Origin of the sequence: Thalassospira lucentensis MCCC 1A00383 = DSM 14000 (assembly GCF_000421265.1) — a bacterium.
GTDB lineage: Bacteria > Pseudomonadota > Alphaproteobacteria > Rhodospirillales > Thalassospiraceae > Thalassospira > Thalassospira lucentensis.
Map to the genome: position 1 here is coordinate 1 of NZ_ATWN01000013.1, position 54,017 is coordinate 54,017.

The window sequence follows — 54,017 nt, forward strand, 5'->3', positions numbered from 1 at the left end:
CATTGGCGCGCTGCTGCGTGGTACCAAACGTGAAGACGTCGAACGTGGCCAGGTTCTGGCACACGTTGGCTCGATCACCCCGCACACCAAATTCGAAGCAGAAGCCTACATCCTGACGAAGGATGAAGGTGGCCGTCACACGCCGTTCTTCTCGAACTACCGTCCTCAGTTCTACTTCCGTACAACTGACGTCACCGGTTCGATTGAGCTGCCTGCTGGCACCGAAATGGTAATGCCGGGCGACAACGTTCAGATGACCGCAACCCTCATTGCACCGATCGCAATGGACGAAGGTCTGCGTTTCGCAATCCGTGAAGGCGGTCGTACCGTCGGCGCGGGCGTTGTTGCTAAGATCCTCGAGTAATTTTTCTCTTGATCTTTGTGTGGCGGGCGGCTACATAGGCCGCCCGCTATACTTTTGCGGCAATCGTCAACTCCAGTTGAGGGGCCGGTGTCCTTTTGAGGGCTCCGGTACATAATTACATGGATAGTCAGAACATTCGCATTCGCCTTAAGGCGTTTGACCATCGCGTGCTGGATCAGTCCACGCGCGAGATCGTCAATACGGCGAAGCGCACTGGCGCAGAGGTCCGCGGCCCAATTCCGCTGCCGACCCGCATCGAAAAATACACTGTTCTGCGGTCTCCGCACATCGATAAGAAATCGCGTGAGCAGTTTGAAATCCGTACGCACAAGCGTCTTCTCGACATTGTCGACCCGACCCCGCAAACCGTTGATGCTCTTATGAAGCTCGACCTTGCTGCCGGTGTCGACGTCGAGATCAAACTTTAATCGGGAGTAAGCCGCAATGCGTAGTGGACTTATTACCCAGAAGGTCGGCATGACCCGCGTCTTTAACGACGATGGTTCCCACCTTCCTGTAACAGTTCTGAAGGTCGAAGATCTTCAGGTTGTCGCCAACCGTACCAATGAACTCGACGGCTACGTCGCTGTTCAGCTTGGTTATGGTAAAGCGAAAGTGAAAAACGTATCGAAGCCGATGCGCGGTCACTTCGCCAAAGCCAAGGTTGAGCCGAAAGCCAAACTTGCTGAATTCCGCGTTAGCGAAGATGGCCTGATCGAAGTTGGTGCAGAACTTTCTGCTACTCACTTTGTTGATGGTCAGTACGTTGACGTAATCGGCACCTCCATCGGTAAAGGTTTTGCCGGTGCGATGAAGCGTCACAACTTCGGTGGTCTTCGTGCGTCGCACGGTGTGTCTGTATCGCACCGTTCGCATGGTTCCACTGGTCAGTGTCAGGATCCGGGCCGCGTCTTCAAAGGTAAGAAGATGGCCGGTCACATGGGTGCCGCACGTGTTACCGTTCAGTCCTTGAAAATCGTCACTTCTGACGAAGCAAAAGGTCTGATCCTGGTTCATGGTGCAGTCCCGGGTCACAAGGGCGCATATGTCCTTGTTAAGGATTCTGTGAAACGTGCTGCGCCGGAAGGTCTTCCGTTCCCAGCCGCGCTTAAGGGTGCTGCCCCGGCTGCTGAAGAAGCTGTCGCCGAGGATAAGGAATAAGCATCATGAAGCTCGACATTCTTAAACTTGACGCTTCCAAGGCCGGTAACATTGATCTCGCAGAAGAGATCTTTGGTCTGGAAGTACGTCGCGACGTTCTGCACCGTATGGTGAACTGGCAGTTGGCAAAACGCCGTGCTGGTACCCATAAGGTAAAAGAAAAGTCGGAAATTTCCGCAACCACGAAAAAGTTCGTGCGTCAGAAAGGTAGTGGCGGTGCTCGTCACGGTTCCCGTAAGGCAGCACAGTTCCGTGGTGGTGGGGTTGTGCATGGTCCGCGTGTTCGCGATCACGCACACGATCTGACCAAGAAATTCCGTAAGCTCGCGCTTAAAACCGCTCTGTCGGCTAAAGCAAAGGACGGTAAGCTTATCGTTCTTGATAATGCGGAATTCTCGGATGCTAAAACCAAGAGTCTGGTTGCAGTTTTCAACAAACTCGGCTGGAAGTCTGCATTGATCATTGACGGTACGCAGGTCAACGAAGGTTTTGCTCGCGCTGCGCGCAATATCCCGCAAATTGATGTGTTGCCTGAGATCGGTGCTAACGTCTATGACATCCTTCGCCGTGACACCTTGGTGCTCACCAAGGGTGCGGTCGAAGCGTTGGAGGCACGTCTCAAATGACGATCATCAGCAAAGAGCGGATGTACGAAGTCATCCGCGCCCCGCATATTACTGAAAAGTCGACGTTGATTTCTGAACACAACGCAGTTGCGTTCAAAGTCGCGATCGACGCCACCAAGCCGGAGATTAAGGCTGCTGTGGAAGGTCTGTTCGGGGTGAAGGTCAAGGCGGTCAATACCTCTGTGGTAAAAGGAAAGACCAAGCGTTTTCGCGGTATTTCCGGTCGTCGGAGCGATTTCAAGAAAGCGATGGTAACCCTCGAAGAGGGTCATTCCGTCGATGTGACTACGGGAATCTAAGACAATGGCTTTGAAGAAGTTTAAACCAACCTCTCCTGGTCGCCGTCAGCTGGTTCTTGTCGATCGTTCTGATCTCCACAAGGGCAAGCCGATTAAAGCGTTGACCGAAGGTCTTCGCAAGAAAGGTGGCCGTAACAACACTGGTCGTATCACCGCCCGCCGTATTGGTGGTGGTCACAAACGTCGTTACCGTATGATCGATTTCAAACGTACCAAGTTTGATATTGTCGGTACCGTCGAGCGTTTGGAATATGATCCGAACCGCACCGCGTTTATCGCGTTGGTTCGTTATTCTGACGACGAATTGGCCTACATCCTAGCACCACAGCGTCTCGCAATTGGCGACAAGATTGTTGCCGCTGAACGCGTAGATATTAAGCCGGGCAATGCCGCACCGCTGAAGAATATTCCGGTCGGTACCATTATCCATAACGTCGAACTGAAAGCCGGTAAAGGTGGTCAGGTCGCACGGTCAGCAGGTGCCTATGTGCAACTTGTTGGTAAGGATCAGGGTTACGCCCAGCTGAAGCTGTCCTCCGGTGAAGTACGTTTGGTTCGTGGTGAATGCATGGCTACCATTGGTGCCGTGTCTAACCAGGACCATCAAAACATCAACCTTGGTAAAGCCGGCCGTAATCGCTGGCTTGGCAAACGTCCTTCGGTTCGTGGTGTAGCCATGAACCCGATCGATCACCCGCATGGTGGTGGTGAAGGTCGTACATCGGGTGGTCGTCATCCGGTTACGCCGTGGGGTAAGCCTACCAAGGGCAAACGTACCCGCTCGAACAAAAAGACCGACGCGCTTATCATGCGCCGTCGTCACAAGAGCTAACGGAGGAGGCTAGACTATGGCGCGTTCCGTTTGGAAGGGTCCGTTCGTTGACGGATACCTTCTTAAGAAAGCCGATACTGTCCGTGCCTCAGGCCGGAATGAGGTAATTAAGACCTGGTCGCGGCGCTCGACGATTTTGCCGCAATTTGTAGGCCTCACCTTTGGGGTTTATAATGGCCAGAAGTTTCTGCCAGTGCTCGTGAACGAAGATATGATCGGTCACAAGTTTGGTGAATTCTCGCCGACCCGTACCTACTATGGTCACGCGGCCGACAAAAAGGCGAAGAGGAAGTAACGATGGGTAAGAAAGCTGACATCCGTCGGCTGGCGGATAACGAGGCTGCTGCTTCGCTCCGGGCTTTACGCATTTCCCCGCGTAAGCTCAACCTCGTCGCCGAGTCGATCCGTGGTATGAAGGCAGAAGCTGCTTTGGCAGAACTGACCTTCTCCAACAAACGTATTTCGCAGGACGTCAAAAAGCTGCTGGAATCGGCAATCGCAAATGCCGAAAACAACCATCAGCTTGATGTTGATCGTCTCTTTATCAAAGAGGCGTCTGTTGGTAAGGCCTTCGTGATGAAACGTTGGCGCGCCCGTGCACGCGGTCGTGTCGGCAAGATCATTAAGCCGTTCTCCAACATCCGCATCGTCGTTTGCGAACGTGAGGAGACCGAGTAATGGGTCAAAAAGTAAATCCGATCGGTCTACGCGTTGGGATTAACCGTACCTGGGATTCCCGCTGGTACGCCAACAAGACCGATTTCGCTGATCTTCTTCATGAAGATATTGCGATCCGTAATTTCATCTTCACCCGGCTTAAGCAGGCCGGTGTCTCGAAGGTGATTATCGAACGTCCGGCGAAAAAAGCCCGCATCTCGATTCACTCTGCCCGTCCGGGTGTTGTGATCGGGAAAAAAGGCCAGGACATCGAGAAGCTCAAGAACGATCTGCAGAAGATGACCAAGTCAGAAGTGCAGGTTAACATCATCGAAATCCGTAAACCGGAGATCGATGCCAAGCTGGTCGCTGATAACATCGCCCAGCAGCTTGAGCGCCGTGTTTCGTTCCGTCGCGCTATGAAGCGCTCGGTTCAGAACGCAATGCGTCTCGGTGCTGGTGGCATTCGTATTAATGCTGCTGGTCGTCTTGGTGGCGCTGAAATCGCTCGTACCGAATGGTATCGTGAAGGTCGCGTTCCGCTGCACACGCTGCGTGCGGACGTTGATTATGGCACTTCAGAAGCACACACCACCTATGGTGTTTGCGGTCTGAAGGTCTGGATCTTCAAGGGCGAAATCATGGCACATGATCCGTTGGCTTCAGAGCGTAAAGCGCTCGAGTCGGCTGGTTCCGGTCGTAAGTAAGGAGATCCCGATATGCTTTCTCCGAAACGTACAAAGTTCCGTAAAGCCTTCAAAGGTCGCCTGAAAGGGCAGGCCAAAGGTGGTACCGAACTGAATTTCGGCGCTTATGGCTTGAAAGCCTTGGAGCCGGAGCGTATAACGGCGCGTCAGATCGAAGCGGCTCGCCGCGCGATCACTCGCCACATGCGCCGTCAAGGTCGTGTGTGGATACGCGTTTTCCCGGATCTACCGGTTTCGCAGAAGCCTGCCGAAGTCCGTCAGGGTAAAGGTAAAGGCTCGATCGAGTATTGGTCGGCACGCGTTAAACCGGGGCGGATTATGTTTGAACTCGACGGTGTTCCGTTGGATCTTGCACGCCGAGCTTTCGAGCTGGCAGCGGCAAAATTGCCGATCAAGACCAAGTTTGTCACACGTCTTGGTGAAGGGGAGTAATTAGTGATGAAAGTTGCTGATCTCCGCGCTAAAAGCGCTGACGAACTAAAACAGATGCTGCTGGACCTGCGTAAGGAGTCGTTCAATATGCGATTCCAGCAGGCCTCCGGTCAGTTTGAGAACACTGCGCGGGTCCGTCAGGTCCGTCGTGATATCGCCCGCATCAAAACCCTTCTCGGTAACGAGAAGGGTGCGACCGCGGCCTAACAGGACACGCAGAGGAGTAAACACACATGCCGAGGCGTGTATTGCAGGGGACAGTCGTTTCTACAAAGAACGACAAGACTGTGGTGGTCCGTGTGGAACGCCAGGTCATGCACCCGCTGTATAAAAAGTACGTGCGCAAGTCGAAGAAATTCCACGCGCACGATGAAGAGAACCGCTTCAAGACGGGTGACGTTGTTCGCATTCGCGAATGCAAACCGATCTCCAAATTGAAGTCTTGGGAAGTAGTGGTCGAGGAGTGAGTCCTCAGCCCAATCATAGTCAAGGGGTAAACCCATGATCCAGATGCAGTCCAATCTGGACGTTGCCGACAATAGTGGCGCTCGCCGCGTCCAGTGCATCAAGGTGCTGGGCGGTTCGAAGCGCAAAACCGCTCACGTTGGTGATGTTATCGTGGTTTCCGTTAAGGAAGCCATCCCGCGCGGTCGTGTAAAGAAGGGTGCAGTTCACAAAGCTGTCATCGTTCGCACCGCAAAGGAAATTCGTCGTGCCGATGGCTCGGCGATCCGCTTTGACCGTAACGCTGCCGTTCTCATTAATGCGAATGGCGAGCCGATCGGCACGCGTATTTTCGGCCCGGTAACCCGTGAACTTCGTTCGCGTGGTTACATGAAGATCATTTCGCTCGCTCCGGAGGTGCTGTAATGGCTGCCAAGATTAAAAAGGGCGACCGCGTCATTGTTCTGACGGGTAAAGACAAAGGGAAGACCGGCGAAGTTCTCGCCGCATTCCCGACCGAGAACAAGGTTCTGGTTTCGGGCATCAACCTGGTGAAACGTCACCAGCGCCCGTCCGGTGCTGATGCCGGTGGCATTGTCGAGAAGGAAGCGAAAATTAACGTTTCCAATCTCGCGATTGTTGACCCGAAAGAAAATAAGCCGACCCGCGTCGGTTTTAAGACCCTTGATGATGGTCGCAAGGTTCGCTTCGCGAAGCTTAGCGGCGAAGTCATCGACAAGTGAGGGACGGAAAAATGACGCGCCTGCGCGAACATTATAAAGAAGTGGTGCGTGACGCACTCCTAGAGCAGTTCTCTTACGGGAACAGCATGGAGATTCCGCGCCTCGAAAAGATCGTGATCAACATGGGTGTCGGCGACGCCACCCAAGATCGCAAAAAACTGGATGGTGCAGTTGCGGATCTCGCGGCTATCACCGGTCAGAAGCCTATCTTCACGGTAGCGAAAAAGTCGGTAGCGGCTTTCAAACTTCGTGAAGGCATGAACATCGGTTGTAAAGTGACCTTGCGTCGCGACCGTATGTTTGAGTTCCTGGACCGTTTGGTCACCATCGCGCTTCCGCGCGTTCGTGACTTCCGCGGCCTGAACAAAAAATCCTTTGATGGTCGTGGCAACTTTGCCATGGGCTTGAAGGAACAGTTCGTCTTTCCTGAAGTCGAGTACGACAAAGTTGACTCGGTCCGCGGGATGGACATCATCATTTGTACCACGGCTAAGTCTGACGATGAAGCTCTTGCCCTTCTTAAGGGCTTTGATCTTCCGTTCGGAAACTAACTGGAGGTTGGCCCATGGCCAAGAAGAGCGCTGTAGAGCGTGAACTCAAACGTGAACGCCTGGCGAAGCAATTTGCTGCCAAGCGTGCCGCCCTTAAAGCGGTAATCGGCAACCGCGAAACGTCCCCTGAGGATCGTATCGTGGCTGTGATTAAACTCGCCCAGCTGCCGCGTAACTCGGCCCGCATCCGTCAGCGTATTCGCTGCCAGTTGTCCGGTCGTCCGCGCGGTGTGTATCGCAAATTCCGCCTGTCCCGTATCGCACTTCGTGAACTTGCTTCACGTGGTCAGATCCCGGGCATGGTGAAATCCAGCTGGTAAGGAGGACATCACATGTCGATGACCGATCCCGTAAGTGATATGCTCACGCGTATCCGTAACGGTCAGCGCGTTGGGAAATCCAGCGTTGTCTCGCCGGCTTCGAAACTGCGTACCGGTGTGCTGGATGTTCTCCAGCGCGAAGGTTACATCCGCGGTTATAATGTAAGTGAAATTCGCAAGGGCATCAGTGAAATCAGCATCGAACTCAAGTATTTTGAGGGCGAAGGTGTGATTAAGCAGATCGACCGCGTCTCGACCCCGGGTCGTCGTGTATATTCGAAGATCAAAGATCTTCCGAAGGTATACAATGGCTTGGGCATCGCAGTCCTGTCCACTCCGCGAGGAGTTCTTTCGGATCAGGAGGCTCGCGAACAGAATGTCGGCGGCGAAATCCTCTGCAAGGTATTCTAAGGAGGGCCAACGATGTCGCGAGTAGGTAAAAATCCGGTGGTCGTGCCTAACGGCGTTACCATCACCCTGAACGAAGAGCAGATCAGTGCAAAAGGTAAGCTCGGTGAGCTTAACTTGTCTCTGACCTCGGACGTAACCGTTACCCAGGAAGATAACCAGATCTGGGTGAAACCGAAAAATGATAGTAAGCGCGCGCGTGCCCTTTGGGGTACCACCCGTGCGAACATCTCGAACCTCGTTTCCGGGGTTTCAGAAGGTTTCACCAAGAAATTGGAAATCACTGGTGTTGGTTATCGTGCGCAGGTTCAAGGCAACAAACTTGTTCTGCAGCTTGGCTTCTCACACGACGTGGAAATGGAGATCCCTACGGGTCTTAGCGTCGTCGCTGAAAAGCCGACCCTTGTCGCCATCTCTGGCGCAGATAAACAGCTTGTCGGTCAGTTCGCTGCAAATGCACGCGGCTGGCGCGGTCCGGAGCCTTACAAAGGCAAAGGTGTCCGTTACGAAGGCGAGTATATCTTGCGCAAAGAAGGCAAGAAGAAGTAAGGACTGGCACGATGAAAAACGTGAGAAGCCTTTTCGAGCGCCGCAAACGTCGCGTTCGTTTTGCGATCCGCCAGAAAGCGGCCGGTCGCCCGCGCCTTTGTGTTCACCGTTCGAACGCTCACATCTATGCACAGGTTATCGACGACGTCGCTGGCACCACCTTGGTGGCTGCTTCGACGGCAGAGAAAGCCCTTGCAGGCAAAGGCAGTAATGCCGAAGCCGCTGTTCTGGTTGGCAAAGCCATTGCTGAACGTGCAGTTAAAGCTGGTGTGAAAACGGTCGTTTTCGATCGTGGCGGGTATTTGTTCCATGGCCGAGTGAAAGCTCTGGCCGATGCCGCCCGTGAGGGCGGTCTAGACTTCTAAGGAGCACGACCATGGCACGTAACCAGAATCAACAGCAGCAGCAGGCGCCGAAAGCCCGTGAAGAAAACGAACTCGTCGACAAGCTGGTTGGTATCAACCGCGTCGCGAAAGTCGTTAAGGGCGGTCGTCGTTTTGCATTTTCCGCAATGGTCGTTGTCGGTGACCAGCGCGGTCGCGTCGGGTACGGCACGGGTAAAGCCCGTGAAGTTCCAGAAGCGATCCGTAAAGCCACCGAAGCAGCCAAACGCAACATGATCCGCGTTCCGCTTCGTGAAGGGCGTACCCTTCACCATGATACCAAAGGCCATTTCGGTGCAGGCAAGGTTGTCCTTCGCTCGGCTCCGGCTGGTACCGGTATCATTGCCGGCGGTGCGATGCGTGCGGTTTTCGAAACCATGGGCGTTCAGGACGTTGTGTCCAAATGTACCGGTTCGAACAACCCACACAATGTGATCCGCGCAACCCTTGACGCTCTGGTCAACGGTGCGTCCCCGCGTCAGGTCGCTGCAAAGCGTGGCCTGAAAGTCGGTGACGTTGTTGCCCGTCGCGATAGCGGTTCGGCTGCGGCCGCCGTTCTCGAAAAGGAGTAATTCGATATGGCTGCTAAGAAAAAAGCGACTGTACGCGTTACCCAGACGGGTTCGCCGATCGGACGTCCGGCAGATCAGCGTCAGACCCTTGTGGGTCTTGGCCTGAACAAAATGCACCGGACTCGTGAGCTGGAAGATACACCAGCTGTTCGCGGTATGATCGCAAAGGTCAAACATCTCGTCCGTGTGGACGAGGCTTGATTGACCCCAGATCGAAAAGGTGTTGAACGATGAAACTCAACGAACTTGCCGATAACCCGGGTGCGCGTAAAGCGCGTACCCGCGTCGGTCGCGGTATCGGTTCGGGCAAAGGCAAAACTTCTGGCGCAGGTCAGAAGGGTCAGAAGTCCCGTTCAGGTGTAGCCATTAATGGCTTCGAAGGTGGGCAGATGCCTATCTATCGCCGTCTTCCGAAACGCGGCTTTACGAACCTGTTCAAGAAACAGTTCGGTGTTGTAAACCTTGGTACCCTTCAGACCGCCGTTGATAACGGTGATCTTGAAGAAGGTGCGAATGTCACCGTAGCTCTTCTTGCAGAAAAAGGCCTTGCCCGTCCGCAGAAAGACGGTCTGCGTCTTCTTGCTAAAGGTGAACTGAAAGCGAAACTGAACATCGAGATTACCGGTGCTTCGAAAGCAGCTGTTGAAGCTGTTGAGAAAGCCGGCGGCTCGGTTAAGGTTCTTGCTCCGGTCGCTGAAGCAAAAACCGCAGAATAAGCCTATAATGACTTCGTGAGGGTCCGGTTCCATTAATTTGCGGGACCGGACCCTCCAGTTTTAGTGTATTGGGAGATGAGTGCATGGCATCGGCCGCCGAGCAGCTTGCCGCGAACCTGAACTGGTCGTCTTTTACTAAGTCGACTGAGCTTAAAAAACGTATCTGGTTCACGTTGGGCGCGCTTATTGTTTATCGTCTGGGGACCTATATTCCGGTTCCTGGTGTTGACCCGTCTATTCTTGCTGACATTTTCCGTCAGAATGCAGGCGGCGTTCTGGGCATGTTTGACATGTTCGCCGGTGGTGCGTTGGGTCGTATGACGATCTTTGCGCTCAATATTATGCCGTATATCTCGGCCTCGATTATCATTCAGTTGATGACGACCGTTTCGCCAACTCTTGAGACTCTCAAGAAAGAAGGCGAGCAGGGCCGCAAAAAGATTAATCAATATACCCGCTATCTGACAGTTGTGATTGCAACGGTGCAGGCATGGGGCATTGCTGTTGGTCTTGAAAGCATGACCGGTTCAACCGGTGCTGCTGTTCATGACCCAGGCATGTTCTTCCGCTTTACCGCTGTTGTGACCCTTGTTGGTGGCACCATGTTCCTGATGTGGCTTGGTGAACAGATCACCCAGCGTGGCATTGGTAACGGTATTTCGCTGATCATCTTTGCCGGTATTGTTGCCGGTCTGCCCAGCGCGATTGCCGGTACTTTGGAACTTGGCCGTACTGGCGCGATTTCAGCCTTTGCGATCATTTCGATCATCGTTCTGGCGGTTGCGGTTATTGCGTTCATCGTCTTTGTTGAACGTGCGCAGCGCCGCGTTCTGATCCAGTATCCCAAACGCCAGGTTGGCATGAAGGTTATGGAAGGTCAGAGCTCGCACCTGCCGCTCAAGATCAACACTGCCGGTGTGATCCCGCCGATCTTTGCAAGCTCGTTGCTCCTCATGCCGCTTTCGGTGGCACAGTTCACCACCGGTGTTGATGCACCTGTGTGGCTGTCGACGGTGACGGCATTGCTTGGTCGCGGACAGCCGCTTTATATCGCGCTGTATATTGGCCTGATCGTATTCTTTGCCTTCTTCTACACGGCGGTTGTTTTCAACCCGGAAGATACGGCAGACAACCTGAAGAAACACGGTGGGTTTATTCCGGGCATCCGTCCGGGTAAAAATACCGCGAATCATCTGGATTTCATTCTGACCCGTTTGACGGTGATCGGTGCAGCTTATCTGGCGTTCGTTTGTATCTTGCCAGAGCTTCTGATCGCAGAATGGTCTGTACCCTTCTACTTTGGTGGGACTAGCTTGCTGATCGTTGTAACGGTTACGATGGATACCGTTGCACAGGTTCAGTCTCATATGCTGGCTCATCAGTATGAAGGCCTGATCAAGAAATCCAAACTGCGTGGTCGCCGCCGATAAAGAAGCGACTACGGATATCAGGGGACGGACGAAAATGAACATTATCCTTCTTGGCCCTCCCGGCGCGGGCAAGGGTACTCAGGCAAAGCGTCTTGAAACAGGACGCGGCATGGTTCAGCTCTCAACGGGCGACATGCTTCGTGCAGCGGTAGCAGCCGGCACGGAACTGGGGCAGAAGGCAAAGGAAGTCATGGACGCGGGGAAACTCGTATCCGACGATCTTATGATCGGCCTGATTTCTGAAAGGCTTGACCAGGATGATACCAAGAACGGTTTCATCCTGGACGGGTTTCCACGCACAACGGCCCAGGCGGAAGCCTTGGACGATATGCTGGCAACCAAAGGATTGGCACTTGATTATGTGATTGAACTGCGTGTGGATGATGCAGCGTTGGTGGCCCGTGTTGTCGGTCGCTATACCTGTGCCAAATGCGGGCAGGGATACCATGACGAGTTCCAGAAACCGGTTGAAGAAGGTGTCTGCGACGTATGTCAAAGCACCGAATTCAAACGTCGCGCGGATGACACCGCCGAGACGGTCACCTCAAGGCTGGAAGCTTATCACAAGCAAACAGCACCGATCATTCCTTACTATGAAAAGGTCGGTAAGCTGAAAACAGTTGACGGGATGGCTGAAATCGACGAAGTTACGCGCGAGATTGAAGCCATCCTGGGGTAATTTCCCGGGCAGGGCGTCTTTTTGCTGGCGGGTTGGCAGTAATGCTGGCCCGCTTTTGCAGCGCTCTACCCAACCGGATCTGCCGCAGGGTTTGTTAACAGGAAACAGGAGTCTCACACAGTGGCTCGTATTGCTGGCGTGAACATCCCGACTGCTAAACGCGTCGTGATTGCGCTTACCTACATCACCGGCATTGGTCCGGCGAAAGCTAAAGAAATTTGCGCTAAGGTTGGAATCGAAGCAGCAACCCGTGTTCATCAGCTCTCTGATGACCAGGTTCTCAAGGTTCGTGAAGTCATCGACGCTGATTACACCGTCGAGGGCGACCTTCGTCGTGAAACCGCAATGAACATTAAACGTCTGATGGATCTGGGCAGCTATCGCGGCCTGCGTCATCGTCGCGGTCTCCCGGTACGCGGTCAGCGTACCCACACCAACGCTCGCACCCGCAAGGGACCGGCTAAGCCGATCGCAGGCAAGAAGAAGTAAGGTAGGGGACAGAGACAATGGCGAAAGCTCCTCAGCAGACTCGTGTACGTCGTCGCGAGCGCAAGAACATTACGAACGGTATCGCGCACGTAAACGCGACCTTCAACAACACCATGATTACCATCACTGACGTTCAGGGGAATACCATCTCCTGGTCGACCGCTGGTGGTATGGGTTTCCGCGGTTCGCGTAAATCAACACCATATGCTGCACAGATGGCTGCCGAAGATGCAGGTAAAAAAGCTGCAGAACACGGCATGAAAACTCTTGAAGTACAGGTTAAAGGCCCGGGTTCGGGACGTGAATCTGCACTGCGTGCGCTTCAGGCTGTTGGTTTCACGATTACGTCGATCAAAGACGTAACGCCGATTCCGCATAACGGTTGCCGTCCGCGTAAACGTCGTCGCGTCTAATCGCGTCGATCTGCGGACGACCCCGCGTTTGGGCCCGGTGCACCCGGGCCCCTTCGCGTTTCTCATGAGGGCAAAACTTGCTCTCCTTATATTAGGCTCCAGTTGCGAAGGTGGGTCTCGTGATTCAAAAGAACTGGCAGGAACTGATTAAGCCGACCAAGCTTGATGTTACTCCGGGTACAGACGCCAGCCGCGTTGGTACGATCGTGGCGGAACCGCTGGAGCGCGGTTTTGGTCAGACTCTGGGTAACGCGCTGCGTCGCATTCTGCTGTCGTCGCTCCAGGGTTCAGCGGTTACCGCGATCCAGATCGACGGCGTATTGCACGAATTTTCGTCGATCCCGGGTGTCCGTGAAGATGTCACCGACATCATCTTGAACATTAAGACCATGGGCGTGCGCATGCATGCCGAAGGTCCAAAGAAAATGACCCTGAAGGCGACCGGCCCTGGTGCCGTCACCGCAGGTCAGATTCAGACCGGTGCTGACATCGAAATCCTTAACCCGGATCTCGAGCTGTGCCATCTTGATGATGGTGCTACGCTGAATATCGAATTTACCGTTGATAACGGTAAAGGCTATGTCGCAGCAAGCGGTCACAGCTCTTCGGATGCACCGATTGGTCTTATTCCGATCGATGCAATCTTCAGCCCGATCCGTAAAGTGGCCTACAAGGTGGAAAACACCCGTGTTGGTCAGGATACCGATTTTGACAAGCTGTCACTTACCGTTGAAACCAACGGTGCGTTGACCCCGGAAGATTCGGTGGCCTTGGCCGCCCGTATCCTTCAGGACCAGCTGTCGCTGTTCGTCAACTTCGATGAGCCCGAAGCGGTTGTCGAAGAGAAGAAAGAAGACGAACTGCCGTTCAATCGTAACCTTCTTCGTAAGGTCGACGAGCTTGAACTTTCGGTCCGCTCGGCAAATTGCCTGAAGAACGACAACATCATCTATATCGGTGATCTTGTTCAGAAGACCGAAGCAGAAATGCTTCGTACGCCGAACTTCGGTCGTAAGTCGCTGAACGAAATCAAAGATGTACTGGCTCAGATGGGCTTGCATCTCGGTATGGAAGTCGGCGGTTGGCCGCCGGAAAATATCGAAGAACTCGCTCGTAAGTTCGAAGATCCGTTTTAATAACGGGTCTTCGGCCTTCGGGTCGTGATCGGAGCATTTATGCTCCAAACCGGGAAAACCAAATTGTTTGGCGTTTCCGGCGGGCTAGTTGCCCACACCGCACGTGCATGACCTGGCTTTGATCAGGGTGGCGGCGCGGTTTTACAATCGGTTTCGTGAGCGAAGCCAGGTTATTAAGGAGAGTTACCATGCGTCACGGTATGCACGGCCGTAAACTTAATCGTACGTCGTCTCATCGTAAGGCGATGTTTGCCAACATGGCAGTTTCGCTGCTCACCCACGAGCAGATCAAAACCACTCTTCCGAAGGCCAAAGATCTTCGCCCTTACGTCGAAAAACTGATTACGCTGGGCAAGCGGGGCGACCTGCATGCACGCCGTCAGGCTATTTCGATCCTGCGTGATGACAAAATCGTTGCCAAGCTGTTCGGTGAAATCGCTGAGCGTTACAAAGAGCGTTCGGGTGGTTACACCCGTGTTCTTAAAGCTGGCTTCCGTTACGGCGATGCCGCTCCGGTTGCGGTGATTGAACTTGTTGAACGCAATGCCGATGCAAAGGGTGCAGAAGACCGCGCCCGTGTTGAAGCAGAGAGCGAAGGCGAAGAAGCCGCTGCTGAATAAGCACCGCTTCGGCCTCTAAGAAATAAAAACGGGCGGCGCCATACGGTGTCGCCCGTTTTCTTTTACCTTGAAAATGTTCGGAGCCGGGCGAAAGAAAGCGGGGTTTTCCGCTATGTAATCGCTAAGGTTGCCTGCGAATTTAGCTTAAATCAGTATTTCGCACCTTTGTTCATATTTCTGCCAAGGTTGCGCGGCAGTTCTGAAAACCCTAATTCTTTAGCCTGCCTGTTCCGATGTTCCAATTGGGGGCAGGGTGCGTTTATGGACTTCCTGCCAAGCGCACTTCCAACCAGATAATCTGACAGCGACAAGAGAGATCGACGTGCAAGCAAGATGGATCCCGACCATTTTCACGATTGCGGTAACCTGCCTGATGGCGGTTTCCGGCCCCACCAGCATTGCGCACGCGCAAAGTGAAGACAGACGACTTCCGTCCAGCGAGACCGAAATCAAGATGTCGCTGTCGCCGCTGGTGAAGCAAACCGCCCCGACGGTTGTGAACATCTATACCAAAAAGGTCGTGTCGGAACGCGCGCGCTCACCGTTCTTCAATGACCCGTTCTTCAAGCAATTCTTTGGTGATCGGTTTGGCGGTGCCTTTGGGGCCCCGCGTCAGCGCGTTGAACGTTCGCTTGGTTCTGGTGTGATTGTCTCGGGTGATGGCACGATTGTCACCAACCATCACGTGATTGACGGGGCCAGTGAAATTCGTGTTGTCTTGCATGATAACCGTGAATTTGATGCTGATCTGGTTGGATCGGACGAACGCACGGACTTGGCCGTTTTGAAATTACGCGGCGTCGAAGCTGAACTGCCATCGATTACATTTGGCGATTCTGATGCGGTCGAGGTCGGTGACCTTGTTCTGGCCATCGGCAATCCGTTCGGGGTCGGGCAAACCGTCACCAGCGGGATCGTCTCCGCACTTGCGCGTGCCGGTGTGACCGGACAGGACTACCAGTCATTCATTCAGACCGATGCGGCCATTAACCCGGGGAATTCCGGCGGTGCCTTGATCGATATCGATGGCAAGCTGATTGGCGTGAATTCGGCGATCTTTACCAAGTCAGGTGGATCAAACGGCATCGGGTTTGCCGTGCCGGTCAATATGGTCAAGGTGGTCATGCGCGGCCTGATCAGTGGTGATTTGCGCCGCCCGTGGTTTGGTGCCGCCGGGCAGGCGGTAACGGCAGATCTGGCGTCCTCGTTGGAGCTTGACCGTCCACATGGCGTTCTGATCAGCGAAATTCGCGACGGCAGCCCAGCGGAACGCGGCGGTTTGCATCCCGGAGATGTTGTTGTTGCCGTCAACGGGCTTGCGGTTGATAACCCCAACGAATTGAAATTCCGCATTGCGACCCTGGAGCTGACCGGCGGGGCGGAACTTTCGGTCCTGCGTAAGGGGGCGTCGGTGATGCTGACCTTGCCGCTTGAAGTCGCACCGGAACTGCCTGCGCGCGATGAAAGCATTCTTGAGGGCCGCAATCCGTTTAGCGGGGCGAAGATCGCCAATATGAACCCCGCACTGGCCGACGAACTTGGGACCAATACCCTAAGCACGGGTGTGGTGGTGCTTGGTGTGGTGCGTGATAGCCTCGCACGGCGCACGCGGTTACAACCCGGCGACTATATTGTTGAAATCAACGGCGAAGCAATTGACTCGGTTGCCCGCCTGAAGGAAGTTGTCACAGCAGGAGAACGCAGCAAGGACTGGAAAATCGCGGTCAAACGCGATGGCAAAGTCCTGACCGGCGAATTTACGCTTTGAGTTTTCTTCGGCGAAAGATGCGGATCAATCCGTTTCTTTCGCCGAAGCTGAAACTTTAAGAACCATCAACGCCAGCAGGGTCAATATCCCCAGCAACGTTGTCAGCAACAGTGCCTGCATGCCATACCCGTCGATGAGGACCCCAAACACGAAGGGGGCGGCGGCCTGAGCAAAGCGAGACGGCGCCATCAGAAAACCCTGTCGCTTTCCGTATCCAGTTGGACCAAATATCGCCAGCGGCAAAGTGCCCTTGGCAATGGTCAGGATACCATTCCCCATGCCATGCAGGCTGGTGAAAATCATGCCGGCCGGTCCTGCAAAGATCAGAAAAAGCATGCTTCCAATCGGGTGGGTGATCGCAGCCAGTCGTGCTGAAATCAGGGGATGCATACGTTGCAAAAGCCCAAACTCAAACAAACGACCGATGACTTGTGCAGGCCCGACCAGTGACGCGGCAATGATCGCATCTGCGGTACCAAGCCCAGAAATCTGTAACAGCCGTGGCAAGTGGGCGGCCATCGCCGTTGCGGTAAACCAACTGGCGGCAAAGACAAAAGCCAGCAACACCATCGGCATCGTAAAATAGTTGGTTGTCACGGTTTCGACGGGGCGGCCTTCTGCGTGTAATTTTTGTGCGATATCTGTCTGGGGCGATTTGCCGCCAGAAGGAATGAAAAAGCGGTTCAAGGGCAGGGCGAGGACAATATGCATCGCCGCCCAGAAAAAGCAGGTGATCCGCCATCCATATTCGATTTCAAACCATGCGGAGATCGGCCAGCAAATTGTGCTGGCAAATCCGGCAATCAGCGTGATGCCGGTAATCGGGCCTCGGGCATCACTTTTGAAAATGACGGTCAGGCTGGCAAAGGCGGATTCATAAAGTCCCGTGGCCATGCCGATCCCAATGATCAGCCACGCAAGACATATTCCAACAATACCATCCGCCAGCCCAAGCAGGGCAAGGCCCACGGCAAGCACAAGGCTTGAAACCGTCATCACATTGCGACCGCCAAACCGGTCAATCCGGGCCCCTGCCGCCGGACCAAGCAGAGCCGCCACCACAAGGGCAAGTGAAAACGCCCCGAACGCCCAACCCGGCGTTACCCCGATATCGTTGGCCATTGGCTCGGCCAGAATAGCAGGAAGGTAAAGCGTTGACCCAAAGGCCAGAGTTTGCACGGTGCCCAGTGCAAGGACAATCGGAAGCTTCTTTGGAACGGTGGTCATGATATTATACCTCGATCATCGAGGTATGGGGGCAAAAAAACGGACTACGCACAGCAATCGTTCCCACTGGGGTTCTGTTGGTCGGTGTCGGAAGTAACCGCGTCGCGGGTTGCAAGGATATGCTGTGTGACATTCATCCAGGCTTCGGTGGCCACCCGAAACGCATCGCGTCCCTTATCGGTCAGGGCGTAAACCTTGCGCTGGCGACCGTTCACCACTTCTGTATGTGATGTCATATATCCGCCTGCCTCAAACTCGTTCAAAACCGGATAGACGGTTCCTTCTGATGGCGAACAGCATCCATTGGTGGTTTTTTCAACCGCCTGAACGACCTGATAGCCATGCATCGGTTTGTGATGCAGAACGGAAAGAACAAAGAACTTCGACAAGGACATTTTGATTGTCCCTTGCCAATAAGATCGATCTGTATAGTCAGCGCCTTGCATCATAAAGATTTCCGTCTGATTTGTGATCTGCACGCTATACCTCGATCATCAAGGTGTCAATATTCATGCCTTATCGCTGTAACCACATCGATGTTCGTGATAAGTTCCGCGCCAAACTAGTCACAAGATTAAGTTGGAGATTATCGGTCCGATATGCCGTCATTGTTTGAAAGTCAGGTGTCGCGCCCCTTGGCCGACAGATTACGCCCGGCGAAACTCGACGAAGTTGTCGGGCAGGGGCATCTGTTTGGCGATGACGGTCCGATCACCCGCATGATCAAGACCGGGCGGGTGCCGTCAGTCGTGCTTTGGGGGCCGCCCGGTTGTGGCAAAACAACATTGGCGCGCCTGATGGCCGATGTTGCCGATATGGCGTTTGAACCCCTCTCGGCGATCTTTTCCGGGGTGGCGGACCTTCGCAAAGTGTTTGACCGTGCGCGCGGGCGTCGGTCGACGGGCGGGGCGACGTTGTTGTTCATTGATGAAATCCATCGTTTCAACAAGGCCCAGCAGGACAGTTTCCTGCCGTATGTCGAAGATGGCACCATCACCCTGATCGGGGCGACGACCGAAAACCCGTCGTTCGAGTTGAACGCGGCACTTCTGTCACGTTGTCAGGTGCTGGTATTGAAGCGCCTTGATGATCAGGGGCTTGAAGAACTTCTGGTGCGTGCGGAAAAGGAAATGGGGTTTGAGCTGCCGGTAACGCCCGAAGCCCGCGAAACATTGCGTGCCATGGCCGATGGCGATGGCCGTTATTGTTTGAACCTGGCCGAAGAACTGTTTTCCATGCCGCCCAGTGACGAGGACGGTCCGCTTGGCGTTGCCGAACTTGCCCGCACTGTGCAAAAACGCGTGCCGATTTACGACAAGGGCGATGACAGTCATTACAATCTGATCAGTGCGCTGCATAAATCCATTCGCGGTTCCGACCCGGATGCGGCCCTGTACTGGTTCAATCGTATGTTGGCAGGTGGTGAAGATCCCAAGTTCCTTGCGCGTCGTTTAACCCGCATGGCGGTTGAGGACATTGGCCTTGCCGATCCACAAGCCCAGCAGTTTTGCATCAGTGCGTGGGAATCGTACGAACGGTTGGGAAGCCCCGAAGGCGAGTTGGCTTTGGCACAAGCGGTCATTTATCTGGCTCTGGCGCCAAAATCAAATGCTGGCTATGCCGCCTATAAAAAGTCGCTCAAGATTGCGCGTGAAACCGGGTCACTGATGCCACCGGCCCATATCCTTAATGCGCCGACCAAGCTGATGTCTGACATTGGCTATGGCACTGGATATGCCTACGACCATGATCAGAAAGATGGTTTTTCCGGGCAAAACTACTTCCCCGATGGCATGCGCCGACAGAATTTCTATGAACCGGTTGAACGCGGATTTGAACGCGATCTGAAAAAACGGGTGGAGTATTTTGATCGCTTACGCCAGGAACGACAAAAGGGACGGGGTGAGAATAACTGACGTTTGGTTAGTTATCAAAATGGAAACAATTAAGTGAAAATTCGCAGGATAATCATTCAATCCGAAACCAAGTAGGGTGCTTTCATCAAATTAAGCACGGACTTGGAGATTGAAAATGACAAATATTCTGCACGTGAATGCATCTGTGAATGGTGAGAATTCCAACTCCCGCCAGATCGCATCGAAACTGATCGACCGTATTGTTTCCGCAAATGCATCAACCACAATCGTTGAACGCAATCTAAGCGGCACAGGTGCGATCCCGGCTCTGACCGGCGAAATCGTTGGTGCGTTTTACACCCCGGAAGATTCCCGTTCTGCCGAACAGAAACAGGTTATCGCAACCTCTGACGAACTGGTTGCTGAAGTTAAGGCTGCCGACGTTCTGGTCATTGGTGCGCCGATGTATAACTTCGCCGTTCCTTCAACGCTCAAAGCATGGGTCGACATGATTGCCCGCGTTGGTGTGACGTTCCAGTACACTGAAAACGGTCCGGTTGGTCTGCTTGAAGGTAAAAAAGCTTACGTGGTTGTTGCCACAGGTGGGGTTCCGGTCAACAGCCCAGCTGACTTTGCAACGCCTTACATGAAGCAGGTTCTTGGCTTTATCGGCATTACCGAAGTTGAAATCATCGATGCTTCTGGCTTTGCGGTGAACGCAGAAGAAGCCATGCAGCGTGCGATTGCCAATGTTGAAGCTGCTTCGCTTCCGGTTGCGGCCTAACCAAACAAATCAAAGATCGACCTGTTGCAGTGCTGATCTGATGTGAAATGGGGCATCGTTAACATCTCCCCCCTCCCTCAACGCACGTTAACGATGACCTGTTTTAAAAAAATGCCCGACTGTTTTACAGTTGGGCATTTTGCTTTTGTGGGGTTTCGCGTTACGTTTGCTGAGGTTGGCGGGTAACATGCCAAGTGTCATTTCAATCAGGTGCGCAGCGGGTGAGACGTTTGACAGCAATCATGATCTGGGGACTTCTGGTTTTGGCCGGGATATTTGCCGTTGTACGGTTTTCCGGATTGCTTGGCATGATGCTGACGGCGGGGGAGCCGCCACAGTTTGTCTTTGATCCCAATTCGGAATTACCAGATACGCCAAACTATTTTCTGTCCTGCCCGGATGGTCTGGCCCCGCGGGGTGGTCGACAGATGACAAGCCCGCAGTTTGATGCGTCGGTCGCAAAGTTGGGGAGGGCCTTTATCGCAACCGCACCAGATCACGGCATGAAGCTGACCGACGGGAGTGTTGGGGCGCACAGTTTGCAGTTTCTGGCCCGCAGCAAAGTCTTTCAGTTTCCCGATTGGGTGGAATTAAAACTGATGTCAGTCCCGGATCAGGCCGGGGCGACATTCTGTCTGTTTGCCAAATCAGTCTATGGCCGGGATGATTTTCAGCAAAATGAAAAACGCACGCGCTCATGGCTGCGGGATGTGCGGCTGCTTACATCCCCCTGATGTAAGCAGCCGCCTGTCATTTGGTATGATCAAGCGGTCGCTTTTGTGTCACCGCGAGACGTCAGATCATTTTTCCATATCAAGCGATTTCCCAAGGAGCGCTGAGACAAACTGAGTTGTCGGCACAGGCAATAGATCAACAGGGTGATCACCGCCAAAGGACGCCCATTTGCTGCTCGCGCTGAGCGTTGAGCTTGCCAACATCGTTTTGGTGTTTACGTTAAAAGCCTGATAATGAATAGTGATGCGATCAGGGCGACCAGACCATTCGGTTGCGCGGTCTTCCCAATGTAAGATTTGCGGATCAATCAGATAATCAATGTTTTGAGATAATGCCTCTTCAAAGGCCTCGTCACGGGTTTGTATTTCGGTAGCATCAACAACTACGTTGCTATAAGGGACAAGTTGTTTGTGAACTTCCAACAGTAACATTTGACCTGAGCCAGCATAATTGATGTCCCCAAAAATACCGTCTTTGGGTTGCATGATATAAAAACTACTATCTGATGCGACGGTTTGGACAAGTTGGTGGTTGTCCGTGCGATATTTGCTGGAACATGCGCCAAGTGTGAAGGATGCAGCAATTACGCACAGAACGCTGATTTTGCGAAAATCCATAAAATCCTCTATTTTGAGATGAATAAGTAAAATCATAATATGCAAAAGTTTAATGTTGGGCAAGGTTCTGAAATTCAACCAATTTTACAGTGTTTGTTATCGCCTTGGGCCCATGACGTTTTCACACGTGACTTTTGATCTTTGAGGGAATAGGTTCCGCGCCATGCAATTTTCACCGTTGTTTATCGCTTCGATTGCCTTGGGCGGGGCCATTGGTGCTGTCGCACGTCACAGTGTGTCGGTTATGATGGGCTCGATCATGGGCGGCGGCTTTCCTTGGGGAACCTTGACGGTTAACATCGTTGGCTCGTTCCTGATGGGGGCACTGCTTGAGGTTTCTGCGCTTAAGCTATCGCTTTCGCCGGAAATACGTGCGCTGCTTGTCACCGGATTTTTAGGGGCATTTACAACCTTTTCGACTTTTTCGCTGGATGTTGCGACCCTATATGAACGGGGCAATCTGGGGCTGACGGCTCTGTATATTATTGTCTCTGTCGTGGTTGGCATTTCCGCATTGTTTGGCGCAATCGCGCTGGTAAGGGGTATTCTGCAATGAGTGGTGTCACTCTGCGCAAGGTCAAGGCTGAGGACGCCGACGTTCGGCTTGATCGCTGGTTTAAGCGCAACTGTCCTGAATTTACATTCGGACAGGTTCAAAAGTTTCTGCGCGGCGGTCAAATCCGTGTCGATGGCAAACGTGCCAAGGCCAACCAGCGTGTTGAGCCGGGGCAGGAAATTCGTGTGCCGCCGGTTCCCGTGATGTCGGGCGGCGGTTCGGAGCCATGGACCAAAGACGGCGACTATAGTGCGTCCGAAGGTCCGCAGCGCAAACACGACGGCCCGGCAAAATCCAATGCCAGCGAAGCCGAACTTCAGGCCTTGCGCGATTCCGTCATTTTCTATGACGAAGTAGTGCTGGCCATCAATAAGCCCGCCGGTCTGGCCGTGCAGGGCGGGACCAATACGTCCATTCACGTCGATGGCATGCTGGATGCGCTAAAACTCGACAGCAAAGAACGCCCGAAACTGGTTCACCGGCTCGATAAGGATACCAGTGGTGTTCTGCTTCTTGCACGGTCATCGTCGGCGGCCCATGCCCTGACCAAGGCGTTCAAGGACAAATCAACCCGGAAACTGTATTGGGCGATTGTCACCGGCGCCCCGGTTGAGCGCGAAGGCCTGATTGACGCACCACTGGCAAAGCTTGCCGGTAAGGGCGGCGAAAAAATGGTCATCGACGAGAAGCAGGGTAAATCGGCACAGACGGTCTATCGGCAGCTGCACCGCGCCGGACGCCGTGCGGCCTGGTTGGCGCTGTCGCCTTTGACCGGACGTACGCACCAGTTGCGCGCCCATTGTGAGGCCATGGAATGCCCTATCTTGGGCGATGGTAAATACGGTGGGGCGAAGGCCTTCATTGATGGCATGTCAAATCAGATGCATCTGCATGCGCGCGCGATTGACTTTCCCCATCCGGTGACAGGCCACCGGGTTGTGATCGAAGCACCGGTGTCAGAACATTTTGCCACAAGCCTTAAGGCGCTTAACTTCGATCCGAAAACGCCAACCAAATTCCTCACCCCGGAAATCCACCGGGAAAAGGAAGAAAAGCCAAAACCCAAGGCAAAACCGTCGCGGTTGCGTAAAAGATAAGTCAGAAGATTTTTGGGTAAAATGCGAAAAGCCGACGCACTGCGTCGGCTTTTTCGTCCCTGTCAGAGGTCAATACCAAAAGGCGTTGTAATGACATTGGTTGTCTTGGTTAATGGTGCCTCGCAGATTTGCCGAAACGCCCGACAAAGGCGTCATGAACGCGGCGAAGGTGCCGTGCATGCACGGTGTTTCCCGTACGTTCACAAATAACGGCCTGGCTTTTGATCATGACCGCGATGCGTTTGCGGCCACGTGGTGTGTGCACCATGCTTTCGCCTTCCTCAAGGGCGGTTAGAATTGGGATATGCTCACATTCGGCTATGGCGAGTATTTCCTCCTCTCGAAGGTCGCTGAAATCTATGCAGTCCCTAAGCGTGAGCATCTTCTGTCTCCGCTGTTATCAGATACTGTCGATAGCCAGAAAAACAGTATAGCGCGCGTTAAGGGCGTTCAAAAGCGATCCGAAATTCACCAGTGGTTTCCAATGCTTCCCGCAGAGCAAAAAATGCATCTGATTTGCATCTCTACGGGACTCGATCTTTGGGGCGGTATCGACTAGTCTGCGGCCATACAAAATGATGATGGATGATGCCTCATGGCGAATGACCCGCTTAGACTTGTTGTATTTGATTGTGATGGGACTCTGGTCGATAGCCAGCATGCGATTGCACACTGCATGGACCATGCCTTTGCCCAGCATGGGCTTGATTGCCCGGGACTGGAAAATACCCGCACCATCATTGGTCTGAGCCTGCCAGAAGCCATTGCCAAACTTGCCGCACCGCGCCGCGTTACCGACGAGGTGATTGATGCGGTGACGGCGGCCTACAAGGATGCGTTCTTTACCCTGCGTCAGACACCTGATTTCCACGAACCGCTATTCCCCGGCGTGCGCGAGGTCCTGAGCGAACTGGACCGCCGCCAATGGTTGTTGGGTGTTGCCACCGGCAAGGCCCGACGCGGTCTTGATGCGGTCTTGGCGCGCAATGAACTTGATGGCCGGTTTGTTACCTTACAAACCTGCGACAATCATCCGTCCAAGCCCCATCCATCAATGTTGATGGCGGCCCTTGATGAAGCCGGGGCTGATGCGCCCAATGCGGTGATTGTCGGTGATACCAGCTATGATATTGAAATGGGTCGTGCGGCGGGCATGATCGCCATTGGCGTTGCATGGGGCTATCATGATATTGAAACCCTGACGGCGTCGGGCGCACATGCGGTCATCCGCCATTTTGATGAGCTGCCGTCCGTGCTGGATCGTATTTGGGAAATTGATTGTGACGCCGCTTAAAAACCCGGAACTCGGACCGATTAACTTTGAACTGACCGTGGCAGTTGATCCCGATCACGCGTTTGAGGCCTTCACCGCCGAATTTGGGCAGTGGTGGCCAACCGATAGCCATTCGCTGTCCAAGAAGGACTGCATTGCGGTTGATATGCATCCCGGTCTTGGCGGTGCGATTGTCGAACGTGCGCGTGGACGTGAAAACATTTCATGGGGTCATGTCGAAATCTGGCAGCCGGGCGAACATCTTGCCTTTACCTGGCATCCGGGCTGGAATGCCGGGGATTATACCCGTGTCGCGGTATCCTTTGACATGAATGATTTTGGTCGCTGTGTGATCCGGTTGGAGCACAAGGACTGGCATAACGTTGGCGATATCGCACCGGCCCTGCGCAAGGGATATGTTGCGGGCTGGGAATATGCCTTTGGCGAATGCTTTGCCAAGTATCTGCGGGAAAAACGCGGCTAAAACAGACCTATGCGCCAGATACGTAAAAGGGCACCTCTTTTTTTAAAGGTGCCCTTTGTCATGTCGGGTGCAAATTTTAAACAAGTCGCTCTTCGATCATTTCGCGGCGTAGTTTAACCGGATCACTAAACCAATGGGTCATAAAGCCCATTTCACGCGCCTGCTGGATGTTCTTTTCGCTGTCATCAATAAACAGGGTTTCGCGCGGGTTGAGTTTGAACCGCGCGCATGTCAGCTCAAAAATCCGCGGATCAGGTTTGGCGAGCTTTTCCTGACCTGACACCAAAATACCTTCGAAGTGGTTGAGAAACTCAAACCGTTCGACCGCAAATGGCCATGTTTCCGCCGACCAGTTGGTCAGGGCAAACAGGCGGACATTGCCGCGTGATTTCAAATCCTCAAGGATGTGAACCGTGCGGTCAATCTGGCCTTTAAGCATTTCCGGCCAACGATCCCACCATGCGGCAATCTGATCGGCATGATCGGGATGGCGGTGTTGCAAGTCAGGGATCGACTTGGCAAAGCTAAGCGCCCCCTTGTCATGCAGGAAGTTCCAGTGCGGATGGCAGATCTCGCTCAGGAAATGTTCCATGTCTGCCGGATCGTCAAAGATCTTGCGATATAAATGGCGCGGGTCCCAATCAACAAGAACGCCGCCAAGATCAAACAGTACGGTTTCGATTTCGCGCATGGATACTCCTGCTTGCGGGGGGCTCGATGGTCTGAGGTTAAATCAGGTGACGGGGCGAACCGCAAGCGGCAGTTTGTTGAAAATGTTGCATTGATCGAAGGTGCCCGACTGTCCGTATCAAAGCAGGTCAACACATTATGGCGCCGATGACGGGAGTGTGATTTGCCTATGCCCCCGGTCATCGCGAATGATTGCACCGTAAGAAACTGTCATCAAAGGAGGCTTGAATATGTGTACGCTTGATGGATGTGGCTCACACGAACATCTTGGACCGCCACCCAAGGCAACAGATGAACAGCGTCGATTGTTTTTAAAAGGGGCGGTTGCCCTGCCGCTTGCGATTGTTCTGGCCGACCCTGTTCTGGCCCACGCGCAAGGGGCCATGCTTGATAAAGTCACCATCACCACACCCGAAGGCGCAAAAATGGTGGCCGAAATCGCCATGCCAGCGACCTTGCCGGCACCAACCATCATTCTTATCCATGAATGGTGGGGGCTTAATGATCATATTCGTGCCGTGGCGGCCGAATATGCCAAGCAGGGCTATATCGCGCTTGCGGTTGATTTATACGGTGAACCACCTGCAACCACACCCGATGGCGCACGTGCCTTGATGTCGGGGATGGACCCGGTTGCTGCTACCCGCAAATTGCAGTCCTCGGTCGAGTTTCTAAAAAACCACAAGGACTCAACGGGCAAAGTTGGTTCGGTCGGTTGGTGCTTTGGTGGTGGTTGGTCGCTTAATACCGCGCTTGCCACAGATGTTGATGCGGCGGTGATCTATTACGGCAATGTCAACAAAACCCCGGAACAGGTTGCGACCTTGAACGCTCCGCTGATGGGCCATTTCGGAATGCTTGATAAATCGATCAACAAGGAAATGGTCGAGGGGTTTGAACAGTCGCTCGAAACGGCGGGTAAATCGCTGTATAAATTCTATTGGTATGATGCTGACCATGCCTTTGCCAATCCAACGGGCGGGCGCTATGACGCCGAGGATGCCCAGCTGGCTTGGACGCGCACACAGGCGTTCTTTGATTATCATCTGGGCTAGGCAGCGGGTGCTTTGCGACAAATGGTATAACGTATAAAGGCCGGGTCAAACCCGGCCTTTATATTTGTCTGATGATTGGGTTCAGGCCCTAAATTTTATCAATTCGTCGGATTGGCGCGGTTGGCCCATTTGGTTGACCGGCGTTCGATGACGTTAAAGATTTCATACATCGCAATCCCCATCACCGCGATCACCAGAAGCCCGGCAAACACCAGTGGCATGTTGAATTTCGAGGAGGCCGACAGCATCAAATAACCAACACCAACGTTCGATGCCACGGTTTCGGAAATAACCGACCCGACAAAGGCCAGCGTGATCGCAACCTTCAACGAGGCAAAGAAATAGGGCATGGCACGCGGGAAGCCGACCTTGATCAGAATGTCTTTTCGGGTTGCGCCGAGTGATCGCAACACATCGCGCAATTCCGGTTCAAGGGTGGCAAGCCCGGTCGCGACATTGACCACAATCGGGAAGAACGAAATCATGAATGCGGTGATGATGGCCGGCACCGTACCGATGCCAAACCACATGACCAGAACGGGCACCAACGCCACCTTTGGCACCGAATTAAATCCGACCAGAAGCGGGTTCGCCGCGTCATAAATCGTTCTGCTGGATCCCACGAGTGCGCCAAGCACCACGCCAAACACCACGGCAATGGCAAAGCCCACCAGTGTTGTATAAAGCGTGTGGGTCGCATGCATCCAGATCGCTTCATGGAATTGCCAGCCGACAATGATGCTTTCGGACGGGGTAGGCAGCACATAGGGCGGGATGTTGAAAATGCGAACGATCAGTTCCCACAAAACAAACAGGCCGATGGCACTGAGCCAGGGGGAGGCTTTGCGCAGGTTGAGTTTCTTGTTCATGACATCTGCCCGCCTTTCTATGCTGCGCGCACGTCACGGATGTGACTGCGTAATTCGTGGACAAGATCGGTGAAAGGCTGGGTAAAGGTGACTTCCTGATCACGCGGCCGGGGTAGGGGGTTTTCCCGTGCAACGATGATTTTACCCGGACGTTTGGACATCACATAAATGGTATCGGCCAGATAGGATGCTTCGCGCAGATCATGGGTCACCAGAATAACCGTGAACGGGCGCACCATCCAAAGGTTCTGCAAAATGTCCCACAGTTCTTCGCGGGTAAAGGCATCCAGCGCGCCAAACGGTTCATCAAGCATCAAAAGATCGGGTTCATGGATCAAGGACCGGCAGAGTGACGCACGTTGCTGCATGCCACCTGACAATTCCCACGGAAATTTGTCTTCATGTCCTTCAAGCCCGACACTGGCCAGAAGCTTGCGCGCGCGGTCTTCGTATTCGGCGCGATGTTTGCGCAGGCGGTTACGGTGCGGCTTGACGATTTCCATCGGCAGCAAAACGTTATCAAGCGTGGTCCGCCACGGCAAAAGGGTCGGGTTCTGAAACGCCATGCCGACAATTTTAAGCGGCCCGGAAACTTCCTTATTATCAACAAGCACAATGCCATCGGTCGGCGGCATCAGGCCTGACACAAGTTTCAGCAAGGATGATTTGCCACACCCCGACGGGCCAACAACCGCGACAAACTCGCCCTTGTTGATCTTCATGTTGGTGGTGTCGAGGGCGAGTTCGTCGCCTTCGCTATAGCGCATCGTGACGTTGTTGAGTTCGACAAAGCTTTTAGACACGGCAGTCATTCCCCCTGCTTGTCCGGATTGTTTTTTGTTATGTGTTATGGGCGCGATCATTGCATGCCGGGGCAGGATAACCTGCCCCGGATGTCTGTGTTGATTACTTGATCTGGCGGTCTGCTTCGCCGGGCATAAAGACATCGGTAAAGACATCGCCAACCGTCGGCTTGTTCTCAAAGCCAAAGGCCAGTGCAACCTGATCAATCGCCTTGGCCATACGGTCGGTTTTGACCATGCCCATACCGTTTTCCAAGCTGTCCGGGGTGACCACGTTTTCGTCAATCGCCATCTGAAGGCGCTGTAGCTCAAGAGCCGGGTCAATCAGTGGATCGACTTCCTTAAGGGCGGCGATGGCCGATGCCGGGTCTTCAATCGCCGCACGCCAGCCTTTGACAACAGCACGCAGGAAGCCGCGCAGTTCTTCAGGATGCTTTTCCATCATTTCCGGCGACGCCAGAAGGCCGTTGCCATAAAAGTCCATGCCGAAATCCTTGTATTGGAAAACGGTCAGGTCTTCTTTGCCAATGCCTTGTGCCTGCAGGTTCAGGATGGATGTGAAATAGTGACCGGTAATCGCATCCACATCGCCGCGCACCAGCATTGGTTCACGAAGCGGCGGGTCCATGCTTTCCCATTTGACAGCATCGACATCAAGTCCGGTTGCCGATGCAAAGGCCGGGTAAAGTTTGCGCGATGCGTCAAACACCGGCGCGCCAAGCGTCTTGCCAATCAGGTCTTCGGGTTTGGTGATGCCCGATTTCTTAAGCATGAACAACGCAAACGGCGGACGGTCATACACCATGAAGATCGACTTCATGGCGCGGTCCGGGTTGGTGGCGTTAAATTCAACCAGCGAATTGATATCGGCCAGTGATACGTCATAGGCGCCACTGGCAACCCGTGTGATCGCACCGACCGAACCGTTGCCCGAGTCAATCGTGACATCAAGCCCTTCGTCGGCGTAATAGCCGTTCTTTTTGGCCAGAATATAAGGGGCAGCCGGACCTTCATATTTCCAGTCGAGTGAAAATTTAAGGTCCATCTCGGCCTTGGCCGACGTTGCGCCAAAGGCAATGGCAGCGCTTAGTGATGCGCCAAGTGCGGCGCTAAAAAATCGGGTTGTGAATTTTGTCATACGAATGAAGCCTCTCCTGATTTCGGACTGTTATTATCAGCCCTGCAACCGAAATAATCCCCTGACGACACAGCAAGGCACATGCCATGTCCATTATTGTCGCGCATTTTCGCGCTTTTGTCATATTCACGTCGCAGAGTAGGGATGTTTACTATTTGGTCAATGGGGTAAATTGATCAAAAATTATACAGAAATTTTTGATAATCGCCTAAATGGCGTTCTGATGACGTAAAACCGTCTGAAACCCCTTGCGCCGAACTCTGCTTTTAGGCATATGGCGATCATGGTTACACAAACGATCAGTCGCTTCTATAAAAAGGCCGATGCTGCTGTTGATGACAGCGGTGCGGGATGGCGTGTGCAGCTTGACGGACGCTCGGTGAAAACACCGGCCAAGGCAGACTTCCTGCTGCCGTCCGAGGTGCTGGCACGTGAAATTGCTGCCGAATGGGATGCGCAGGGCGAAAAAATCCTGCCCCATACCATGCCGATCATGCAGCGTGCGGCAACTGCCATTGACCGCGTTCGGCCCAACCGCCCAACCGTGGTGGCGGAACTGACCGGGTATGGTCGGTCCGACCTGTTGTGTTATCGCGCGGCATTCCCCGAAGACCTGATCGAACGGCAAGCCAAAGCGTGGCAGCCGCTGCTTGATTGGGTGGCACAGGAACTTGGTATTGAGCTGGTCGTGACCGAGGGCGTCATGCCGGTCAGCCAAAACGAGGATGCACTGGCAGGCATTCAAAGCCTGATTGACGGGTTTGATGATTATTACCTGACGGCATTGCACAACCTGACGACCGTATCGGGTTCCGTCATTATCGGCCTTGCCGTGATGCATGGCCGCATCAGTGCCCAGCAAGCATCCGAATGTGCATTGCTGGATGAGGAATATTCGATTGAACAATGGGGCGATGACGCCGAAGCGGTCGAGCGCCGCGATCGCCACCGTGCCGAAATTCTCGCCACCGGACGGTATCTTGAACTGCTGATGGCCCGCTAAGGGCATTAGGAGCCTGCGGCCTTATTGCGACTTTGCTGCGCGTCACGCCATAAGGTCGGGAAACTCATTTGCCGATTTCGTGCCTTTGTTGACATTACCGAGCCATGTTTCGATTTCGGTGACCTGTTCTGGTGTGTAGCCCCACGGCGAGAACCTGCGACCTTCAAGGATCTGTGCCGTGATTGGCCGCCAATCAGGCGCAAGGATTGCCGGGTATTTTGCTGCCAAAAGAACCGCAAGCTGCGTTCTGTCCATGCTGTTGAAATTGATCGCAGATTGGATGCCATCGGCTGTCGGCGTTTGAAAGACTGCTTGTAGATTGGTCAGTTGCCTCTGGGCAGCAGGCATCTTTTTAATAACGTCTTGTTGAATTTGCAGATTGAGATAGTTGTCATCCGAGGCGCTAAGCTGCTCGACTGCGCAAAAAAGAGTGTAACCAGACTGGTTTATGTTAATTGCAAAACGATCTGTCCTGAAATCTTCGGCTTGCAACTCATCACGATCTTCTTGTGACAAGAGTGCGACATATGCCACTGCTGCCTCATTCACAGGTTCATCTGCAGCGCCAAAATTTTGTACCGCAGTATTGTAGTTCCCGACCGCCTCTTTCAAAGGCCCAAGATTCTCGGCAGTGGCCGGATTGGGTAAGTTCTTTATTGCCTGCTTTATCTGCTCGGTGGCCTGCTGCACGGCGGATGCCTTGACGATCCATTCGTGGGTGTCGGTTGACGCGGCAATCAGCCCGAACCCGGTCGCCGCCTCGATCTGGCTTTTGACAACGCCAAGCTGATCAGCAGCAAGAAGCGTTTGCAGATAGAGGCGCGGCAAAATCGCGGTCATGGACGTGTTGACGGTCGGAATGCTGTCTTGCGTGTTGAAGTAATCATACAGACGCGTTGTATTGGCACTGTCGTTCCAACTGCTGTTTTGGATGGCTTTAAGGCTGTCGCCTATGTTCGCACCGGGCTGGATGCTGGTATCAAGGGCGTTGGTATAAAAACCGGCACTTTCAAAGAAAGCCTGTTTGACCTTGCTTCCGCCCTTGAAATTGGCAAGGGCGAGTGCCGCCGCACCAAAGACTTCCAGTCCGGTATAGGGGCTGTGGTCCTTGTCTTTCAGGCCAAGGGCCGTTTCATGCCAGCCACCGAAACGCTGGTTGGTGTCATAGATCGGTGTGAGTTTTTCCATTGCCAAAATAGTCTCAAGCACCTTGGCGGGGCCAATGCGTGAGACGATGTTGTTCGGGCCGGATTTTTCATCCTTTTCCGGATTCTGGCCGGTAGCATAGACGACATATCCCACTTCAATATTGGTGAATGTTGTATCCTCGTCGCTGCGTTTGAAGACCTCATTTTGAGCAAACGATATGGTGTATGGGGCATTTTTAGGGGCGTTCGCATCGTTTGGAACCGCCGTGCCGACAAAGGATGGACGGCCACTTTTCGGGTAATTTACAATGCAGCCGTTTGCATCATCAATGGCATCTTGCCCCGTTTTTGGATCATCAGGATTACGTTTGGTCGTGTAGTGCTTGGTTGAAAGCCATGCCGGATTGCTGTCCTGCGGGCCGGAAATCAGCCAATAGAGATCAAAGCCCTTACTGATGGCTTTGACGGCGGCATCCACACCGGCATTGGGACCAAGAAGCGCGACCTTATTGTTTCCGTCTTGCGTAGGGACAATGTCACTGCGCATGAAGCTATCGAGATCCATGAAGGTGGCTTTGTTGAATTTCCCATTATTGTAATAGTCGATATGCGGGCCTGCACCGCCGCAATAAACGACTTTCAGGGCCTTCGCCGTGCTTGGGGTGATGTTGCCAACGTCCCAATCTTCATTCGCGGGTAAATTTTCCCATTTGTTGTATGTGATTTCGTAAATGGGAAGGCTGCTGTCTCTCTTGACATCAAACGGGTATTTTGTCGTCCCCTTGATCGTGGCGGGTTGGCCGCGTTGGATGTCTGCCTCTGCAATGTAGTCTTTTTTATCAATTCCTGTTGCAATCCCGGCATCTTGGGTGATGGCAACGTGTTGGTCTTGCAGCCAGGTTATTGCCTTGGCAATGATCGCAGCGTTTTCATCCTTAAGGGTGGTCTTGTTGCCCTCGGGTGCTTCGGGGGCGGGATTGATACGTGCGCTGGGATTGTCGCGCGCATAGATGTAATTGGCATGATTGACGATGCCATCCCCGCGCACCACATGCTCCCATGCATCCGGCCCGGCAATGATCAGGATTTTCTGGCACCAGCTCAGATCGGCGGTGAACAGATAGGTCGATGCGCTATAGCCGCGCCCGACGATGACGAGATCGTAGAAGTCTGGGCTGGCGGGATCTAAATTTGGCATCGGTGCGTTCCTTTGGCAAAAAGGGGGCTGTGCTGTGGGTGCGGTCAGTGCTGTCGTATAGGGGGCACGCCGCCGTCACGCGGCATCGGTATCTTCGCCGCCCAGACTGCGTGCCCATTCGGAAAAGCGCGCAATAACCTCAGTCTCGGGGATGATTTCCGGCGCATACGGCCGGGGTGGGGGCGTTTCTGTTGTGTCGTCTGGGCGCGTTTGGGGTTCTGGTGAACCCTCGTTGCTGCTTGGCTGTGTGTTGGGCTGTTCCGGCTTTGTGTCCGTGGTGTCGTCCACACTCAGAAGCGCGTTCAGGGACTGAATATCGGCTTGTTCGGCAGAAAGGGTTTTGTTCTGTTCAAGTGCCAGAGAGGCCGGAATGGTTTGGTTGGTGTTGAGCTGTCCCATTTGCGATTGGGCGATATTGTCATCGATCAGCTTTTCGATGTCGGGCAGGACATCGTTCTTGGACTGGGTGACCAGGGCTTCACGCATGTCGCTTGAAAGCGTGCTTTGCGCCAGCGCATTCAGCAGGGCCTGATTATAGGCATTAAACCGCGTCACATAGGTTTTGAAATCGGGCTGTTTGCTGTAATCGGGGCGTTTCTGCAAATCGCGGATCACAAGGACAATGCCCTTCTGCGCTGTTTGCAGGCCCGAAAGAAGGGAGGGATCAAGCGCCATCTGTCTGCCTTTCACCAGGTGCCAAAACACTTTTCCCCGGCGAGGAGCCACAGCTTTGCTGCGTGCTCACAAGACGTGCAAAAGCGTTTCAATCTGTTCTGAAAGAAAGGACGTCACAAAGGCGGGTTTGTGACGTGTTTTGGTGTAAGCAGGTCGATGCGCGACTGTTTGAATGAGGAGTCTAGCTCATCCATTTGGCAATCAGCCTGTGCTGGACAGCGGCCTGTGACGCCACCCGGTAATAGGACAGCAATTCGCGCATCGGCGATGACATGCGGTCAAAGCCGGAAATAAAGGCGACAATGATACCCACCGATGTTTCCCCCTGAATAACCAGATAGCCGCCGCCCACCAGCACACAGATCGGGGCCAGCGCATTGAGGAAATTGATCAGGGCCTTCATCCCGAATTTCAGTAAAAACAGCTTCATGCGGTTATCAAACAGGCGCAAAACGCCGTCATTGATTTCTTCGACCGTCTGGGTGTTTTTCTTACCCGGTGCCAGTTGCGATAACTCATCGCTGACATCGCGCATTTTGGTCACACGTTCTTCAATCAGCGCATTGATCCGTTTTTGAATAACCGGGACAAGCGCGACCTGCGGGATCAGGGCGATCACCCCGATCAGGCCGACAATCGGCTCGACGCTGAGCATATAGCCAAGCCCGAAGATCAGCATGCCGCTGTTGACAATCGGTTGGGACAGCCCGTCGCCCACAAACCCGCCCAGCTTTTCAATCTCGCCGCCAATGATCGATACCGCGCGCCCGTTGTTGTTGGCGTTTTTATCGTCGGGGTCATGGTGACCAGTTTGGTCTTCGGCATAAAGGCGGGTCAAATGGCGGCGGTTATGTGCGATCGCACTTTCACTCAGCCACCCTTCATACATGCGCAGCCCAAGCTTGATCACGCCTTGCAAGATAATGATCGCCCCATAAATCGATGCCAACGTCACAAGCAGGTCGAGGTTTTGTTTGCTGATCGCGTCATCGACAAGTCGGCGCTGGAGCTCGAGCGGGGCGATCCCCAAAATGGCAACAAGAACCGCAAGGCTGCACACCGCAACCTGATGCCATCCACTCATGCGCCAGATATAACGCCAAAGTGATGAGGCAGGCGTATCGTCGCCAGTTGGTTCTGTGGTGCGGGGCTTGATTTTAAACATCAAATTTCTGGTCACTTAACGTTAACGGGGGGCTCATGTCGCGACGTATCACACATTATTCTTTGCATGAGTGATAGCATTGATTGCGCAACAGAATAAGACAGTGAGCACGCAGCACATTGCGTTTGTGGCTGTCGGGGGTGGTTTCCATCCGTTTTCACGTGGCCTAGACTTTAGTCCACAGAAAACAGGCATATCACAATGACGTTAGGGAAATCAGGTGGTTGCGGTATATTTTACCACAAAGCAAAACTACCAGAAATAATTGGCATTCCAGTACCGAATAATGCTATTTCATTCTTAAGGTTAAGCGGATGACGGGCCTGTGCGCCATTGGGCCGCCCACAGCAAGGATCACGCAGAATGCAAGATATTATCACCAAACTCGAAGCAAAACGCGCCGAGGCCGCCATGGGTGGTGGGCAGCGCCGGATCGATAATCAGCATGCCAAAGGCAAGCTCACCGCGCGTGAGCGGATTGATGTGCTGCTTGATCCCGGCTCGTTCGAGGAATGGGACATGTTTGTCGAACATGATTGCGTGGATTTCGGCATGACCGAAAACCGCATTCCCGGTGATGGTGTCGTCACCGGCCACGGCACGATCAATGGCCGCTTGGTATTTGTCTTTTCACAGGATTTCACCGTGTTTGGCGGTGCGCTTTCCGGTGCACATGCGCGTAAAATCGGCAAGATCATGGATCAGGCCATGAAGGTCGGCGCACCCGTGATCGGGATCAATGATTCCGGCGGGGCGCGTATTCAGGAAGGTGTCGAAAGCTTAGCGGGCTATGCTGATGTGTTTCAACGCAATGTCGAGGCATCCGGCGTTATCCCGCAAATCTCCCTGATCATGGGGCCGTGTGCGGGTGGGGCTGTCTATAGCCCGGCGATGACCGACTTTATTTTCATGGTCAAGGACAGTTCATACATGTTCGTGACGGGCCCAGATGTGGTCAAAACCGTTACCCACGAAGAAGTCACCCATGAACAGCTTGGCGGCGCATCCACCCACACAAGCGTGTCGGGCGTGGCCGATCTGGCGTTTGACAATGATGTGGATTTGCTTTTGCAAACCCGGCGTTTCATGGACTTCCTGCCGCTGTGCAACAAGGAAGATCCGCCTGCGCGCCTGTGCGAAGACCCGGTCAAACGCGATGATTTCTCGCTCGATACGCTGGTGCCTGAAAACCCCAACATGCCCTATGACATGAAGGAACTGATCACCAAGGTCGTCGACGAAGGCGATTTCTTTGAAATTCAGCCCGATTACGCCAAAAACATCATCGTCGGCATGGCGCGCATGGATGGTCGTACGGTCGGTGTGGTCGCCAATCAGCCAATGGTGCTGGCGGGTTGCCTTGATATCGACAGTTCGAAAAAGGCCGCGCGTTTTGTGCGGTTCTGCGATGCCTATAACATCCCGATTGTCACATTCGTTGACGTTCCGGGCTTCATGCCGGGCACCGCACAGGAATATGGCGGCATCATCAAACATGGCGCCAAACTGCTTTATGCCTATGCCGAGGCCACCGTGCCCAAGGTCACCGTGATCACGCGCAAGGCATACGGCGGGGCCTATGACGTGATGGCGTCCAAGCACCTGCGCGGCGATGTCAACTATGCCTGGCCGACCGCTGAAATCGCCGTCATGGGGCCAAAGGGCGCGGTGGAAATTATCTTCCGGGCGGATATGAACGATCCGGCCAAGATCGAAGCCCGCACCGAAGAATACCGCGAAAAATTCGCCAACCCGTTTGTTGCGGGCCGCAAAGGGTTCATTGATGATGTCATCATGCCGCACGGCACGCGCCGCCGCGTCTGTCGGTCACTTGCGATGCTGCGCAACAAGGACATCAAGAACCCGGAAAAGAAACACGGCAACATTCCGCTGTAAGCGTCATATTGGGAGATAAAATAGTGTTTAAGAAAATCCTGATTGCCAACCGCGGTGAAATTGCCTGCCGTGTGATCAAATCAGCCCGCAAAATGGGCATTAAAACCGTCGCGGTTTATTCCGATGCGGATAAAAATGCCCTGCATGTTCAGATGGCCGACGAGGCGGTTAATATCGGACCGGCCCCGTCCAACCAGTCCTATCTGATCATTGAAAAGATCATCGACGCCTGCAAATCGACGGGGGCCGAGGCCGTTCATCCGGGCTATGGCTTCCTGTCGGAGAATCAGGCCTTCGCCAAGGCATTGGACGCGGCCAAAATCGCCTTCATCGGCCCGCCGAATGGCGCGATTGCCGCCATGGGCGATAAAATCACATCGAAAAAGATTGCCGCCGATGCCGGTGTTTCGACCGTGCCCGGATACATGGGGGTCATCAAGGACACTGACGAGGCAGTCAAGATCGCCAATGATGTCGGCTATCCGGTGATGCTAAAGGCGTCTGCTGGCGGTGGTGGCAAAGGCATGCGTATTGCGCGCAATGACGCCGAATGCCGCGAAGGGTTCGAACGCGCAACGTCTGAGGCCGCCAGTTCCTTTGGCGATGATCGGGTGTTTGTCGAGAAGTTCGTCGAAGAACCCCGCCACATTGAAATTCAGGTGCTGGCCGACAAACACGGGCATGCGATTTATCTGGGCGAACGCGAATGCTCCATTCAGCGCCGCCATCAAAAGGTCGTCGAAGAAGCCCCGTCACCCTTTATTGATCCCGCCACCCGTAAGGCCATGGGTGAACAGGCCGTGGCACTGGCACGCGCGGTCGATTATTGCTCGGCCGGGACGGTGGAATTCATTGTTGATAAGGACAAGAATTTCTACTTTCTGGAAATGAACACCCGGCTTCAGGTCGAACATCCGGTGACCGAACTTGTCACGGGGCAGGACCTTGTCGAGTGGATGATCAAAATCGCCGACGGGCAGGAACTGACCTTAAAACAGGATGACGTGACGCTTACCGGCTGGGCGATGGAAACCCGCATTTATGCCGAGGATCCCTTCCGTGAATTCCTGCCGTCGACCGGGCGTTTGGTACGCTATCAACCGCCGGCCGAAAGTGCGTCGGTACGTGTTGATACCGGCGTGTTTGAGGGCGGCGAAATTTCGATGTTTTACGACCCGATGGTCGCAAAGCTGGTGACATATGGCGAAACCCGCGATGACGCCATTGGTGAAATGCGCGCCGCCCTTGATGCCTATTACATTCGCGGCATTTCGCACAATATCCCGTTCCTGGCCGCCGTTATGGCCAATAAGCGGTTTCAGGACGGCAACATCACCACCAACTTCATTGCCGAAGAATACCCCAATGGCTTCTCGGCCGATGATTTGCCAAATGATGATCCCGCCATCCTGATTGTGGTTGCGGGCTACATCAATCAACGGATTGCCGAACGCAACGCCGGGATCACCGGACAGGTCAGCGACCATCCGCTTGAAATTGCCGAAAGCTGGGTCGCAGTATCGGGCGATGACCACACCGCATTTGATATCGAATTTGATGGTGTTAACGGCGATTACATCGTCGCGATTGGCGATCGCAGCTATGGCGTTGTGTCCGACTGGAAAATCGGCGATGCGATGTTTGTCGGTGAAATCGATGGCACCCCGGTCTGTGTGCAGATTGATCTTGAAGGCGTTGGCTATCGCCTGTCGGCCAATGGCATTCAGCGCAGTTTCAAGGTCATGCTGCCCCGCGTGGCGGAACTTCAAAAACTGATGCCGTTCAAGGCCCCGCCAGACATGTCAAACTTCCTGCAATCACCCATGCCGGGCCTTTTGGTCAAGGTATCGGTCGAAGAAGGTCAGACAGTCCAGCCGGGCACAGAGCTTTGCATCCTCGAAGCCATGAAAATGGAAAATGTGCTGAAGGCCGAAAGCAAAGGTGTGGTCAAAAAAATCCACGCCGAGCAGGGCGCAAACCTGTCAGTTGATGCGATTATTATTGAGTTTGAAAAAAACGAATAGGACCGTGTTTTGTTGAGTTGAGAGGGGTTAGCGCCTCTCAATACTCAGAATGAAACTTACGTCCGACTCAGAAATATGACCGTCTTGGTTTAGCATGCATTGCAACTCAAGCTGTTGTTGGCGGCAATATTCGAATACTTGATCAAAATCATCAAAGTTCAGATTTCCACAAGACAGTTCCATAGTGGTTTCTAGAATGTTGTCTATGTAAGCGTGAGTGTTTTCGACAAGTTGATCAATGTTTGTGATTCGCTGCCCAGAGTGCACAATAATATTGCGTGTTCGATAGGTGCGTCTGATTTGCCACTCTACTCGTCTTATGTGACTCTCTATTGCTCTGAGGGCATTTTTTTTCGATGATAGAATGTTTCGTAATTGTTGTGTTCTAAATTCTAGAAGAGGGTATCCAGAGATGGATGTTTGAAGTTCCGCTCTTCGAGCGTCATGTTTGCTCAAAGCCAATGTGTTGAAGCACGAGTGAACGATGTCTAATCCATCATTCTTGGCATATTTTTTAAGTATTGAGGATTTATATCGATTAATATCCTTGGCATGGTTGGAGACTAACTTCTTTAGATACTTGATGAACAGGATTGAACCAACCCCTTCGGAGATCGATGCAATTTTGGCTTTCTGGTCATTTCCGGGGCACACCGTTTCGAGAGCAATCCAAAGGTTTAGCAATTGGTTTTGTGGATTGTCTGTTAGTAGAGAAATGCCATGGAGGGAAACAATTCCCCGGAACGTCTTAATTGCGCTTTTTCTGCCGATAAGAGAAAAGCTACTGAGTAACCTATCAAATTCTTTGGCCGCTCGAGATGGAAGCATATCTCTCCCTCGAAAAATAACATTGGTCTCTTTATTGGCTATGTATACATTTTCATCTTCATCAATTATAACGGCTTTCTCTTGATTCCATCTGATTTTATTCTTGTGATGAAAAACTGAGTAAAGGTCTGATATCGCGCGAAGTATACCTTCGGATATTTCTTTCGCTTTGAATATGTCAAAAGCGTTAATGTCAGTCATCTTTATTATTTTATCTTTTCTTGTGATTTTTAATATCTTCTTTGCTGTCTCGTCATTTTTGAGAACGTCGGGAAGGTCATCTATAATTTCAGCGTCAAATAGCGAAAGCTGAGATGGAATGTGATCTGCTATGTTGTTTACGTTTATAAAGCATGTGTACCGATAACGTTTTCCGTTAAATAAAGATAAATATCTTTTTATACTGGATATTCCATCAATGTTCTCAGTATTGAAGAAGTCGGAAGTTGCGTTATATACGTGTTGCTTGCTATATCCGGAGCCAATTACACTTGTTACGAAAAGAGATGTGTATCTATCTATTTTTGTAAGGTCACCGTCTGTGATGGATGATATAATTAGATCGCAGCATTTTTCTTTGTATAAGTCATTTCTGACAGACTTATGAAATATTTGTGATTTAACTTTTATGTTTTCGATTTTTTTATTTTTTTCGTTCTCAGGGAAAATTCTATCGAACCTAATTGGTAGTAGTTCCCTTGCGATCTCATCATTTTCAACAAATAGTCTTGTCTCATCTATAATGTGATCAATGTTTTTTTCGTTGATCGTCCCGTTTTCAGTGTCATCAATTGCATTAATTAGCTCTTGGGCGAGGAATGGAGGGTTCATCATCCGTGGTTTGTAACTATCTAGGGTGTAGTCAAATAAAAGCTCGTCTAGACGTTGATAGAAGAATGTTATTTCTTTTTTTAGTTCATCTGATTTCCATTTTTGTATTTCTTGGTGCTTCATCGTTATTTGATCTCTTCTATGAGAATGAGGAATTTAGACGTGTAAATAAGTATGGTCGCATATAGTGCGGGATTTTGCAATTTTAAGAGGTGGGTGGTGAGTTTTGTGTTCAGAAAAAGATTTGGTCATGGTTCTCTTTCCGACCCGTTTCACGCATATTAAATACAGAAAACGGGGCTTTACCCACGATTGGCCGTACCATATGGTCGCAAATCGAGGCTGAACCCCTATATATGCTTGCCATCCAATAACAAGAAACGAGGCGTCCCTATGTATAAACTGATTGCTTTTGACGGCGATGATACCCTGTGGCACAACGAGCCGCTTTTTCGTCAAGCCCATATCGAACTGCGTGAGATGCTTGGTCATTACGTGCCCGCCGATCAGGTTGATGATCGCCTGTATCAGGCCGAACTGGCCAATCTTTCGATCTATGGCTATGGCGTGACCGGGTTTACCCTGTCGATGATTGAAACCGCGATTGAGCTTTCAGATCGCAAGATCAGCGCCGAAGACATTCACAGGCTGGCCGAAATCGGCAAATCGATGCTGCGTGCGCCCACCCGGATTATTGACGGGGCCGAGACCGTGCTGAAACACTATGCCAGCAAACCCGATTACAAGGTGGTTCTGATCACCAAGGGCGATCTGATCGCCCAGCAGCTTAAGATCGACCGGTCCGGGTTTGAAGACCTGTTTGACGGGATTGAGATCGTTTCGGAAAAAGACCCGTTGACCTATCGCAACATTTTTGGCCGTTATGGTGTCGAGCCACAAGAATCTGTGATGATCGGCAACTCGATGAAATCCGATATCCTGCCGGTCCTTGCGTCGGGCGGGGCTGCGATCCACATCCCTTATGAAATCACATGGGTGCATGAAATGGTCGATCAGACCGAAATCGACAACGACCAGTTTGTCACGGTCGAAACCATTGCCGATGTTCCTGATGTGATCGCCAAACTTGAACAGCACAGCAAAGCCGGGAGTATGGAGAATGTCTGATTGCGCAGGCTCGGAAATGTCAACAGAAGCCTCCCTTGCCAATGGTCCGGCGGCCGACCTTGATCCGCAGACCAAGCTTGAACTCGAAGCGGCCGCCTTTCGCGGGCTTGTGACGCATCTTCAGGACCGCAAGGATGTTCAAAACATTGATCTGATGAACTTGGCCGGTTTTTGCCGTAACTGTTTGGCAAAATGGTATTTGGCGGCGGCGCGCGAAAAGGGTGTTTCCATGGATTATGATGGTGCACGCGAAGTCGTCTATGGCATGACCTATGACGCATGGAAAGACAGCCATCAGGCCCCGGCATCCGATGCACAGAAACAGACGTTTCAGGATACCGCCCATCTGCACGCCAAAATTCCCGGTGCAAAATAAGGCCGCCAAATAACGCCGCCAAATAAGCAAGTAGGGAGACGACGTTCCCATGACCGACACACGCCCCGATCCTGCAACCGGTTCTGGCAATATCGCCGTTCATGCCCGGATTGAAGGCCGCGTACAGGGCGTTTGGTATCGTGCCTGGACGGTGGAACAGGCCGTAAAGCGCGACTTGACCGGTTGGGTGCGCAATCGCACCGATGGCACGGTGGAAGCCGTATTCTGTGGCTCGGTTGAGGCAGTGCGGTCAATGGTTGCCGCCTGCCATGACGGCCCCACCCATGCGCGGGTTGATCGTATTCACGAGGAACCGGCACTTGAAGACGGGTTTACGTCGTTTGAAAAGCGTTCAACCGCATGAAACCCGCATGAGAACTGCCGCGTGGCGGTTTTATCAAAGTGTCATAGATGCCTTTTTCCCAGTGATTTTGGAAAAAGGCTTTTTCTTTGCCGCACTGCAATGGCATGCTGCTGAGATCCTGTCTGTATGGTCAGCTTCCAATGGGCGGGAAATCAACAGGGAGACTAAAATGACATTTATTGCAAAATCCTTCGGTGTTGCCGCCATCATGGCGACCAGTGCGTTTTGCGCATTTGGCGCAAGTGCGCAGGAACCGGCCCAGAATGATGGCCTGAACGGCACGCTTTGGCTTCAGACATCGGTTGAATATAAAACCACGGCAATGTCTGTTTACGCTGGGGCGACCCGTCTTCTGCCGGCCGCGATTGGCGATCACAGCTGGACCGCCGCCCTTGAGCAGGACGGCAATTTCATGGCCAAAAAACCGGCTGTGATTTTGGATGTTGATGAAACGGTTCTTGATAATTCGGCGTATCAGGCATGGGTGGTCACCGAAGGCACTCATTACAGCTCCAAAACCTGGGCGGCATTCGTCCATGACATGGTATCCACCCCGACACCGGGTGCGCTTGAATTCACCAAGGCGGCGGCAGCCAAGGGCGTTGAAGTGTTTTACGTGTCCAACCGTAAAGCCCCGGAAGAAGCCTCGACGATTGATAACCTGAAAAAATACGGCTTCCCGTTCGCTGATGAAAAGCACGTCATGCTGCGCGGTGAAATCGAAACATGGGGCTCGGCCAAAGAACCTCGTCGTAAGGCAGTTGCCGACGATTACCGTGTGATCATGATGTTTGGTGATAACTTTGGTGATTTCACCGATGACATTGATGGCACGCTTGATGAGCGCCTTGATGTCATGGCCAAATATGGGGATTACTGGGGCGAACGCTGGTTCATGCTGCCAAACCCAAGCTACGGTTCATGGGAATCGGCTGCCTTTGGTGGCGATTGGGGCAAGTCGGGCGATGAGCGTCGTCAGGACAAGCTTAACAGCATGGCCCCATGGGCGGGCCCGGCTGAATAAGCCAGCGGCTTAGAACTTATGATATCTGGGGCGTCCGATGGTCCGGGCGCCCTTTTTGTTTGCCGATATGCGGGGTTCATTTTTGGGTAGCAAGGGTGATAGGGTTTTATCGCCTTACGCGAACCGCGCTTTATGCTGGATGCCATGAAAAGCTCACCTGTCCCCGATTATCGTGACCGTATTCCGCTTGCCGTGGGAACGATCATTTTTACGGTTTTCGCTCTGTCATTGGGCGATGCGCTGATCAAGCAATCAAGCAGCACCTTTGTGATCTGGCAGATTTTTGTCATCCGCTCGGCCATCGCAATCCCGTTTCTTGTGGGCTATCTGGTGATCCGGTCGCCTGCATCCTTGCGCCTTGGGGATGCGGTGGGCTGGACCATCTTGCGCAGTCTTTTGCTGGTCGTGATGTGGATCAGTTATTACCTTTCGCTGCCGCATCTGACCCTGTCTGTCGCTGCTGCGACCTATTACACGCTGCCGATCTTTATCACCCTGTTTACCGCCGCCATCACCCAAAGCACAATCAGCAAAAAGGGCTGGCTTGCTGTCATTTTGGGGTTTGCCGGGGTGATTTTGATCTTGCGGCCGGATGCCGGGAGTTTTAACGGCTATGCCTTGCTGCCGTTACTGTCGGCCATGCTCTATGCCGTTGCGATGATCCTGACCCGGACCAAATGCCGGGCGGAACATCCGATCAAGCTTTCCCTTGCGCTAAACTGTGCCTTTGTGGCGGTCGGCGGTGTGGCCGCCGCCCTGATCAGCATACTTTCTGATGAGGTGCGAGATGGCTTTCTGCTTGCCCCGTGGAGTGCGATGACGTTTTCGGACTTTGGCATAATGGCGATGCTGGCGGCCTCGATCCTGATTGGCAGCATCGGGGCGGCGATTGCCTATCAAAACGGGCCATCGCCAATGATCGGCACCTTTGATTTTGCCTATGTCGGGTTTTCATTCATTTGGGGCGTTTTGTTCTTTGCCGAAACGCCCGATGCGCTGTCACTCGCCGGCATCATGATGATTATCGTTGCGGGCATAATCTCACTCAGGTCCTGACCCGAGACAATTACGGTAACCTGTCGGGCTTTGGTGTTTTGCTATTTAAGAACCCAGCGAAAGGCACGTTTGAGTTCAGAAACCGCATTTGTGTCATACCACCGTCCGTGGGCCAAAATGACACGTGTCGGGTTCCAATCGATCATGGTTTGAACGCATTTTCGCAGGTTGTCTTTATGCCCGATAAAGGTCGCCCGCATGTCGCGTGGAGCCGAGCCATGCGGATCCATGGTGCCAAACAGTCGAATGAAAAACCGCCAGATCGGGCTTTTGATTTTATCGGGTTCAAAATTCTCGATCAGATCGGTCAGGATCAGGGTCTCGGATGCGGTATGGAAAAACACCGCTTCGTTGAGATATCCACCACGGACAAGAATCTGTTTGGTGTCATCTTGCCATTCGGGTTCTGGCGTATCGGCAAGTTCACCGTCAAATTGCACGTCAAGCCCGACGGATTTTGCGCGTTTGGCCACACCGGGGGCACAGAATGCCTTGGCATTTGGATATGCCTTTTGCCAATCGGGGACCCCGGCATAATGAATGGTGTTTGGCGCAATCAGAAAACGGACATCGCCAAGCGCGTCAATTTCTGCCCTTAACTGATCGCTCAGCCGAATGGGGGAGTGAATAAACAGTTTGTTGTTTGCCAGCCGCACGACCGTCATCCGGGTCGAAAACGGAAGTTTCATGCCCAGATACTGAAACCCGATCACCGGACCATCGACGATCCAGATATTGTCGCCAACGGGTTTAAGCGTATCAAGCGGGGCATAGGTCTCAACAGAAAACATTGGGTTCTTTTCCTCCGCTAACTGGTATTTTCTTTACACGACCTTTCCGGGGTTCAGCCGGTTGTCGGGATCAATTGCGGCCTTAACCGCACGCAGCAATTTCAGCTTTTCCGCACTGGCATAATGAGCCAGTTCATCGCGCTTAAGCTGCCCGATGCCGTGTTCGGCACTGATCGATCCGCCAAGATCAGAAACAATGTCATGAATGACGCGGTTTAGGCTTTCCCAGTGCGCGAGATAGTCGGCCTTCTCCATATCCACCGGCTGGGTGAAATTGAAATGAATGTTGCCATCCCCGACGTGCCCAAACGGGCAGGGACGAATGCCCGGTATCAGGTCGCGCGCCGCCGCCATACCACGTGTCAGAAGATCGGGCACCGCGGACACTGGTACGGACACATCATGCTTGATGCTGCCGCCTTCAAATCCTTGCGCCTCGGGAATGCCTTCGCGGATCGCCCACAGGTTTTTGCGTTGCGCATCGGACTGCGCAAGGGTCGCATCACGCGCAAGCCCGCCTTCCATGGCATCGCCCAAAAGGTCGGTCAGCAAGGATTGCAGATCATCCTTGGGCCGTGATGACGTCAGTTCGATCAAAACATGCCAGTCGGTCGGGCTGGCAAGCGGGCGTGTCAGATTGGGCAAATGCGTCACCGACATGTCATGGGCAAAACCGCACATCAGTTCAAACGCAGCAACCGCATCGCCGGTCGTGCGCCGTGCGAGTGCCAGCAAATCAAGTGCGGCTTCGGGCGATGCCACCGCAACCCACGCAGTGGCAATATGTTTGGGGCGGGGAAACAGTTTTAAGGTCGCCTTGGTGATGATACCCAGCGTGCCCTCGGCCCCGATAAACAGATCGCGCAGGTCATAGCCGCTATTGTCCTTGCGCAGCTTTGATAACCCGTTCCAGATGCTGCCATCGGGCAAAACAACCTCAAGCCCCAGCACCAGATCACGCGCATTACCATAGCGAATAACATTAAGCCCACCGGCATTGGTCGCAAGATTTCCGCCAATCTGGCAACTGCCCTCGGCGCCTAAGCTCAGCGGGAATAAAAGATCATGTTCCTCGGCCGCATCCTGAATGGATTTCAAGATTGCACCGGCCTCCACGGTTGCGGTGAAATCACGGGCATCCAGCTCGACAATCCTGTTCATCCGTTTCAGGTTCAAAAGAACCTGATCCTGACCGGCAACCGCCCCGCCACAGCGCCCGGTATTGCCGCCTTGCGGAACGACGGCGATGGCGTGCGCGGCACAGATGGCAACCGCCTTGGCGACTTCATCGGTGGTTGCGGGAAACAGGATGATATCGGCATGGCCTTCGAATTTGCCGCGTGCCTCATGGTTGTGCGTTTCAAGAACATCACGTTCCATGCTCCAGCCTTTCGGGCCAAGCAGGTCTTTGAGTTCAAGGATCGCGGCATCGCGCGGGCGGGTCATTGTGGCATCGCTCCGCTTATGGCGATGGGTGCGGTGCGCGCGGCGCACTGGCACGTTTCATGCGGTCATTGATCGCAAGTCCAAGCCCGGTATCGGGGATCGGCGCAATGGCAATCCCGTCAAAGCGCTTCTGATCGGCTTCATGCAGGCGGGCAAACAGGTTTGCCGCCGCTTCAACGTCATCCCCGGATTTGGAAAGCCATAAGACCGCATCAAACCCCTTGGTCACGCAATCGCCAAACCCCAGCAGGATTTCATGACCATATTTGGCTTTGTCGGGTGCCGTGGCCTCAAGTCGTACCGGCAATCCCGGCGCATAATGGCTGGTCAGCATGCCGGGGCTTTTGGGCGCACTGTCATCGGTCTCGGCCATGATGACCTCGGTGCCAAGAACCTGGGCAACCTGTTCCTTGGTAATCCCGCCGGGACGGAGCATCACCACCCGATCCGTGGTCAGATCAATCACCGTGCTTTCAAGCCCGACACCACACGGCCCGCCATCCAAAATCATCCCAATCGCATTGCCCAGCGAATGGGCAACATGCCCGGCCGTGGTCGGGCTGATGCGCCCGGACTGATTGGCCGAGGGGGCCGCCACGGGGCGGCCAACCGCACGGAGCAACTCACGCGCCATCGGATGGGCCGGAACGCGCACCGCAATGCTGGGCAGGCCCGCCGTGGTCAGTTCGCACACCGTGCTGTCGGAACGTTTTGGTAAAACCAGTGTTAGCGCACCGGGCCAGAATGCAGCGGCCAGCTTGTCGGCCCGTGCATCAAATGTTGCATGGGCGGCGGCGGCATCGCGGTCGGGAAAATGGCTGATCAGGGGGTTAAAGCTTGGGCGTTGCTTGGCGGCGTAAATCCCGGCAACCGCATCGGCATTGGTGGCATCCGCCCCCAGCCCATAAACCGTCTCGGTCGGAAAGGCGACCAATTCACCCGCACGCAACTTTCCCGCCGCTTGGCTCAGCGCACCTTCGGAATAGGGACGAATGGTCAGGGCCGGAGACATGTATCAATCCGTCTAGAGAATAAGTTGTTGAGATACCTAGCGATGATACTGAGGGAAAACAAGCTGGTTTCAAAGTCAATTACAAAATCTGTGTTGTTTTATAAAAGACGTTGTCCATTTATCAGGCTAGCGTTCAGTATATCTGATGCCATTTACGGTCTGTGAGATGTCGTACGCTCGAATATTTTTAAAGGCATTCGCACTGAGCGCTGGTTTAACCTTACCAGTGGCTCTGATTGATATGCTTGTGATGTTCGTGAAGTAGCAATTGTGTGATCTGTGTGATGGCTTTTAGCCAGTGCTTAAAATATCAAGCGCACAAGCTGCCTGACAAGTTCAGCGAGACCAGCCGAAACAATTGCCATGCAATGATCAAGAATTTTAGTCGTTGAATTTTTCTGTTTGGAAGGCATCCGCGAATCTCCAAAAACTCTCCTCGCGAAGAAAGTATTTGGAAATCGTTAATATCCTCTGAACCGAACGGAATATTTCCCAAGAGTTCTCATAAACAGCGCAGCGCCGCCATACAGAATGGCGGCGCCAATTTACGCTCTAGCCCGACTTCGCCCCGCGGTGGTGAAGATGGACCGCGTCGCCGTGATTCCGGCGGCTATTTACGTCACCTACACGTTGTGTGGCGATAAGACATGTGTAATTCAGATGCGTGAAAAAGTCAAGGAAACTGCGGATTTCAGCCGATTTATTTTTGGCTGAATTACTTGCGGCCTGTGCCTTGTGCAGCGCACACAGCACAAGCCGCTGATCATGCTTTGAAATTCGTTTTCGGCCCGCTGTTGCGAAGGATTAATCCTGATATTTTACCGGCACAGATGGGCTGCGCGCGATGAAGAACGGATTACGAAAATCGGCCTTGCCGTAAACAAAACGCGACCCATCCATATTTTCAATCACACCACCCGCGGCCTTTAAAACTGCGTGGCCGGCCCCGATGTCCCATTCCATGGTCGGGCCAAGGCGCGGATACAGGTCCGCTTCACCGGCTGCCACCAAACAGAGTTTCAGCGAACTTCCCGCCGGGCGCAGTTCCTTGACCGGAAGATCACCGAGAAACGCCTTCATCGCCTCTGGATCGCCGTGCGAGCGTGATCCGACGACAACAACCCCGTCTTCGGGCATGTCGCGCACCGTGATGTCGGTGATGGTCGGGGTGACGTCGCCGTCGATCAGCTTGGCCCCACGCGGATCGCCGTAATAAAGCTTTTCAATCGCCGGGGCATAGACAACGCCCAGAACCGGCTGACCCTTGGCGATCAGCGCGATATTGACCGTGAACTCACCATTGCGTTTGATAAATTCCTTGGTCCCATCCAGCGGATCGACCAGCCAGAAAAAATCCGTCTCGCCGTCAACATCGGGCACATCGCCCTTGGCAGCACTTTCCTCAGACACGATTTTAACGTCCGGGGTCAGGGCGCGCAGACCAGGCAAAATGACCGCCTCGGCGGCGTCATCTGCCTCGGTCACCGGCGATGCATCTTCCTTGGAGCGCACATCGAAATCGGTTTTATAGATTTCCATCATCGCCGCACCGGCTTTGCGGGCAATTTCGATCAAACCGTTTTCAAGGGCATCGGCATCGGCGGGCAGGGCAATGGTCATTGCAATCTCATGTGTTGGCGTGAAATTTGTATCGCAAAGGGCATAGGGAATTTTACTGCCAAGGTCCAGACCCTAAACGATGGACAACTGGGGTTTGCTTTATTTCCCGGCGATTGCGGCCTTGAATGCGGTGATCAAATCATGGTGAAGCTGATCATGGCCCGGCACAATGGGACCAGCATCTGGGGTTGGGGAAATACCGGCCACAATGTCGTTTTTCGCCAAATCAGGCAGCAGGCTTTCCATCAATTCCACCAGCGTAATCGCGGTTGGGACATAGCCGGTTTTGGCCGCATCTTCCCAGTGTGCGGCATCATCACGCGATGGGAAAAATGGACAGAATTTCTGCCCGTCATCGCCGGGACACAGAAGCCAGCCATTGCGATAAAGCCCCCAAACCCCTTCGAAGGTGGCAACGGCACTCAGAAAATCGGCATAGCGGTTGTTTGGGTCTGTTGTTGCGGTGATGTTTGTAACGGTCGCGATGGTCTTGACCCTTTAATCGGAAGTTTTCCAGAAATCGTGCGTCTCGATATCCTTACCCGAAATGCCGCGCGTGATAAACCGCTGGGCGCGCATGGTGGTAGACCAATGATCCATCGACAGGCCTGCCTTACGTTTTAAATGCGCCAGAAAATCGGCCGGTTCGGGCAATTGCTCCCACACTTGCGGCAGGAACAAGCCCCGGTTGTTGCCGTCCGACAGGATAATGCCATCCTCAAACGGGGTCAGCTTGGCAATCAGATCGGCCTCATCCTCAAACGGGAAATCACGTGCGGGGGATAAAACCGAAATCGAGATTTCCAGATCATCGGTCAAATCCGCTTCCTGCAATGGTGAAAATCTGGGGTCGGCAAACCCGGCCTTGAACGCATTTTCGCAAAGGTCCGTCGCCAAATCGCGATGCGCCATCACCGATCCGATACAGCCACGAAGCTGCCCGGATTTCTTCAAGGTCACAAAACACGCACCGGGCTCCAAAAGGGCCGGGGACACAGATGATGTATCGGCGTTAAGCGGCCCGCCATGACGGATGCCGTGCCAGACCGATTGCCGTGCTAGATCAATCATCTCTGGCCCGTGTCGGGCCAAAAGCTGTTCGGTCGTACCGGTAAATCCGTCCGATGGTTCGGCGCGCGTATCGCGCTCACGCATCTTTTCCGATCCGGTGTAAACCGCCCATGCGCCGTAGCCGACAACGCGCGATTTATCCCCGGTCACATCGCCGGAATTGCGCATGCCAAGCGTCTTGATCCGCATGCCGCGCTTGCGTGCAGACATCAACATCCCCGCAACCGGCAACGCCCCGCAGGCATCATTGCTATCAATGCCCTCGGCATCAAACCGCTCAATCATGTCGCGCGTGCGGTTGTCCATGTGGCGTGCGGTCTCATAATCATGGAAATGTGACAGGTCCGATGAAATCACAATCAAGGTTTCCGGCCCGCCCCAAAGTGCTTCAATCAACTCATGCACGTGGCGCGCGCCACAGCGACTGACCAGCAATGGCACAATCCCGATGTCGCTGTTTTCGCCAAACAGCCGCTGGATAAACGGCAACTCAATCTCAAGCCCGTGTTCTTGGCGGTGCGCATCATCCAAAATCTGAACCTGCGGCCACGAAAGGGCGGTCTGAAGCCCCGCCAAATCACACTTAACCGTGCCAAGCGGTGTGGCAAACCCATCGGCCTTGGCAAGGGCCACCCCCTGAAACGCCATGCGGTGCGCCGGACCGACAATCACAATGCGTTTGATCTGGCCCTTAAGCGCGCGCACCGTGGCAAAGCCAAGGGCGGCAAGGCTGCCTGAAAACATCAACCCCGCATGGGGCACAATGATCGCCTTGGGGATCGCGTCACCTTGGCCGTGTTCCGACTTAAAGGCGGCATCCAATAGCCCATCAATCTCGCTTCGCAAAAGATCGGCATCGGCCGGATAAAACGTCCCTGCAACGGCAGGCGGGCGGATGATGGTCGTCATAGCCTCTTCCTGACGTAGTTGATGGTTTTCTTGACTAGAGTCTCTGGCGGTTTCTTCTTGGGCGGACTGAGATTAGTCCAAACGTACAATGGACCATGATATTCGACTTTTTTGACTTTGAATTTATTGCCGCATTTCGTGCACGCACATCGATAATCCGCTGTCCAGTTCTTCGCATCTTCGACCTTATCTGAGATGATAATTAACCCTTCCTCTGCCTCCTTGTTTGGGTTGAAAAACGGGTTGCTCGGGTAAAGCTCACACTGACAGCCGGCGGAATCCTTAACAAATTTCAATTTCAGAAGTGCAAAACTCAAAGGGGAATTGTTGGTGATTAAGTCCGTGCCGCTATCCTTGTCGATGTTTTTGGTTGCTTTCTTTATCGCCTGAATATGATCTGCAATTGATCGGAGCTCTTCCTCGTCGCGCAAATTCTTGACATCAAAAGATGCTTCCCAAACCTTTTGAGGATCGCCGGATAGAAGATTTTCCAAAATACTCAATGTGCTACCCTGAATTTTCGCGAGTTTTGTTACTGGAACGTGTCGAGCGACCTGTCTGAAAAACCAAGACCTTTTGAAAAAGATAGCGATTGAGACTAGGTTTTCAAAGAGGAAGCTTTGCAAAGCGAAAGTCCCGCGCCATGAATATGACCACCCCGCAGGTCGATACCGTCCCCGGACGATACTGGCATCATCTCGATGATGGCCGCATCCAGTGCGATGTCTGCCCGCGTTTTTGCAAGCTCAAAGACGGGCAGCGGGGCTTGTGCTTTGTCCGAGCGCGCCAAGACGATCAGATGGTTCTGACTACATGGGGTCGGTCATCTGGCTTTTGCATTGATCCGATTGAAAAGAAACCGCTCAACCACTTTTTGCCCGGCACCCCGATCCTGTCGTTTGGCACGGCGGGCTGTAACCTGACCTGCAAGTTCTGCCAAAATCACGAGATTTCCAAGGCGCGTCAGATGGATAAGCTGGGATCGCTGGCCACACCGGAAATGATCGCCCAAACCGCCAAGGACCACGGCTGTTCGGCGGTGGCCTTCACCTATAACGACCCCGTGATCTTCCTTGAATATGCCGTCGATGTTGCCCAAGCCTGCCGCGAAGCGGGCATTCGCACCGTGGCCGTCACGGCGGGTTATATCGGCGATAAGGCGCGTGAAGAATTCTTTCGCCATATGGACGCGGCGAATGTCGATCTTAAGGGCTTTACCGAGGATTTCTATCACAAGCTTTGCTCGGCCCACCTGAGTGATGTGCTCGAAACGCTAAAATACCTGAAACAGGAAACCGGGGTGTGGTTTGAACTGACCAATCTGGTGATCCCAGGTGAAAATGACGGCGACGGCGAATTTGACGCCATGACCAATTGGGTCCGCGAAAACCTTGGCCCCGATGTGCCGATGCATTTCACCGCCTTTCACCCCGACTGGAAAATGATGGACCATCCGCGCACTCCGGCCCAAACCCTGATCCGGGCGCGCGACATCGCGATCAAAAACGGCATCCGCTATCCTTACGTCGGCAATGTCCATGACAAGTCGGCATCAAGCACCTATTGCCATGGCTGTGGCGATCTTCTGATTGGCCGCGACTGGTATCAATTGTCGGACTGGAATCTTGATCCGAACGGCGCATGTAAAAGCTGCGGCACCCACTGCGGGGGCGTGTTTGCGCCCAAACCGGGCACATGGGGGCCAAAACGATTGCCCGTAAGGCTTAAATCGCCGGCGCAATGACGTTTTTTCTGGTGCATTGTTGCACATACCCGAGGATTGGCTGTTTGAACACGGCTGCGATGACATATCGCTGATCACGAATGGTTAAAGCAAAAACGATGTCTCCTATAGAGCGCACCCGTACTCAGAAAACCGTAAAGGAAAGTACTTTTTATGATTTTGTCTTCCTGATCGGTCCCGGTGGCGTCGGCAAGACAACGACTGGAAAACACCTATCGGATCGTATCGGTTATGATTTCGTCGATCTTGATGAGTATTTCTGTTCGGAAGTTGCAAATATCCGTAATTTTATTTCCGACTTTGGGTATCGCGAATATGTAATTATGAATTCGCGTTGCTTTAACGACGTCATTAATAAGTGTCGCTCCAATACGGTGATTTCACTTTCTTCTGGGTTTTTGATTTTTGAGGAGGCCGATGAGGTTGTTGAGGCGAACCGAGAATATATTCGGCGTTTAGGTGTTGCAGTATTGCTCGTTCCTTCTCTGGACCACCAAAAGGCGGCAGACATAGTCGCGAAGCGCCAAGTTGGCCGTGGATTTGGGTTAAATGAGGCAGAAGAACGCAAGAAATTCCTTGAACGGATAAAAATTTACGAAGGATTTTCGAAGCATACCGCGCTATCAGGCGGTTGCCCGGCGGATACCGTTGATCAGATTGCTCAAATGCTGGATTTCAACATCCGCCAGAACAAGGGGCCACAACGGCTTCCGGTACGGCTTAAATCGCCCGCGCAATGACGTTTTTTCTGGTGCATTGCGCCTGCTTGGCTAAAGTGCCGCCGGTTAAGGGCGTATTGGGATAAAATACATGGCCGGACTGAAAATTCGCAAAGCACGGACCGGCGATGTCGGGGCAATTTTCGCCATCCGAAGCCGCGTGCGCGAAAACCACCTGTCGCTCAGCCAACTTGCCGAACGCGGCATCACCAAATCGGCCTTTGGTAAATGGTTGACGGACGGCTACGGCATCTGGATTGCCGATCTGGATGGTTCGGCGGCGGGCTTTGCCATCGCCATCCCGGCTGAGTCGACGTTATGGGCCCTGTTCGTCGATCCCGATTTTGAAGGGCGCGGTGTTGGTGCGGCATTGTTGCGCATGGCCGAGGATTGGCTGTTTGAACAGGGATGCGATGACATATCGCTGACCACCGGGGCCGATCCCAAAAACCGCGCGCATGGCTTTTACGAAATGCACGGCTTAATCAGCGCCCATTGCTCGTCGG

The 54,017-nt window shown here is 53.3% G+C and carries 68 protein-coding genes (1 of these 68 running past the window's edge); 49 read left to right on the plus strand and 19 right to left on the minus strand.

Going from position 1 to position 54,017, the window contains the following annotated elements; genetic code table 11:
- From K355_RS0121020 to K355_RS0121160, 29 genes are all read left to right on the plus strand, one after another.
- A partial coding sequence (locus tag K355_RS0121020) for an EF-Tu C-terminal domain-related protein (RefSeq protein WP_028791836.1) occupies positions 1–364 on the plus strand: 364 nt, incomplete at its 5' end.
- Between the two features lie 119 nt (positions 365–483).
- Positions 484–792, plus strand: a complete 309-nt coding sequence (rpsJ, locus tag K355_RS0121025; protein ID WP_007091508.1) for a 30S ribosomal protein S10 — start codon at positions 484–486, stop codon at positions 790–792.
- 16 nt (positions 793–808) lie between these two features.
- On the plus strand, positions 809–1,525 hold the full coding sequence (gene rplC / locus K355_RS0121030; RefSeq protein ID WP_022734146.1) for a 50S ribosomal protein L3: 717 nt from the start codon (positions 809–811) through the stop codon (positions 1,523–1,525).
- Positions 1,526–1,530: 5 nt separating this feature from the next.
- Positions 1,531–2,151, plus strand: coding sequence for a 50S ribosomal protein L4 (gene rplD, locus K355_RS0121035; protein WP_022734147.1), 621 nt, complete (start codon positions 1,531–1,533; stop codon positions 2,149–2,151).
- Positions 2,148–2,450: a 50S ribosomal protein L23 gene (locus tag K355_RS0121040; RefSeq protein ID WP_022734148.1), complete on the plus strand. Its 303-nt coding sequence runs from the start codon at positions 2,148–2,150 to the stop codon at positions 2,448–2,450. The genes rplD and K355_RS0121040 overlap by 4 nt, the downstream gene beginning before the upstream one ends.
- A 4-nt stretch (positions 2,451–2,454) precedes the next feature.
- Positions 2,455–3,282 carry a 50S ribosomal protein L2 gene (rplB, locus tag K355_RS0121045; RefSeq protein ID WP_022734149.1) on the plus strand — a complete coding sequence of 276 codons (828 nt, stop codon included), beginning with the start codon at positions 2,455–2,457 and terminating at the stop codon, positions 3,280–3,282.
- Between the two features lie 16 nt (positions 3,283–3,298).
- Positions 3,299–3,577 carry a 30S ribosomal protein S19 gene (rpsS, locus tag K355_RS0121050; protein WP_022734150.1) on the plus strand — a complete coding sequence of 93 codons (279 nt, stop codon included), beginning with the start codon at positions 3,299–3,301 and terminating at the stop codon, positions 3,575–3,577.
- 2 nt (positions 3,578–3,579) lie between these two features.
- Entirely contained in the window at positions 3,580–3,960 is a 381-nt protein-coding gene (rplV, locus tag K355_RS0121055; protein WP_022734151.1) for a 50S ribosomal protein L22, read from the plus strand.
- On the plus strand, positions 3,960–4,646 hold the full coding sequence (gene rpsC, locus K355_RS0121060) for a 30S ribosomal protein S3 (protein ID WP_022734152.1): 687 nt from the start codon (positions 3,960–3,962) through the stop codon (positions 4,644–4,646). The genes rplV and rpsC overlap by 1 nt, the downstream gene beginning before the upstream one ends.
- A gap of 12 nt (positions 4,647–4,658) precedes the next feature.
- Positions 4,659–5,078, plus strand: coding sequence for a 50S ribosomal protein L16 (rplP, locus tag K355_RS0121065; RefSeq protein ID WP_022734153.1), 420 nt, complete (start codon positions 4,659–4,661; stop codon positions 5,076–5,078).
- A gap of 6 nt (positions 5,079–5,084) precedes the next feature.
- Positions 5,085–5,285, plus strand: a complete 201-nt coding sequence (gene rpmC / locus K355_RS0121070; protein ID WP_022734154.1) for a 50S ribosomal protein L29 — start codon at positions 5,085–5,087, stop codon at positions 5,283–5,285.
- Between the two features lie 26 nt (positions 5,286–5,311).
- A complete protein-coding gene (rpsQ, locus tag K355_RS0121075; RefSeq protein ID WP_008892183.1) occupies positions 5,312–5,545 on the plus strand; it encodes a 30S ribosomal protein S17 in 234 nt (77 codons plus the stop codon).
- Between the two features lie 34 nt (positions 5,546–5,579).
- Positions 5,580–5,948, plus strand: coding sequence for a 50S ribosomal protein L14 (gene rplN / locus K355_RS0121080; protein WP_022734155.1), 369 nt, complete (start codon positions 5,580–5,582; stop codon positions 5,946–5,948).
- Positions 5,948–6,265: a 50S ribosomal protein L24 gene (rplX, locus tag K355_RS0121085; RefSeq protein WP_022734156.1), complete on the plus strand. Its 318-nt coding sequence runs from the start codon at positions 5,948–5,950 to the stop codon at positions 6,263–6,265. Before rplN ends, rplX begins: the two co-directional genes overlap by 1 nt.
- 11 nt (positions 6,266–6,276) lie before the next feature.
- Entirely contained in the window at positions 6,277–6,816 is a 540-nt protein-coding gene (gene rplE, locus K355_RS0121090; protein ID WP_022734157.1) for a 50S ribosomal protein L5, read from the plus strand.
- A 14-nt stretch (positions 6,817–6,830) separates the two neighbouring features.
- On the plus strand, positions 6,831–7,136 hold the full coding sequence (rpsN, locus tag K355_RS0121095; RefSeq protein WP_022734158.1) for a 30S ribosomal protein S14: 306 nt from the start codon (positions 6,831–6,833) through the stop codon (positions 7,134–7,136).
- Between the two features lie 12 nt (positions 7,137–7,148).
- A complete protein-coding gene (rpsH, locus tag K355_RS0121100; RefSeq protein WP_022734159.1) occupies positions 7,149–7,547 on the plus strand; it encodes a 30S ribosomal protein S8 in 399 nt (132 codons plus the stop codon).
- A gap of 12 nt (positions 7,548–7,559) precedes the next feature.
- On the plus strand, positions 7,560–8,093 hold the full coding sequence (rplF, locus tag K355_RS0121105; RefSeq protein WP_022734160.1) for a 50S ribosomal protein L6: 534 nt from the start codon (positions 7,560–7,562) through the stop codon (positions 8,091–8,093).
- Between the two features lie 11 nt (positions 8,094–8,104).
- Positions 8,105–8,458 carry a 50S ribosomal protein L18 gene (gene rplR, locus K355_RS0121110; protein WP_022734161.1) on the plus strand — a complete coding sequence of 118 codons (354 nt, stop codon included), beginning with the start codon at positions 8,105–8,107 and terminating at the stop codon, positions 8,456–8,458.
- An 11-nt stretch (positions 8,459–8,469) separates the two neighbouring features.
- The gene (gene rpsE / locus K355_RS0121115; protein ID WP_022734162.1) at positions 8,470–9,048 is read left to right on the plus strand and encodes a 30S ribosomal protein S5; all 579 of its coding nucleotides are present in this window, start codon (positions 8,470–8,472) and stop codon (positions 9,046–9,048) included.
- A gap of 6 nt (positions 9,049–9,054) precedes the next feature.
- Complete coding sequence (rpmD, locus tag K355_RS0121120; protein ID WP_022734163.1) at positions 9,055–9,249, plus strand: 50S ribosomal protein L30; 195 nt, start codon at positions 9,055–9,057, stop codon at positions 9,247–9,249.
- Positions 9,250–9,278: 29 nt separating this feature from the next.
- Positions 9,279–9,764, plus strand: a complete 486-nt coding sequence (gene rplO, locus K355_RS0121125) for a 50S ribosomal protein L15 (protein ID WP_022734164.1) — start codon at positions 9,279–9,281, stop codon at positions 9,762–9,764.
- 83 nt (positions 9,765–9,847) lie between these two features.
- A complete protein-coding gene (gene secY / locus K355_RS0121130) occupies positions 9,848–11,194 on the plus strand; it encodes a preprotein translocase subunit SecY (protein WP_022734165.1) in 1,347 nt (448 codons plus the stop codon).
- Positions 11,195–11,228: 34 nt separating this feature from the next.
- Positions 11,229–11,873 (plus strand): adenylate kinase, encoded by a 645-nt coding sequence (locus K355_RS0121135; RefSeq protein ID WP_022734166.1) that lies wholly within the window; start codon positions 11,229–11,231, stop codon positions 11,871–11,873.
- A 120-nt stretch (positions 11,874–11,993) separates the two neighbouring features.
- The gene (rpsM, locus tag K355_RS0121140; protein WP_022734167.1) at positions 11,994–12,362 is read left to right on the plus strand and encodes a 30S ribosomal protein S13; all 369 of its coding nucleotides are present in this window, start codon (positions 11,994–11,996) and stop codon (positions 12,360–12,362) included.
- Between the two features lie 17 nt (positions 12,363–12,379).
- On the plus strand, positions 12,380–12,775 hold the full coding sequence (gene rpsK / locus K355_RS0121145) for a 30S ribosomal protein S11 (RefSeq protein ID WP_022734168.1): 396 nt from the start codon (positions 12,380–12,382) through the stop codon (positions 12,773–12,775).
- Positions 12,776–12,894: 119 nt separating this feature from the next.
- The gene (locus K355_RS0121150) at positions 12,895–13,911 is read left to right on the plus strand and encodes a DNA-directed RNA polymerase subunit alpha (protein ID WP_022734169.1); all 1,017 of its coding nucleotides are present in this window, start codon (positions 12,895–12,897) and stop codon (positions 13,909–13,911) included.
- A gap of 188 nt (positions 13,912–14,099) precedes the next feature.
- On the plus strand, positions 14,100–14,531 hold the full coding sequence (gene rplQ, locus K355_RS0121155) for a 50S ribosomal protein L17 (protein ID WP_022734170.1): 432 nt from the start codon (positions 14,100–14,102) through the stop codon (positions 14,529–14,531).
- A gap of 322 nt (positions 14,532–14,853) precedes the next feature.
- Complete coding sequence (locus K355_RS0121160; protein WP_022734171.1) at positions 14,854–16,299, plus strand: DegQ family serine endoprotease; 1,446 nt, start codon at positions 14,854–14,856, stop codon at positions 16,297–16,299.
- Between the two features lie 24 nt (positions 16,300–16,323).
- On the opposite strand, the gene K355_RS0121165 is transcribed toward K355_RS0121160, so the two are convergent.
- Together K355_RS0121165 and K355_RS0121170 are read right to left on the minus strand one after the other, a co-directional pair.
- A complete protein-coding gene (locus K355_RS0121165) occupies positions 16,324–17,526 on the minus strand; it encodes an MFS transporter (protein ID WP_022734172.1) in 1,203 nt (400 codons plus the stop codon).
- Between the two features lie 44 nt (positions 17,527–17,570).
- Positions 17,571–17,921: a PadR family transcriptional regulator gene (locus K355_RS0121170; protein ID WP_169369024.1), complete on the minus strand. Its 351-nt coding sequence runs from the start codon at positions 17,919–17,921 to the stop codon at positions 17,571–17,573.
- A 204-nt stretch (positions 17,922–18,125) separates the two neighbouring features.
- Between K355_RS0121170 and K355_RS0121175 the strand changes: the two genes are divergently transcribed.
- The 3 genes from K355_RS0121175 (at position 18,126) to K355_RS0121185 (ending at position 20,900) form a co-directional block, all read left to right on the plus strand.
- The gene (locus K355_RS0121175) at positions 18,126–19,442 is read left to right on the plus strand and encodes a replication-associated recombination protein A (protein WP_022734174.1); all 1,317 of its coding nucleotides are present in this window, start codon (positions 18,126–18,128) and stop codon (positions 19,440–19,442) included.
- A 115-nt stretch (positions 19,443–19,557) separates the two neighbouring features.
- Complete coding sequence (locus K355_RS0121180) at positions 19,558–20,166, plus strand: FMN-dependent NADH-azoreductase (protein ID WP_022734175.1); 609 nt, start codon at positions 19,558–19,560, stop codon at positions 20,164–20,166.
- 221 nt (positions 20,167–20,387) lie between these two features.
- Positions 20,388–20,900 carry a DUF1499 domain-containing protein gene (locus tag K355_RS0121185; protein WP_147250404.1) on the plus strand — a complete coding sequence of 171 codons (513 nt, stop codon included), beginning with the start codon at positions 20,388–20,390 and terminating at the stop codon, positions 20,898–20,900.
- Between the two features lie 66 nt (positions 20,901–20,966).
- Here K355_RS0121185 and K355_RS24655 read toward each other — a convergent pair whose 3' ends face one another.
- On the minus strand, positions 20,967–21,518 hold the full coding sequence (locus K355_RS24655) for a DUF4823 domain-containing protein (RefSeq protein ID WP_022734177.1): 552 nt from the start codon (positions 21,516–21,518) through the stop codon (positions 20,967–20,969).
- 163 nt (positions 21,519–21,681) lie between these two features.
- Between K355_RS24655 and crcB the strand changes: the two genes are divergently transcribed.
- Together crcB and K355_RS0121200 are read left to right on the plus strand one after the other, a co-directional pair.
- Positions 21,682–22,074 carry a fluoride efflux transporter CrcB gene (gene crcB, locus K355_RS0121195; RefSeq protein WP_022734178.1) on the plus strand — a complete coding sequence of 131 codons (393 nt, stop codon included), beginning with the start codon at positions 21,682–21,684 and terminating at the stop codon, positions 22,072–22,074.
- Positions 22,071–23,171, plus strand: a complete 1,101-nt coding sequence (locus tag K355_RS0121200; RefSeq protein ID WP_022734179.1) for an RluA family pseudouridine synthase — start codon at positions 22,071–22,073, stop codon at positions 23,169–23,171. Before crcB ends, K355_RS0121200 begins: the two co-directional genes overlap by 4 nt.
- Before the next feature lie 109 nt (positions 23,172–23,280).
- Here the strand turns inward: K355_RS0121200 and K355_RS0121205 are convergent, their stop codons facing one another.
- Positions 23,281–23,553 carry a hypothetical protein gene (locus K355_RS0121205; protein WP_022734180.1) on the minus strand — a complete coding sequence of 91 codons (273 nt, stop codon included), beginning with the start codon at positions 23,551–23,553 and terminating at the stop codon, positions 23,281–23,283.
- A gap of 213 nt (positions 23,554–23,766) precedes the next feature.
- Here K355_RS0121205 and K355_RS0121210 point away from each other — a divergent pair, with 213 nt between their 5' ends.
- A complete protein-coding gene (locus K355_RS0121210; protein ID WP_022734181.1) occupies positions 23,767–24,465 on the plus strand; it encodes an HAD-IA family hydrolase in 699 nt (232 codons plus the stop codon).
- Positions 24,452–24,928 carry an SRPBCC domain-containing protein gene (locus K355_RS0121215; RefSeq protein ID WP_022734182.1) on the plus strand — a complete coding sequence of 159 codons (477 nt, stop codon included), beginning with the start codon at positions 24,452–24,454 and terminating at the stop codon, positions 24,926–24,928. The genes K355_RS0121210 and K355_RS0121215 overlap by 14 nt, the downstream gene beginning before the upstream one ends.
- Before the next feature lie 76 nt (positions 24,929–25,004).
- Here K355_RS0121215 and K355_RS0121220 read toward each other — a convergent pair whose 3' ends face one another.
- Entirely contained in the window at positions 25,005–25,619 is a 615-nt protein-coding gene (locus K355_RS0121220; RefSeq protein ID WP_022734183.1) for an HAD family hydrolase, read from the minus strand.
- A 229-nt stretch (positions 25,620–25,848) separates the two neighbouring features.
- On the opposite strand from K355_RS0121220, the gene K355_RS0121225 reads away from it, so the two are divergent.
- On the plus strand, positions 25,849–26,673 hold the full coding sequence (locus K355_RS0121225; RefSeq protein ID WP_022734184.1) for a dienelactone hydrolase family protein: 825 nt from the start codon (positions 25,849–25,851) through the stop codon (positions 26,671–26,673).
- Between the two features lie 98 nt (positions 26,674–26,771).
- On the opposite strand, the gene K355_RS0121230 is transcribed toward K355_RS0121225, so the two are convergent.
- The 3 genes from K355_RS0121230 to K355_RS0121240 form a co-directional block, all read right to left on the minus strand.
- The gene (locus K355_RS0121230) at positions 26,772–27,542 is read right to left on the minus strand and encodes an ABC transporter permease (protein ID WP_022734185.1); all 771 of its coding nucleotides are present in this window, start codon (positions 27,540–27,542) and stop codon (positions 26,772–26,774) included.
- A 17-nt stretch (positions 27,543–27,559) separates the two neighbouring features.
- Complete coding sequence (locus K355_RS0121235) at positions 27,560–28,354, minus strand: ABC transporter ATP-binding protein (protein WP_022734186.1); 795 nt, start codon at positions 28,352–28,354, stop codon at positions 27,560–27,562.
- Between the two features lie 94 nt (positions 28,355–28,448).
- Positions 28,449–29,483, minus strand: a complete 1,035-nt coding sequence (locus K355_RS0121240) for an ABC transporter substrate-binding protein (RefSeq protein ID WP_022734187.1) — start codon at positions 29,481–29,483, stop codon at positions 28,449–28,451.
- A 283-nt stretch (positions 29,484–29,766) separates the two neighbouring features.
- On the opposite strand from K355_RS0121240, the gene K355_RS0121245 reads away from it, so the two are divergent.
- A complete protein-coding gene (locus K355_RS0121245) occupies positions 29,767–30,486 on the plus strand; it encodes an ATP12 family chaperone protein (RefSeq protein ID WP_245562988.1) in 720 nt (239 codons plus the stop codon).
- Positions 30,487–30,528: 42 nt separating this feature from the next.
- Here the strand turns inward: K355_RS0121245 and K355_RS0121250 are convergent, their stop codons facing one another.
- The 3 genes from K355_RS0121250 to K355_RS0121260 all read right to left on the minus strand — a co-directional run bounded on the left by K355_RS0121250 (position 30,529) and on the right by K355_RS0121260 (position 34,672).
- Positions 30,529–32,832 carry a hypothetical protein gene (locus K355_RS0121250; RefSeq protein WP_022734189.1) on the minus strand — a complete coding sequence of 768 codons (2,304 nt, stop codon included), beginning with the start codon at positions 32,830–32,832 and terminating at the stop codon, positions 30,529–30,531.
- A gap of 75 nt (positions 32,833–32,907) precedes the next feature.
- Positions 32,908–33,507: a hypothetical protein gene (locus K355_RS0121255; protein ID WP_022734190.1), complete on the minus strand. Its 600-nt coding sequence runs from the start codon at positions 33,505–33,507 to the stop codon at positions 32,908–32,910.
- A gap of 181 nt (positions 33,508–33,688) precedes the next feature.
- On the minus strand, positions 33,689–34,672 hold the full coding sequence (locus K355_RS0121260; protein WP_022734191.1) for an ABC transporter ATP-binding protein: 984 nt from the start codon (positions 34,670–34,672) through the stop codon (positions 33,689–33,691).
- A gap of 363 nt (positions 34,673–35,035) precedes the next feature.
- Between K355_RS0121260 and K355_RS0121265 the strand changes: the two genes are divergently transcribed.
- Both K355_RS0121265 and accC read left to right on the plus strand, forming a co-directional pair.
- On the plus strand, positions 35,036–36,568 hold the full coding sequence (locus tag K355_RS0121265; RefSeq protein WP_022734192.1) for an acyl-CoA carboxylase subunit beta: 1,533 nt from the start codon (positions 35,036–35,038) through the stop codon (positions 36,566–36,568).
- A gap of 23 nt (positions 36,569–36,591) precedes the next feature.
- The gene (gene accC, locus K355_RS0121270) at positions 36,592–38,592 is read left to right on the plus strand and encodes an acetyl-CoA carboxylase biotin carboxylase subunit (protein WP_022734193.1); all 2,001 of its coding nucleotides are present in this window, start codon (positions 36,592–36,594) and stop codon (positions 38,590–38,592) included.
- Positions 38,593–38,619: 27 nt separating this feature from the next.
- On the opposite strand, the gene K355_RS0121275 is transcribed toward accC, so the two are convergent.
- The gene (locus K355_RS0121275; protein WP_022734194.1) at positions 38,620–40,374 is read right to left on the minus strand and encodes a hypothetical protein; all 1,755 of its coding nucleotides are present in this window, start codon (positions 40,372–40,374) and stop codon (positions 38,620–38,622) included.
- Between the two features lie 270 nt (positions 40,375–40,644).
- Here K355_RS0121275 and K355_RS0121280 point away from each other — a divergent pair, with 270 nt between their 5' ends.
- The 5 genes from K355_RS0121280 (at position 40,645) to K355_RS0121300 (ending at position 44,199) form a co-directional block, all read left to right on the plus strand.
- Positions 40,645–41,379, plus strand: a complete 735-nt coding sequence (locus K355_RS0121280; protein WP_022734195.1) for an HAD family hydrolase — start codon at positions 40,645–40,647, stop codon at positions 41,377–41,379.
- The gene (locus K355_RS24660) at positions 41,372–41,755 is read left to right on the plus strand and encodes a DUF1244 domain-containing protein (protein ID WP_022734196.1); all 384 of its coding nucleotides are present in this window, start codon (positions 41,372–41,374) and stop codon (positions 41,753–41,755) included. Before K355_RS0121280 ends, K355_RS24660 begins: the two co-directional genes overlap by 8 nt.
- 49 nt (positions 41,756–41,804) lie before the next feature.
- On the plus strand, positions 41,805–42,119 hold the full coding sequence (locus K355_RS0121290; protein WP_022734197.1) for an acylphosphatase: 315 nt from the start codon (positions 41,805–41,807) through the stop codon (positions 42,117–42,119).
- Between the two features lie 169 nt (positions 42,120–42,288).
- A complete protein-coding gene (locus K355_RS0121295) occupies positions 42,289–43,143 on the plus strand; it encodes a 5'-nucleotidase, lipoprotein e(P4) family (protein WP_028791841.1) in 855 nt (284 codons plus the stop codon).
- A gap of 144 nt (positions 43,144–43,287) precedes the next feature.
- Entirely contained in the window at positions 43,288–44,199 is a 912-nt protein-coding gene (locus tag K355_RS0121300; protein WP_028791842.1) for a DMT family transporter, read from the plus strand.
- A 41-nt stretch (positions 44,200–44,240) separates the two neighbouring features.
- Here K355_RS0121300 and K355_RS0121305 read toward each other — a convergent pair whose 3' ends face one another.
- The 3 genes from K355_RS0121305 to K355_RS0121315 are packed head-to-tail and all read right to left on the minus strand — an operon-like array spanning position 44,241 to position 47,448.
- A complete protein-coding gene (locus tag K355_RS0121305; protein ID WP_022734200.1) occupies positions 44,241–44,990 on the minus strand; it encodes a DUF4336 domain-containing protein in 750 nt (249 codons plus the stop codon).
- A 33-nt stretch (positions 44,991–45,023) separates the two neighbouring features.
- Positions 45,024–46,436 (minus strand): FAD-binding oxidoreductase, encoded by a 1,413-nt coding sequence (locus tag K355_RS0121310; RefSeq protein ID WP_022734201.1) that lies wholly within the window; start codon positions 46,434–46,436, stop codon positions 45,024–45,026.
- Positions 46,437–46,452: 16 nt separating this feature from the next.
- A complete protein-coding gene (locus K355_RS0121315; protein ID WP_022734202.1) occupies positions 46,453–47,448 on the minus strand; it encodes an L-threonylcarbamoyladenylate synthase in 996 nt (331 codons plus the stop codon).
- Positions 47,449–48,030: 582 nt separating this feature from the next.
- On the opposite strand from K355_RS0121315, the gene K355_RS26195 reads away from it, so the two are divergent.
- Entirely contained in the window at positions 48,031–48,162 is a 132-nt protein-coding gene (locus K355_RS26195) for a hypothetical protein (RefSeq protein ID WP_258548891.1), read from the plus strand.
- Between the two features lie 90 nt (positions 48,163–48,252).
- Here K355_RS26195 and cysQ read toward each other — a convergent pair whose 3' ends face one another.
- The 4 genes from cysQ to K355_RS25240 all read right to left on the minus strand — a co-directional run bounded on the left by cysQ (position 48,253) and on the right by K355_RS25240 (position 51,551).
- A complete protein-coding gene (gene cysQ / locus K355_RS0121325) occupies positions 48,253–49,068 on the minus strand; it encodes a 3'(2'),5'-bisphosphate nucleotidase CysQ (protein WP_022734204.1) in 816 nt (271 codons plus the stop codon).
- Positions 49,069–49,167: 99 nt separating this feature from the next.
- Positions 49,168–49,554, minus strand: a complete 387-nt coding sequence (locus K355_RS25460; protein WP_081649584.1) for a DUF2750 domain-containing protein — start codon at positions 49,552–49,554, stop codon at positions 49,168–49,170.
- Between the two features lie 12 nt (positions 49,555–49,566).
- Positions 49,567–51,048, minus strand: coding sequence for an AmmeMemoRadiSam system protein B (gene amrB, locus K355_RS0121335; protein ID WP_022734206.1), 1,482 nt, complete (start codon positions 51,046–51,048; stop codon positions 49,567–49,569).
- Entirely contained in the window at positions 51,045–51,551 is a 507-nt protein-coding gene (locus K355_RS25240) for a hypothetical protein (RefSeq protein ID WP_147250406.1), read from the minus strand. Before K355_RS25240 ends, amrB begins: the two co-directional genes overlap by 4 nt.
- 140 nt (positions 51,552–51,691) lie before the next feature.
- Here K355_RS25240 and amrS point away from each other — a divergent pair, with 140 nt between their 5' ends.
- From amrS to K355_RS24675, 3 genes are all read left to right on the plus strand, one after another.
- Positions 51,692–52,792 (plus strand): AmmeMemoRadiSam system radical SAM enzyme, encoded by a 1,101-nt coding sequence (amrS, locus tag K355_RS0121345; protein WP_022734208.1) that lies wholly within the window; start codon positions 51,692–51,694, stop codon positions 52,790–52,792.
- 80 nt (positions 52,793–52,872) lie between these two features.
- Positions 52,873–53,532 carry a shikimate kinase gene (locus tag K355_RS24670; protein ID WP_081649585.1) on the plus strand — a complete coding sequence of 220 codons (660 nt, stop codon included), beginning with the start codon at positions 52,873–52,875 and terminating at the stop codon, positions 53,530–53,532.
- A gap of 70 nt (positions 53,533–53,602) precedes the next feature.
- Positions 53,603–54,017: the 5' portion of a GNAT family N-acetyltransferase gene (locus K355_RS24675; protein ID WP_022734210.1), read on the plus strand. 14 nt of this gene lie beyond the right edge of the window; only the first 415 of its 429 coding nucleotides appear in the window; its start codon is at positions 53,603–53,605; its stop codon lies off the right edge, out of view.

Excerpts from the sequence above, each read along its gene's own strand:
- rpsJ (WP_007091508.1), top strand. The coding sequence starts at position 484 with ATGGATAGTCAGAACATTCGCATTCGCCTTAAGGCGTTTGACCATCGC.
- rplC (WP_022734146.1), top strand. The coding sequence starts at position 809 with ATGCGTAGTGGACTTATTACCCAGAAGGTCGGCATGACCCGCGTCTTT.
- rplD (WP_022734147.1), top strand. The coding sequence starts at position 1,531 with ATGAAGCTCGACATTCTTAAACTTGACGCTTCCAAGGCCGGTAACATT.
- K355_RS0121040 (WP_022734148.1), top strand. The coding sequence starts at position 2,148 with ATGACGATCATCAGCAAAGAGCGGATGTACGAAGTCATCCGCGCCCCG.
- rplB (WP_022734149.1), top strand. The coding sequence starts at position 2,455 with ATGGCTTTGAAGAAGTTTAAACCAACCTCTCCTGGTCGCCGTCAGCTG.
- rpsS (WP_022734150.1), top strand. The coding sequence starts at position 3,299 with ATGGCGCGTTCCGTTTGGAAGGGTCCGTTCGTTGACGGATACCTTCTT.
- rplV (WP_022734151.1), top strand. The coding sequence starts at position 3,580 with ATGGGTAAGAAAGCTGACATCCGTCGGCTGGCGGATAACGAGGCTGCT.
- rpsC (WP_022734152.1), top strand. The coding sequence starts at position 3,960 with ATGGGTCAAAAAGTAAATCCGATCGGTCTACGCGTTGGGATTAACCGT.
- rplP (WP_022734153.1), top strand. The coding sequence starts at position 4,659 with ATGCTTTCTCCGAAACGTACAAAGTTCCGTAAAGCCTTCAAAGGTCGC.
- rpmC (WP_022734154.1), top strand. The coding sequence starts at position 5,085 with ATGAAAGTTGCTGATCTCCGCGCTAAAAGCGCTGACGAACTAAAACAG.
- rpsQ (WP_008892183.1), top strand. The coding sequence starts at position 5,312 with ATGCCGAGGCGTGTATTGCAGGGGACAGTCGTTTCTACAAAGAACGAC.
- rplN (WP_022734155.1), top strand. The coding sequence starts at position 5,580 with ATGATCCAGATGCAGTCCAATCTGGACGTTGCCGACAATAGTGGCGCT.
- rplX (WP_022734156.1), top strand. The coding sequence starts at position 5,948 with ATGGCTGCCAAGATTAAAAAGGGCGACCGCGTCATTGTTCTGACGGGT.
- rplE (WP_022734157.1), top strand. The coding sequence starts at position 6,277 with ATGACGCGCCTGCGCGAACATTATAAAGAAGTGGTGCGTGACGCACTC.
- rpsN (WP_022734158.1), top strand. The coding sequence starts at position 6,831 with ATGGCCAAGAAGAGCGCTGTAGAGCGTGAACTCAAACGTGAACGCCTG.
- rpsH (WP_022734159.1), top strand. The coding sequence starts at position 7,149 with ATGTCGATGACCGATCCCGTAAGTGATATGCTCACGCGTATCCGTAAC.
- rplF (WP_022734160.1), top strand. The coding sequence starts at position 7,560 with ATGTCGCGAGTAGGTAAAAATCCGGTGGTCGTGCCTAACGGCGTTACC.
- rplR (WP_022734161.1), top strand. The coding sequence starts at position 8,105 with ATGAAAAACGTGAGAAGCCTTTTCGAGCGCCGCAAACGTCGCGTTCGT.
- rpsE (WP_022734162.1), top strand. The coding sequence starts at position 8,470 with ATGGCACGTAACCAGAATCAACAGCAGCAGCAGGCGCCGAAAGCCCGT.
- rpmD (WP_022734163.1), top strand. The coding sequence starts at position 9,055 with ATGGCTGCTAAGAAAAAAGCGACTGTACGCGTTACCCAGACGGGTTCG.
- rplO (WP_022734164.1), top strand. The coding sequence starts at position 9,279 with ATGAAACTCAACGAACTTGCCGATAACCCGGGTGCGCGTAAAGCGCGT.
- secY (WP_022734165.1), top strand. The coding sequence starts at position 9,848 with ATGGCATCGGCCGCCGAGCAGCTTGCCGCGAACCTGAACTGGTCGTCT.
- K355_RS0121135 (WP_022734166.1), top strand. The coding sequence starts at position 11,229 with ATGAACATTATCCTTCTTGGCCCTCCCGGCGCGGGCAAGGGTACTCAG.
- rpsK (WP_022734168.1), top strand. The coding sequence starts at position 12,380 with ATGGCGAAAGCTCCTCAGCAGACTCGTGTACGTCGTCGCGAGCGCAAG.
- rplQ (WP_022734170.1), top strand. The coding sequence starts at position 14,100 with ATGCGTCACGGTATGCACGGCCGTAAACTTAATCGTACGTCGTCTCAT.
- K355_RS0121165 (WP_022734172.1), bottom strand. The coding sequence starts at position 17,526 with ATGACCACCGTTCCAAAGAAGCTTCCGATTGTCCTTGCACTGGGCACC.
- K355_RS0121170 (WP_169369024.1), bottom strand. The coding sequence starts at position 17,921 with ATGTCCTTGTCGAAGTTCTTTGTTCTTTCCGTTCTGCATCACAAACCG.
- K355_RS0121175 (WP_022734174.1), top strand. The coding sequence starts at position 18,126 with ATGCCGTCATTGTTTGAAAGTCAGGTGTCGCGCCCCTTGGCCGACAGA.
- K355_RS0121180 (WP_022734175.1), top strand. The coding sequence starts at position 19,558 with ATGACAAATATTCTGCACGTGAATGCATCTGTGAATGGTGAGAATTCC.
- K355_RS24655 (WP_022734177.1), bottom strand. The coding sequence starts at position 21,518 with ATGGATTTTCGCAAAATCAGCGTTCTGTGCGTAATTGCTGCATCCTTC.
- crcB (WP_022734178.1), top strand. The coding sequence starts at position 21,682 with ATGCAATTTTCACCGTTGTTTATCGCTTCGATTGCCTTGGGCGGGGCC.
- K355_RS0121200 (WP_022734179.1), top strand. The coding sequence starts at position 22,071 with ATGAGTGGTGTCACTCTGCGCAAGGTCAAGGCTGAGGACGCCGACGTT.
- K355_RS0121205 (WP_022734180.1), bottom strand. The coding sequence starts at position 23,553 with ATGCTCACGCTTAGGGACTGCATAGATTTCAGCGACCTTCGAGAGGAG.
- K355_RS0121210 (WP_022734181.1), top strand. The coding sequence starts at position 23,767 with ATGGCGAATGACCCGCTTAGACTTGTTGTATTTGATTGTGATGGGACT.
- K355_RS0121220 (WP_022734183.1), bottom strand. The coding sequence starts at position 25,619 with ATGCGCGAAATCGAAACCGTACTGTTTGATCTTGGCGGCGTTCTTGTT.
- K355_RS0121225 (WP_022734184.1), top strand. The coding sequence starts at position 25,849 with ATGTGTACGCTTGATGGATGTGGCTCACACGAACATCTTGGACCGCCA.
- K355_RS0121230 (WP_022734185.1), bottom strand. The coding sequence starts at position 27,542 with ATGAACAAGAAACTCAACCTGCGCAAAGCCTCCCCCTGGCTCAGTGCC.
- K355_RS0121235 (WP_022734186.1), bottom strand. The coding sequence starts at position 28,354 with ATGACTGCCGTGTCTAAAAGCTTTGTCGAACTCAACAACGTCACGATG.
- K355_RS0121240 (WP_022734187.1), bottom strand. The coding sequence starts at position 29,483 with ATGACAAAATTCACAACCCGATTTTTTAGCGCCGCACTTGGCGCATCA.
- K355_RS0121245 (WP_245562988.1), top strand. The coding sequence starts at position 29,767 with ATGGTTACACAAACGATCAGTCGCTTCTATAAAAAGGCCGATGCTGCT.
- K355_RS0121250 (WP_022734189.1), bottom strand. The coding sequence starts at position 32,832 with ATGCCAAATTTAGATCCCGCCAGCCCAGACTTCTACGATCTCGTCATC.
- K355_RS0121255 (WP_022734190.1), bottom strand. The coding sequence starts at position 33,507 with ATGGCGCTTGATCCCTCCCTTCTTTCGGGCCTGCAAACAGCGCAGAAG.
- K355_RS0121260 (WP_022734191.1), bottom strand. The coding sequence starts at position 34,672 with ATGTTTAAAATCAAGCCCCGCACCACAGAACCAACTGGCGACGATACG.
- K355_RS0121265 (WP_022734192.1), top strand. The coding sequence starts at position 35,036 with ATGCAAGATATTATCACCAAACTCGAAGCAAAACGCGCCGAGGCCGCC.
- K355_RS0121275 (WP_022734194.1), bottom strand. The coding sequence starts at position 40,374 with ATGAAGCACCAAGAAATACAAAAATGGAAATCAGATGAACTAAAAAAA.
- K355_RS0121280 (WP_022734195.1), top strand. The coding sequence starts at position 40,645 with ATGTATAAACTGATTGCTTTTGACGGCGATGATACCCTGTGGCACAAC.
- K355_RS24660 (WP_022734196.1), top strand. The coding sequence starts at position 41,372 with ATGTCTGATTGCGCAGGCTCGGAAATGTCAACAGAAGCCTCCCTTGCC.
- K355_RS0121290 (WP_022734197.1), top strand. The coding sequence starts at position 41,805 with ATGACCGACACACGCCCCGATCCTGCAACCGGTTCTGGCAATATCGCC.
- K355_RS0121295 (WP_028791841.1), top strand. The coding sequence starts at position 42,289 with ATGACATTTATTGCAAAATCCTTCGGTGTTGCCGCCATCATGGCGACC.
- K355_RS0121300 (WP_028791842.1), top strand. The coding sequence starts at position 43,288 with ATGAAAAGCTCACCTGTCCCCGATTATCGTGACCGTATTCCGCTTGCC.
- K355_RS0121305 (WP_022734200.1), bottom strand. The coding sequence starts at position 44,990 with ATGTTTTCTGTTGAGACCTATGCCCCGCTTGATACGCTTAAACCCGTT.
- K355_RS0121310 (WP_022734201.1), bottom strand. The coding sequence starts at position 46,436 with ATGACCCGCCCGCGCGATGCCGCGATCCTTGAACTCAAAGACCTGCTT.
- K355_RS0121315 (WP_022734202.1), bottom strand. The coding sequence starts at position 47,448 with ATGTCTCCGGCCCTGACCATTCGTCCCTATTCCGAAGGTGCGCTGAGC.
- K355_RS26195 (WP_258548891.1), top strand. The coding sequence starts at position 48,031 with ATGGACCGCGTCGCCGTGATTCCGGCGGCTATTTACGTCACCTACACG.
- cysQ (WP_022734204.1), bottom strand. The coding sequence starts at position 49,068 with ATGACCATTGCCCTGCCCGCCGATGCCGATGCCCTTGAAAACGGTTTG.
- amrB (WP_022734206.1), bottom strand. The coding sequence starts at position 51,048 with ATGACGACCATCATCCGCCCGCCTGCCGTTGCAGGGACGTTTTATCCG.
- amrS (WP_022734208.1), top strand. The coding sequence starts at position 51,692 with ATGAATATGACCACCCCGCAGGTCGATACCGTCCCCGGACGATACTGG.
- K355_RS24670 (WP_081649585.1), top strand. The coding sequence starts at position 52,873 with ATGGTTAAAGCAAAAACGATGTCTCCTATAGAGCGCACCCGTACTCAG.